The 57671-nt window shown below is 72.2% G+C and carries 46 protein-coding genes (1 of these 46 running past the window's edge); 31 read left to right on the top strand and 15 right to left on the bottom strand.

The window, feature by feature from the left end:
* The 4 genes in view from MOJ79_RS09405 to MOJ79_RS09390 are tightly spaced (at most 58 nt apart) and all read left to right on the top strand, a layout consistent with a single transcriptional unit that may run on beyond the window.
* Positions 1–1201: the 3' portion of an aldehyde dehydrogenase gene (locus tag MOJ79_RS09405; RefSeq protein ID WP_241923920.1), read on the top strand. The gene continues 299 nt to the left of window position 1, outside the view; the window shows 1201 of its 1500 coding nt (coding positions 300–1500); the start codon falls outside the window, past its left edge; the stop codon is at positions 1199–1201.
* Between the two features lie 10 nt (positions 1202–1211).
* Complete coding sequence (gabT, locus tag MOJ79_RS09400; RefSeq protein ID WP_241923919.1) at positions 1212–2483, top strand: 4-aminobutyrate--2-oxoglutarate transaminase; 1272 nt, start codon at positions 1212–1214, stop codon at positions 2481–2483.
* A 7-nt stretch (positions 2484–2490) separates the two neighbouring features.
* A complete protein-coding gene (glnT, locus tag MOJ79_RS09395; RefSeq protein WP_241923918.1) occupies positions 2491–3825 on the top strand; it encodes a type III glutamate--ammonia ligase in 1335 nt (444 codons plus the stop codon).
* A 58-nt stretch (positions 3826–3883) separates the two neighbouring features.
* Positions 3884–4831 carry a DMT family transporter gene (locus MOJ79_RS09390; RefSeq protein WP_241923917.1) on the top strand — a complete coding sequence of 316 codons (948 nt, stop codon included), beginning with the start codon at positions 3884–3886 and terminating at the stop codon, positions 4829–4831.
* Here MOJ79_RS09390 and MOJ79_RS09385 read toward each other — a convergent pair.
* The 3 genes from MOJ79_RS09385 to dusA are packed head-to-tail and all read right to left on the bottom strand — an operon-like array spanning position 4800 to position 7541.
* Positions 4800–5462, bottom strand: a complete 663-nt coding sequence (locus tag MOJ79_RS09385) for a class II aldolase/adducin family protein (RefSeq protein WP_241923916.1) — start codon at positions 5460–5462, stop codon at positions 4800–4802. The two genes, MOJ79_RS09390 and MOJ79_RS09385, sit on opposite strands and share 32 nt — an antisense overlap.
* Positions 5455–6546: an S-methyl-5-thioribose-1-phosphate isomerase gene (gene mtnA / locus MOJ79_RS09380; protein ID WP_241923915.1), complete on the bottom strand. Its 1092-nt coding sequence runs from the start codon at positions 6544–6546 to the stop codon at positions 5455–5457. The genes MOJ79_RS09385 and mtnA overlap by 8 nt, the downstream gene beginning before the upstream one ends.
* Positions 6543–7541, bottom strand: coding sequence for a tRNA dihydrouridine(20/20a) synthase DusA (gene dusA / locus MOJ79_RS09375; protein WP_241923914.1), 999 nt, complete (start codon positions 7539–7541; stop codon positions 6543–6545). The genes mtnA and dusA overlap by 4 nt, the downstream gene beginning before the upstream one ends.
* A 391-nt stretch (positions 7542–7932) precedes the next feature.
* On the opposite strand from dusA, the gene rpoD reads away from it, so the two are divergent.
* From rpoD to MOJ79_RS09330, 9 genes are all read left to right on the top strand, one after another.
* Positions 7933–10323 (top strand): RNA polymerase sigma factor RpoD, encoded by a 2391-nt coding sequence (gene rpoD, locus MOJ79_RS09370; RefSeq protein ID WP_241923913.1) that lies wholly within the window; start codon positions 7933–7935, stop codon positions 10321–10323.
* A 138-nt stretch (positions 10324–10461) separates the two neighbouring features.
* A complete protein-coding gene (locus MOJ79_RS09365) occupies positions 10462–11430 on the top strand; it encodes an adenylate/guanylate cyclase domain-containing protein (protein WP_241923912.1) in 969 nt (322 codons plus the stop codon).
* A 7-nt stretch (positions 11431–11437) separates the two neighbouring features.
* On the top strand, positions 11438–14611 hold the full coding sequence (locus tag MOJ79_RS09360; protein WP_241923911.1) for a hybrid sensor histidine kinase/response regulator: 3174 nt from the start codon (positions 11438–11440) through the stop codon (positions 14609–14611).
* A 64-nt stretch (positions 14612–14675) separates the two neighbouring features.
* Positions 14676–15767, top strand: coding sequence for a ferrochelatase (hemH, locus tag MOJ79_RS09355; RefSeq protein ID WP_241923910.1), 1092 nt, complete (start codon positions 14676–14678; stop codon positions 15765–15767).
* Between the two features lie 8 nt (positions 15768–15775).
* Positions 15776–16243, top strand: coding sequence for an RNA-binding S4 domain-containing protein (locus MOJ79_RS09350; protein WP_241923909.1), 468 nt, complete (start codon positions 15776–15778; stop codon positions 16241–16243).
* 114 nt (positions 16244–16357) lie between these two features.
* Complete coding sequence (grpE, locus tag MOJ79_RS09345) at positions 16358–16873, top strand: nucleotide exchange factor GrpE (protein WP_241923908.1); 516 nt, start codon at positions 16358–16360, stop codon at positions 16871–16873.
* A gap of 84 nt (positions 16874–16957) precedes the next feature.
* Entirely contained in the window at positions 16958–18886 is a 1929-nt protein-coding gene (gene dnaK / locus MOJ79_RS09340; protein ID WP_241923907.1) for a molecular chaperone DnaK, read from the top strand.
* 112 nt (positions 18887–18998) lie between these two features.
* Positions 18999–20141, top strand: coding sequence for a molecular chaperone DnaJ (gene dnaJ, locus MOJ79_RS09335; RefSeq protein ID WP_241923906.1), 1143 nt, complete (start codon positions 18999–19001; stop codon positions 20139–20141).
* Between the two features lie 134 nt (positions 20142–20275).
* The gene (locus tag MOJ79_RS09330) at positions 20276–21952 is read left to right on the top strand and encodes a response regulator (RefSeq protein WP_241923905.1); all 1677 of its coding nucleotides are present in this window, start codon (positions 20276–20278) and stop codon (positions 21950–21952) included.
* A gap of 10 nt (positions 21953–21962) precedes the next feature.
* On the opposite strand, the gene MOJ79_RS09325 is transcribed toward MOJ79_RS09330, so the two are convergent.
* From MOJ79_RS09325 to MOJ79_RS09315, 3 genes are all read right to left on the bottom strand, one after another.
* Complete coding sequence (locus MOJ79_RS09325; protein ID WP_241923904.1) at positions 21963–23090, bottom strand: PA0069 family radical SAM protein; 1128 nt, start codon at positions 23088–23090, stop codon at positions 21963–21965.
* 214 nt (positions 23091–23304) lie between these two features.
* Positions 23305–24417 (bottom strand): hypothetical protein, encoded by a 1113-nt coding sequence (locus MOJ79_RS09320; RefSeq protein WP_241923903.1) that lies wholly within the window; start codon positions 24415–24417, stop codon positions 23305–23307.
* A gap of 499 nt (positions 24418–24916) precedes the next feature.
* Complete coding sequence (locus tag MOJ79_RS09315; RefSeq protein ID WP_241923902.1) at positions 24917–26653, bottom strand: hypothetical protein; 1737 nt, start codon at positions 26651–26653, stop codon at positions 24917–24919.
* A 706-nt stretch (positions 26654–27359) separates the two neighbouring features.
* Between MOJ79_RS09315 and MOJ79_RS09310 the strand changes: the two genes are divergently transcribed.
* Both MOJ79_RS09310 and MOJ79_RS09305 read left to right on the top strand, forming a co-directional pair.
* A complete protein-coding gene (locus tag MOJ79_RS09310; protein WP_241923901.1) occupies positions 27360–29105 on the top strand; it encodes a sensor histidine kinase in 1746 nt (581 codons plus the stop codon).
* Entirely contained in the window at positions 29102–29734 is a 633-nt protein-coding gene (locus MOJ79_RS09305) for a response regulator (RefSeq protein ID WP_241923900.1), read from the top strand. Before MOJ79_RS09310 ends, MOJ79_RS09305 begins: the two co-directional genes overlap by 4 nt.
* Before the next feature lie 110 nt (positions 29735–29844).
* On the opposite strand, the gene dnaB is transcribed toward MOJ79_RS09305, so the two are convergent.
* From dnaB to ppsA, 6 genes are all read right to left on the bottom strand, one after another.
* Entirely contained in the window at positions 29845–31275 is a 1431-nt protein-coding gene (dnaB, locus tag MOJ79_RS09300; RefSeq protein WP_241923899.1) for a replicative DNA helicase, read from the bottom strand.
* 157 nt (positions 31276–31432) lie between these two features.
* Complete coding sequence (gene rplI, locus MOJ79_RS09295; RefSeq protein ID WP_119287367.1) at positions 31433–31885, bottom strand: 50S ribosomal protein L9; 453 nt, start codon at positions 31883–31885, stop codon at positions 31433–31435.
* Between the two features lie 13 nt (positions 31886–31898).
* Positions 31899–32189 (bottom strand): 30S ribosomal protein S18, encoded by a 291-nt coding sequence (rpsR, locus tag MOJ79_RS09290; protein WP_119287370.1) that lies wholly within the window; start codon positions 32187–32189, stop codon positions 31899–31901.
* Positions 32190–32243: 54 nt separating this feature from the next.
* Positions 32244–32534 carry a primosomal replication protein N gene (priB, locus tag MOJ79_RS09285; protein ID WP_241923898.1) on the bottom strand — a complete coding sequence of 97 codons (291 nt, stop codon included), beginning with the start codon at positions 32532–32534 and terminating at the stop codon, positions 32244–32246.
* Between the two features lie 22 nt (positions 32535–32556).
* On the bottom strand, positions 32557–32919 hold the full coding sequence (rpsF, locus tag MOJ79_RS09280; RefSeq protein ID WP_119287374.1) for a 30S ribosomal protein S6: 363 nt from the start codon (positions 32917–32919) through the stop codon (positions 32557–32559).
* Positions 32920–33104: 185 nt separating this feature from the next.
* On the bottom strand, positions 33105–35504 hold the full coding sequence (ppsA, locus tag MOJ79_RS09275; protein ID WP_241923897.1) for a phosphoenolpyruvate synthase: 2400 nt from the start codon (positions 35502–35504) through the stop codon (positions 33105–33107).
* Positions 35505–35699: 195 nt separating this feature from the next.
* Here ppsA and ppsR point away from each other — a divergent pair, with 195 nt between their 5' ends.
* From ppsR to MOJ79_RS09225, 10 genes are all read left to right on the top strand, one after another.
* Positions 35700–36524, top strand: coding sequence for a posphoenolpyruvate synthetase regulatory kinase/phosphorylase PpsR (ppsR, locus tag MOJ79_RS09270; RefSeq protein WP_119287378.1), 825 nt, complete (start codon positions 35700–35702; stop codon positions 36522–36524).
* A gap of 25 nt (positions 36525–36549) precedes the next feature.
* Complete coding sequence (gene aat, locus MOJ79_RS09265) at positions 36550–37335, top strand: leucyl/phenylalanyl-tRNA--protein transferase (RefSeq protein WP_241923896.1); 786 nt, start codon at positions 36550–36552, stop codon at positions 37333–37335.
* The gene (locus tag MOJ79_RS09260) at positions 37332–38069 is read left to right on the top strand and encodes an arginyltransferase (RefSeq protein WP_241923895.1); all 738 of its coding nucleotides are present in this window, start codon (positions 37332–37334) and stop codon (positions 38067–38069) included. Before aat ends, MOJ79_RS09260 begins: the two co-directional genes overlap by 4 nt.
* Positions 38070–38114: 45 nt before the next feature.
* Positions 38115–39359 carry a Bcr/CflA family efflux MFS transporter gene (locus tag MOJ79_RS09255; RefSeq protein WP_241923894.1) on the top strand — a complete coding sequence of 415 codons (1245 nt, stop codon included), beginning with the start codon at positions 38115–38117 and terminating at the stop codon, positions 39357–39359.
* Between the two features lie 43 nt (positions 39360–39402).
* Complete coding sequence (gene miaA / locus MOJ79_RS09250) at positions 39403–40356, top strand: tRNA (adenosine(37)-N6)-dimethylallyltransferase MiaA (RefSeq protein ID WP_241923893.1); 954 nt, start codon at positions 39403–39405, stop codon at positions 40354–40356.
* Positions 40353–41015 (top strand): ABC transporter ATP-binding protein, encoded by a 663-nt coding sequence (locus MOJ79_RS09245; protein WP_241923892.1) that lies wholly within the window; start codon positions 40353–40355, stop codon positions 41013–41015. The genes miaA and MOJ79_RS09245 overlap by 4 nt, the downstream gene beginning before the upstream one ends.
* A complete protein-coding gene (locus MOJ79_RS09240) occupies positions 41012–43576 on the top strand; it encodes an FtsX-like permease family protein (RefSeq protein ID WP_241923891.1) in 2565 nt (854 codons plus the stop codon). Before MOJ79_RS09245 ends, MOJ79_RS09240 begins: the two co-directional genes overlap by 4 nt.
* Entirely contained in the window at positions 43576–44691 is a 1116-nt protein-coding gene (locus MOJ79_RS09235; RefSeq protein WP_241923890.1) for a lipocalin-like domain-containing protein, read from the top strand. Before MOJ79_RS09240 ends, MOJ79_RS09235 begins: the two co-directional genes overlap by 1 nt.
* A gap of 80 nt (positions 44692–44771) precedes the next feature.
* Positions 44772–47207, top strand: a complete 2436-nt coding sequence (locus tag MOJ79_RS09230) for a Lon protease family protein (protein WP_241923889.1) — start codon at positions 44772–44774, stop codon at positions 47205–47207.
* Positions 47204–47866, top strand: coding sequence for a hypothetical protein (locus MOJ79_RS09225; RefSeq protein WP_241923888.1), 663 nt, complete (start codon positions 47204–47206; stop codon positions 47864–47866). The genes MOJ79_RS09230 and MOJ79_RS09225 overlap by 4 nt, the downstream gene beginning before the upstream one ends.
* 16 nt (positions 47867–47882) lie before the next feature.
* Here MOJ79_RS09225 and MOJ79_RS09220 read toward each other — a convergent pair whose 3' ends face one another.
* Positions 47883–48704 carry a GGDEF domain-containing protein gene (locus MOJ79_RS09220; protein ID WP_241923887.1) on the bottom strand — a complete coding sequence of 274 codons (822 nt, stop codon included), beginning with the start codon at positions 48702–48704 and terminating at the stop codon, positions 47883–47885.
* A gap of 185 nt (positions 48705–48889) precedes the next feature.
* On the opposite strand from MOJ79_RS09220, the gene MOJ79_RS09215 reads away from it, so the two are divergent.
* Positions 48890–50716, top strand: coding sequence for an ABC transporter transmembrane domain-containing protein (locus tag MOJ79_RS09215; RefSeq protein WP_241923886.1), 1827 nt, complete (start codon positions 48890–48892; stop codon positions 50714–50716).
* Between the two features lie 18 nt (positions 50717–50734).
* Here MOJ79_RS09215 and MOJ79_RS09210 read toward each other — a convergent pair whose 3' ends face one another.
* On the bottom strand, positions 50735–52024 hold the full coding sequence (locus MOJ79_RS09210) for a hypothetical protein (protein ID WP_241923885.1): 1290 nt from the start codon (positions 52022–52024) through the stop codon (positions 50735–50737).
* Between the two features lie 119 nt (positions 52025–52143).
* On the opposite strand from MOJ79_RS09210, the gene MOJ79_RS19030 reads away from it, so the two are divergent.
* Genes MOJ79_RS19030 through MOJ79_RS09185 form a run of 4 tightly spaced genes read left to right on the top strand, consistent with a single transcriptional unit; the run spans position 52144 to position 55085 of the window.
* Complete coding sequence (locus MOJ79_RS19030; RefSeq protein WP_272885370.1) at positions 52144–52821, top strand: OmpA family protein; 678 nt, start codon at positions 52144–52146, stop codon at positions 52819–52821.
* A 32-nt stretch (positions 52822–52853) separates the two neighbouring features.
* Positions 52854–53675: a thymidylate synthase gene (locus MOJ79_RS09195; RefSeq protein ID WP_259374407.1), complete on the top strand. Its 822-nt coding sequence runs from the start codon at positions 52854–52856 to the stop codon at positions 53673–53675.
* Positions 53676–53688: 13 nt separating this feature from the next.
* A complete protein-coding gene (locus MOJ79_RS09190) occupies positions 53689–54561 on the top strand; it encodes a DMT family transporter (protein ID WP_241923884.1) in 873 nt (290 codons plus the stop codon).
* Positions 54562–54566: 5 nt separating this feature from the next.
* The gene (locus MOJ79_RS09185; RefSeq protein WP_241923883.1) at positions 54567–55085 is read left to right on the top strand and encodes a dihydrofolate reductase; all 519 of its coding nucleotides are present in this window, start codon (positions 54567–54569) and stop codon (positions 55083–55085) included.
* Positions 55086–55122: 37 nt separating this feature from the next.
* Here the strand turns inward: MOJ79_RS09185 and MOJ79_RS09180 are convergent, their stop codons facing one another.
* On the bottom strand, positions 55123–56115 hold the full coding sequence (locus MOJ79_RS09180; protein ID WP_241923882.1) for a cytochrome-c peroxidase: 993 nt from the start codon (positions 56113–56115) through the stop codon (positions 55123–55125).
* A gap of 125 nt (positions 56116–56240) precedes the next feature.
* Between MOJ79_RS09180 and MOJ79_RS09175 the strand changes: the two genes are divergently transcribed.
* A complete protein-coding gene (locus MOJ79_RS09175) occupies positions 56241–57371 on the top strand; it encodes a 3-deoxy-7-phosphoheptulonate synthase (protein WP_241923881.1) in 1131 nt (376 codons plus the stop codon).
* Positions 57372–57671 lie beyond the last annotated feature (300 nt).

Raw genomic sequence — 57671 nt, 5'->3', positions numbered from 1 at the left:
GGCCCTGCTCGAGACGCTCGACATGGGCAAGCCGATCCAGTATTCGCTGTCGGTCGACGTGCCGGCCACGGCGCGCTGCATCGCGTGGTACGCCGAAGCCGTCGACAAGGTCTACGACGAGGTCGCGCCGACCGGCCGCAACGCGCTGGCGCTGATCACGCGCGAGCCGGTGGGCGTCGTCGGCGCGATCGTGCCGTGGAACTATCCGATGATCATGGCGGCGTGGAAGCTCGGCCCCGCGCTCGCCGCCGGCAACTCGGTCGTGCTCAAGCCGAGCGAGAAGAGCCCGTACACCGCGCTGCGGCTGGCGGAGATCGCGCTCGAGGCGGGGCTGCCGCCCGGCGTCTTCAACGTCGTGCCCGGCTACGGCCACGAGGCCGGCGAGGCGCTCGCGCTGCACATGGAGGTCGATGCGATCGGCTTCACCGGCAGCACGCGCACCGGTCGGCGCATGCTCGAGTACGCGAGCCGCAGCAACCTCAAGCGGGTCTACAACGAGCTCGGCGGCAAGAGCGCGTTCGTCGTCTTCGACGACTTCGCCGACGTCGAGCGCGCCGCGAAGACGGTGGCCGGCAGCATGTTCTTCAACCAGGGCGAGAGCTGCAACGCGCCGTCGCGCGTGCTCGTGCACGAGGCGATCGCCGACCGTTTCGTCGAGATCGTCGCCGCCGAGGCGCCGAAGTACCGCCCGGCCGACCCGCTCGACGCGACCACCGTGATGGGTGCATTGGTCGACGCGACGCAACTGAACACCGTGATGGGCTACATCGACGCGGGCCTGAGCGAAGGCGCGCGCTGCGTGACCGGCGGGCGGCAGGCGCGCGCCGAGACCGGAGGCTTCTACGTCGAGCCGACCGTCTTCGACGGCGTGGCCAACTCGATGAAGATCGCGCGCGAGGAGATCTTCGGCCCGGTGATGGGCGTGATCCGCTTCCGCACCGAAGCCGAGGCGATCGCGATCGCCAATGACAGCCCCTACGGCCTGCAGGCGAGCGTCTGGAGCGACAACGTCAACCGTGCGCACCGCGTCGCGCGCGCGCTGCGCGCCGGCACCGTGCACGTCAACCAGTACGACGAGGACGACATCACGGTGCCGTTCGGCGGATACAAGCAAAGCGGCAACGGACGCGACAAGAGCCTGCACGCGTTCGACAAGTACACTGAATTGAAGACCACGTGGCTGCGCATCGACGCCGCCTGAGGAAACGACGATGCACCACTCGCGCAACGAACAGCTGATGGCGCGCAAGGCCGCGGCGACGCCGCGCGGCGTCGGCGTGATGGCGACTTTCTTCGCCGAGCGCGCACAGGGCGCCGAGCTGTGGGACGTCGAGGGCCGGCGCTACATCGACTTCGCCGGCGGCATCGCGGTGATGAACGTCGGCCACGGCCACCCGAAGGTCGTCGCCGCGGTGAAGGCGCAGCTCGAGCGCTTCAGCCACACCTGCTACCAGGTCGTGCCGTACGAGAGCTACGTCGCGCTGGCCGAGAAGCTCAACGCGCTCACGCCTGGCACGCACGCGAAGAAGACGGCGTTCTTCTCGACCGGCGCCGAGGCGGTCGAGAACGCGATCAAGATCGCGCGCGCCTACACGAAGCGCAGCGGCGTGATCGCGTTCGGCGGCGCGTTCCACGGCCGCAGCCTGTTCGCGGTGTCGCTCACCGGCAAGGTGCAGCCGTACAAGGCCGGCTTCGGCCCCTTTCCGCCCGAGATCTACCACGCGCCGTTCCCGTGCCACTGCGCGAGCCTGGCAGAGACGAAGAAGGCGGTGCAGCACCTGTTCAAGGCCGACATCGAGCCGAGCCGCGTCGCGGCGATCGTGTTCGAGCCGGTGCAGGGCGAAGGCGGCTTCAACGTGATCCAGCCCGAGGCCGTGAGCTGGCTGCGCGACCTGTGCGACGAGCACGGCATCGTGCTGATCGCCGACGAGGTGCAGACCGGGTTCGGGCGCACCGGCAAGATGTTCGCGATGGAGCACTTCGGCGTCGTCCCGGACCTGATGACGATCGCCAAGTCGCTCGCCGCCGGCACGCCGCTGTCGGCCGTCACCGGCAAGGCCGAGATCATGGACGCCCCGGCGCCCGGGGGGCTGGGCGGCACCTACGCCGGCAACCCGCTCGCGATCGCCGCCGCGCACGCCGTCATCGACGTGATGGCCGAAGAGAAACTGCCCGAGCGCGGCGCGCGGCTGGGCGAGCGGCTGATGGCCGAGCTGAACGCGATGCGCAGCGCCGTGCCGCAGATCGCCGACGTGCGCGGCCTCGGCGCGATGGTGGCCGTCGAGTTCGCGCGGCCCGACTCGGGCGAGCCCGACGCCGACTTCACGAAGCGCGTGCAGGCCGAAGCCCTGAAGCGCGGGCTGATCCTGCTGACCTGCGGCGTCAATGCCAACGTCGTGCGCTTCCTGTTCCCGCTGACGATTCCCGAGCCCGTGTTCGACGAGGCGCTCGGCATGCTGAGAGACGCGCTGCGCGCGGCTTGATGCGCCCGTGAGCGACGCCGACGCGCTGCGCCAGCGGCTGCACGCCGCCGGCGTCCACACGCTGCTCGTGCAGTTCGCCGACGTGCACGGCACGGCCAAGGGCAAGCTGGTGCCGCTGGCGCACCTCGCCACCGTGCTCGAGGCGGGCGCCGGCTTCGCCGGGCCGTCGATCTGGGGCACCGGGCTCGCACGCACCGGCGCGCGCAGCGAATACATCGCACGCGGCGACGCGTCGACGCTGCAGCCGCTGCCGTGGCAGCCCGGGGTGGCGCGCATCGTCGGCGACGGCGTCGTCGACGGCCGGCCGTTCGACGCCTGCCCGCGCCAGGTGCTGCGGCGCGCGCTGGCGCGCCTGGCCGAGCGCGGCTGGCGGCTCGAAGTCGGCATCGAGCCCGAGTTCTTCCTGCTCAGGCGCCTGCCCGGCGGCGGCTACGCGCCGCTCGACGACCACGACCGGCTGGACAAGCCGTCGTACGACCTGAAGAGTCTCGCGCGCGCGCAGCCGCTGCTGCACGACCTGCGCACATGGCTCGAGGCCTGCGGGCTCGACGTCACGCAGGTCGACCACGAGGATGCGCACGGGCAGTACGAGGTCAACTTCACGCACGCCGACGCGCTCGCGAGCGCCGACCGCGTGATGCTGTTCAAGCTCGCCGCGCAGGCCGCCGCCGAGAAGCACGGTGCCGTGTTCTCGCTGATGCCCAAGCCGTTCGCCGACCAGCCCGGCAGCGGCATGCACTTCCACGTCTCGCTGTGGGCCGGCGACCGTGGCCTGTTTGACGCCGACCGCGCCGGCGTCGACCTGTCGCCGCTCGGGCGCCACTTCGTCGCCGGCGTCCTCGCGCACGCGCCGGCGCTGTGTGCGCTCGCCGCGCCGACCGTCAACAGCTACAAGCGCCTCGCGGTCTACGACTCGATCACCGGCACGACGTGGGCGCCGGTGTGGGTCGCGCACGGCCCGAACAACCGCACCGCACTCGTGCGCACGCTGCGCGGGCGCTTCGAGTGGCGGCTGCCCGACGCGAGCGCGAACCCGTACCTGGCGCTGGCCGGACTGATCGCCGCCGGGCTTGACGGCGTCGACCGCGCGCTCGACCCCGGCCCGGCGTGCCATGACGACCTGTATGCGCTCGACGGCGACGGCCACGCCGCGCTCGCGCTGCCCCGGCTGCCCACCGACCTGGCCCGTGCGGTCGACGCGCTCGAGGCCGACGACGTCGTCGGCGCGGCACTCGGCGAGACGCTCGCGCGCGAGTTCGCACGCCTGAAGCGCGCCGAGTGGCAGGCGTATGCGCAGCAGGTCACGCCGTGGGAGCTCGCGCGCTACGCCGAGCGATTCTGAGCGCCGCAGCGCCGGCGCTGCGCGCTGGCATCATCCGCGGCTTCGCCCTGCCCGTCGCATGCCCGCCCTCGCGCCCACCGCCGCCGTGCCGTGGCTCGCCTACGCGAGCCTGAGCGCCAGCATGGCGCTGGTGGGCAGCTACGTCGGGCTGTCGAAGCTGCTGCTGGCGGCGTTTCCGGTGTTCCTGCTGGCGTGGCTGCGCTTCGGCATCGCCGCCGTCGCGATGCTGCCCTGGCTGCGCCGCGAAGGCTGGGAGGCGCCGACGACACCCGCCGACCGCCGCCTGCTGTTCTGGCAGAGCTTCCTCGGCAACTTCCTGTTCTCGGTGACGATGCTGTTCGGCGTGCTGCACACCTCGGCGCTGGCCGCCGGTGTCGTGATGGCGGCGATCCCGGCGGCCGTCGCGCTGCTGTCGCGCGTGCTGCTCGGCGAGCGGCTGACGCCGCGCGTGGCCGCCGGCATCGGCTGCGCGGTGGCCGGCATCGCGCTGCTGGCCGTCGTCAAGAGCGGCGGCCACGCGGGTGCGACTGCCGCACCGTGGTGGGGCTACGCGCTGCTGCTCGCGGCGGTGTTCTGCGAGGCGGCGTACGTCGTGATCGGCAAGCGGCTGACGGGGCGCGTGTCGCCGCGGCGCATCAGTGCGCTGATCAACCTCTGGGGGCTCGCGCTCGTCACGCCGCTGGGGCTGTGGCAGGCGCTGTCGTTCGACTTCGCGGCCGTCGCGCCGCCGACCTGGGGGCTGCTCGTCTTCTACGCGCTGGCCGCGAGCATGGTCACGGTGTGGCTGTGGATGCGCGGCCTGCGTGAGGTGCCCGCTTCGCGCGCCGGCGTGTTCACGGTGTGGCTGCCGCTCAGCGCGGCGCTGATCGGCATCGCGGTGCTCGGCGAGCCGTTCGGCGCCGGCCATGGGCTGGCCTTCGCGCTGGCGCTGGCCGGCGTCGTGCTCGCGACGTGGCCCGCGGCGGCCGGGCGCGTCAGCGCCGCGCCGCGCGGCCGTACGACTTGAAGCGCTCGATGACGGCCGACATCTCGTCGGCACCGAGGATCGCCGGCTCGCCGACGGCAAGCGCCTTCAGGTAGGCCTCGCACAGCGATTCGACCTCGAGCGTCACCTTCAGCGCGTGCGCGAGCGACGTGCCGCCGGCAACCAGCCCATGGTTGGCGAGCAGGCAGGCGTGGCGGTCGGCGAACGCCTGCGCGACCGCCTGCGACAGCGCCTCGGTGCCGAACAGGTGGTACGGCACGCAGGGCACGTCGCAGCCGCCGGCCACCGCGACCATGTAGTGGAAGGCCGGCAGCGGCCGGCGCAGGCACGCCAGCGCCGTCGCGTGCACCGAGTGCACGTGGACGACGGCGTGCAGGTCGGCGCGCGCCGCATAGACGGCGCGATGGAACGGCGCTTCCGACGACGGCTGCCAGCGCCCGTCGACGCGGCCGTCGTCGCCGAGCCAGACGAGGTCGTCGGCGGTGAGCCCGTCGGCACCCATGCCGGTGGGCGTGATCCAGCAGCCGCACGCACCGTCGCGCTGCGCGCGCACGCTGACGTTGCCAGTGCTGCCGCGGTTGAGCCCGAGCGCGTCGAGCCGGCGCACCGTCTCGACGACGGCCACGCGCGGGTCCGCGGTGGCTTCAGCCATGAGTACCCTCGCCCAGCGACGCGATGCCGGCCGCGGTGGCCGACACGACGCCGCGCTCGGTGATCAGTGCCGTGACCAGCCGCGCCGGCGTGACGTCGAACGCCGGGTTGGCGGCGGCCGAGCCGTCGGGCACGAGCTGCACTTCGACGACGCGGCCGTCGGCGGCGCGCCCGGCCAGGTGCGTCACTTCGCGGACGCTGCGCTCCTCGATCGGGATCTGCGCGACACCGTCGTCGATGCGCGCATCGAGCGTCGACAGCGGCATCGCGACCCAGAACGGCACGCCGTTGTCGTGCGCGGCGAGCGCCTTCAGGTAGGTGCCGATCTTGTTGGCCACGTCGCCGCGCGCGCTGACGCGGTCGCAGCCGACGATGACCGCATCGACGCGGCCGTGCTGCATCAGGTGGCCGCCCGCGTTGTCGGCGATCACGGTGTGCGCGATGCCCTGCTGGCCGAGCTCCCACGCCGTCAGGCTCGCGCCCTGGTTGCGCGGGCGCGTCTCGTCGACCCACACGTGCACGTCCAGCCCCGCGGCCTGCGCCTTGTAGACCGGCGCGAGCGCGGTGCCCCAGTCGACGGTGGCCAGCCAGCCGGCGTTGCAGTGCGTCAGCACGTTCAGCCGCCGGCCGTCGCGCGGCGCCAGGCCGCGCAGTAGCGCCAGCCCGTGGGTGCCGATCGCCTCGTTGACGGCGACGTCGTCGTTAGCGATCGCGTCGGCCTCGTCCCACGCGGCCGCGGCACGCGCCTGCGGCGGCAGCGCGGCCAGCCGGCGCTGCATGCGCTCGAGCGCCCAGCGCAGGTTGACCGCCGTGGGCCGCGTGGCCCCGAGGCGCCGCACCGCGTCGGCCAGCGCCGCGTCGCCGGCATCGGCGTTCATCGCCAGCGCGACGCCGTAGGCGGCGGTGGCGCCGATCAGCGGCGCGCCGCGCACCACCATGTCGCGGATCGCGTGCTCGACGTCGGCCGGCGTCGTCAGGCGCTCGACGGCGAACGCGTGCGGCAGCAGGCGCTGGTCGATCACGTGCAGCGCGTCGCGCGCCTGGGCCGGCCACAGACTGCGCCGGTGGCGCCCGTCGACCCTCATGCCGGCACCTCCGCCGCCGTCTCGAGCGCCTGCCGCGCCCGCCGCCAGACGGCTTCGGGCGTCTCGCGGCGCAGCCGGTGATCGCTCCAGACCTGGCGCCAGCGCCGCGCGCCGGGCACGCCGTTCATCAGCCCGAGCATGTGCCGTGCGACGTGCGGCCACGGCACGCCGGCGGCCGCCTCGCGCGTCATGTACTCGACCATCTGCCGCTCGACCGCGTCGCGGTCGGCCGGCGCCGGTCCCGCTTCGCCGAAGAAGCGGGCGTCCCAGCCAGCCAGCCGCCACGGGTGGTGGTAGGCCTCGCGTCCGACCATCACGCCGTCGACGTGCTGCAGGTGCGCCTCGATCTGCGCGTCGTCGGTGACGCCGCCGTTGAGCACGATCGTCAGCGCCGGGAAGTCGCGCTTGAGGCGGTACACGACCTCGTAGCGCAGCGGTGGCACCTCGCGGTTCTGCTTCGGGCTCAACCCCTGCAGCCAGGCGTTGCGCGCATGGACGATGAAGACGGCGCAGCCGGCGTCGGCGACGGTGCCGACGAAGTCGCGGACGAAGTCGTAGCTCTCGACGCGGTCGATGCCGATGCGGTGCTTGACCGTGACCGGCAGGTCGCATGCGTCGCGCATCGCACGCACGCCCTGCGCGACGAGCGCCGGCTCGGCCATCAGGCAGGCGCCGAACGCACCGTGCTGCACGCGCTCGCTCGGGCAGCCGCAGTTGAGGTTGACCTCGTCGTAGCCCCAGCGCTGCGCGAGCCGCGCGCCGTGCGCGAGCTCGGCCGGATCACTGCCGCCGAGCTGCAGCGCGACGGGGTGTTCGATCGGATCGAAGTCGAGGTGGCGCGCCACGTCGCCGTGGATCAGCGCGCCGGTCGTGACCATCTCGGTGTACAGGCGCGTGCGCCGTGTCAGCAGCCGGTGGAAGTGGCGGCAGTGGCGGTCGGTCCACTCCATCATCGGCGCGACGGCGAGGCGCCAGGGGCTGGGGGTGGCAGGCATCGGGGACGTCGGCGGGCAGCGGCCGACGCGGGGCGGTCGGCGGCGTGGATTGTCCGTCAGCGGCGCCCGGGCGCTCGGGGGGCCGGAGGTGCTTTGACGTCCGCGGCCCGCTTGGGGATAATAATCAGTTTGTTGCAGCGGCAAGAGTGACAGCAGCGCCTCCGGCCCCGGCCACCCGCGACACGGGTATCGCATCGGCCAACCTCCCCGCAAGGGCTGCCCCTCAGGACGTTCACGCGATCTTGCCTGCCCGACGCACGCCCTCATGTATCGGCCATCGGTCCGCCGGGCCGGCCGGCGCGATCGCGCCGCCGCCCCGGCGCGCCCGCTGCCGCCCGATGCCGTTGGCCGCTGTGCGGGCCCGCCCTGACCTTCCCCGACGAGGAATCGCATGACCGCGAAGAAATCCGCATCCGCCGCCAAGACCACCACCCAAGCCGCCCCGAAGGCGGCGACGAAGACTGCGCCGAAGGAGGCCGTGAAGGGCACGGCCAAGACCGCGACCCCCACGGCCAAGGGCGCCGCCAAGACGGCGGCGACCGCGGCACCGGCGGCTGGCAAGTCGCCCACCCCGTCCCCGGCGGCCAAGGCCACGGCCGGTGCGAAGCCCACCGGCAAGGCGGCGGCCCCCGTCACGGCCAAGGCGGCGACCAAGGCGCCTGCCGGCAAGCCGGCCAAGGCTGCCGAAGCGACCAAGACCGGCCGCAAGGGCAAGGCCGACGACACCAAGGCCAAGGCCAAGGACAAGGAACTCGCGCTCGCCGAGGAGGACTTCGCCGACGTCGATGCCGAACTCGACACCGAAGCCGACGTCGACGCCGAGGCGCAGGTGGCCGACGAGGCCGACAAGGCCGAGAAGGCCAAGCCGCTGCGCATGAAGGTCAGCCGCGCCAAGGAGCGCGCGCTGATGCGCGAGTTCGGCCTCGACGAGACGCAGCTCACCGAGGAGGAAGTCGCCAAGCGCCGCCAGGAGCTCAAGACGCTCATCAAGATGGGCAAGACGCGCGGCTTCCTGACGCACCAGGAAATCAGCGACCACCTGCCCGAGAAGCTCGTCGACAACGAGATCCTCGAGGCGATCGTCTCGATGCTCAACGACATGGGCATCGCGGTCTACGAGCAGGCGCCCGACGCGGCCACGCTGCTGATCGCCGGCGCCAGCACCAGCACGGCCACCGACGAGGAAGCCGAGGAGGCGGCCGAGGCCGCGCTGTCGACCGTCGACAGCGAGTTCGGCCGCACGACCGACCCGGTGCGCATGTACATGCGCGAGATGGGCACGGTCGAACTGCTCACCCGCGAGGGCGAGATCGAGATCGCCAAGCGCATCGAGGGCGGCCTGCAGGCGATGATGCTGGCCATCAGCGCGAGCCCGACGACGATCGCCGAGATCCTCGCGATGGCCGACCGCATCGAGGCCGGCGAGATGCAGATCTCCGACGTCGTCGACGGCTTCGTCAGCGACGACGAGGCGGACGACTACGTCGCCGAGGAAGACTTCGACGAGTTCGACGAAGAGGAAGACGACGACGGCGCCGGCGGCAGCAAGGCGCTGACGAAGAAGCTCGAGGAGCTCAAGACCCAGGCACTCGAGAAGTTCGCGGTGCTGCGCTCGCATTTCGACAAGATGCGCAAGGCGTACGAGAAGGACGGCTACAAGTCGCCGGCGTACAACAAGGCGCAGCAGGCCATCAGCGACGAGCTGATGACGATCCGCTTCACGGTCAAGACGATCGAGAAGCTGTGCGACATCCTGCGCTCGCAGGTCGACGACGTGCGCCGCTACGAGCGCGAGATCCGCAAGATCGTCGTCGACAAGTGCGGCATGCCGCAGGAGCACTTCATCAAGACCTTCCCGCCCAACGCGCTGAACCTGAAGTGGGCCGAGAAGGAAGCCGCTGCCGGCAAGCCCTACAGCGCCGTGCTCGCGCGCAACCTGCCTGCGGTGCAGGAGCTGCAGCAGAAGCTGATCGACATCCAGGCCAAGGCCGTCGTGCCGCTCGAGGATCTCAAGGAGATCAACAAGCGCATGAACGAGGGCGAGAAGGCCAGCCGCGACGCGAAGAAGGAGATGATCGAGGCCAACCTGCGCCTGGTGATCTCGATCGCGAAGAAGTACACCAACCGCGGGCTGCAGTTCCTCGACCTGATCCAGGAAGGCAACATCGGCCTGATGAAGGCGGTCGACAAGTTCGAATACCGCCGCGGCTACAAGTTCTCGACCTACGCCACCTGGTGGATCCGCCAGGCGATCACGCGCTCGATCGCCGACCAGGCGCGCACGATCCGCATCCCGGTGCACATGATCGAGACGATCAACAAGATGAACCGCATCAGCCGCCAGCACCTGCAGGAGTTCGGCTACGAGCCCGACGCGCCGACGCTGGCCGAGAAGATGGAGATGCCCGAGGACAAGGTGCGCAAGATCATGAAGATCGCCAAGGAGCCGATCTCGATGGAGACGCCGATCGGCGACGACGACGACTCGCACCTGGGCGACTTCATCGAGGACACGAACAGCGTCGCGCCGGTCGACGCGGCGATGCAGGCCGGCCTGCGCGAGGTCGTCAAGGAGATCCTCGACTCGCTGACGCCGCGCGAGGCCAAGGTGCTGCGCATGCGCTTCGGCATCGAGATGAGCACCGACCACACGCTCGAGGAAGTCGGCAAGCAGTTCGACGTCACGCGCGAGCGCATCCGCCAGATCGAGGCCAAGGCGATCCGCAAGCTCAAGCACCCGAGCCGCAGCGACAAGCTGCGCACCTACCTCGACAACCTCTGACCGGCTCGCGCGGCACACCGGCCGAGGCGCCCATCGCGGGCACGCCGGTCCGCCGCTGCCCCGATCTGTAACCGTCGTGTGACAAGGCCCGGCTATGCCGGGCCTTTTGCCATGAGCGGCCGGTACACTCGGCGCGCCATGACGCGCATCCTCGAACGCACCGTGATGTTCGCCGACCTGCGCGGCAGCACCGGGCTGTACGAGACGCTCGGCAACGCCGAGGCGACGTCGGTCGTCACGCACACGGTGGGCGCGCTGTGCAGCACCGTTGCGGCGCACGGCGGACACGTCGTCAAGACGCTCGGCGACGGGCTGATGGCGGTGTTCGACCGCCCGCAGCAGGCGCTCGACGCGGCCGATGCGATGCACGACACGCTCGCCCGCCTGGTGTCGCGCGGCGGCGAACGCGGCGCATCGTCGGGGCTGCGCGGGCTGCGGCTGCAAGTCGGCATGGCGCGCGGCGAGGTTGTCGAGATGGCCGGCGACTGCTACGGCGACGCCGTCAACGTCGCCGCGCGCCTGCTCGAGCACGCCGGCGACAACGAGACGCTCGTCACCGCCGAGGTTCTGCAGGGATTCGCCGGCGAGCACCGCCGGCGCTTCCGCGACCTCGACCGCATCCGGCTGCGCGGCCGTGCCGAGCCGGTGCAGGTGCACCTGCTGAGCAAGACCGGCCCGCCCGACGAGCAGACGACGCAGTTCGGCGACGTGCCGCCGCCCGAGGAGCCCCAGGGGCTGCGCCTGACCTGGCTCGACCACTGCCGCGAATTCGACCTGCACGAGCTGCCCGTCGTGCTCGGCCGCAGCCCGCAGGCGAGCTTCTGCGTCGACGACTCGCGCGTGTCGCGCTCGCACGCGCGCATCGACTGGCACAGCGGCGCGTTCCAGCTCACCGACCTGAGCTTCAACGGCACCTACGTGCGCTTCGGCACCGAAACCGAGGTGCTGTCGCTGCGCCGCGGCACCTGCGCGCTGCACGGGCACGGCGTCATCGGGCTCGGGGCCTCGCCGCTGGACGTGAGCCCCACGATCGTGCGCTTCGAGGTGCTGCGCCCTCACGCGACGACACCGTCGAGTGCCGCCGGCCGGCCAGCGGCGCGCGCCTGAGCGTTCCGTGTCGTCGCTGCCGACCCTCGAACCGATGCCGGCGCGCACGCCGCTGCTGCACCGCCAGGAAGTCGCCCGCCTGCGTGCGCTCGAGGCGCTGGCCATCCTCGACACCGCCCCCGAGCCCGCCTTCGACGCGCTCGTGCGTGCCGCCGCCCACGCCGCCGGCGCTGGCGGCGCGCGGCTGCACCTCGTCACGGCGCAGCACGTGTGGCCGAAGGCGGCCCACGGTCCGCTCGCCGTCACGGCCGCGCGCGCCGGCAGCGCGTGCGCCGACGTCGTCGCCGCGGATGCCGCACGCCTGCTCGCGGCCACGACGCCCGCGGCCAGCGGGCTGCCCGGCGTGCACGCCTACGCCGGCGTGCCGGTGCACGTCGACGCACTGCCGGTGGGCACGCTGTGCGCCATCGACACGGTGCCGCGCCCCGACTGGGGGGACGACACGCTGGCGCACCTGCGCGACCTGGCCCGCGTCGCCTCGGCACTGCTCGAGGCGCGGCGCCGCGAACAGCAGAGCCAGCTGCGCCAGCAGCGCGTGCGCGACGCCAGCCGCGCCGGCTCCGACTGGCTGTGGGAGACCGACGCCGACGGCCGCATCGTGTGGGTCTCCGACGACGTCACGACGCACCTCGGGCTCGACGCCGACGCGCTGCTCGGCGTGCCGCTGGCCGAGCTGCACCGCCCGCGTGGCGACGAGACCGCCGCGCAGTGGCACGCCTTCGCGACCGCGTGGCGCGAGCGCCGTGCCTTCGACGACGCGATCGGCGACACCGACACGCCACGCGGGCGCGTCAGCGTCGCGTTCGGCGGCGTGCCGGTGTTCGACTTCGGTGGCCACTTCAGCGGCTACCGCGGTGCCGGCCGCGTCGTCACCGACGAGCTCGTGGCGCAGCTCGCCGCGCGCCGCGCCGAGGCGCTGCTGCGCGACACGCTCGACGGCCTGCCGGCCGGCGTGGCCGTCAGCGACGCCGCCGGGCGCGTCGTGCTCGCCAACCGAGCGTGGTACGCGCAGCTCGGTGACTCGAGCACGCCACCCGGTCCGCTGACGTGGCCGTCGCTGGTGCGTCACTTCGCGTACCAGGGGCACTACCCCGACGCGGTGGGCCGCGAGGAGGAGTTCATCGCGTGGCGGCTGGGGCTGGACGCCGAGCAGCCCACGCCGCGCGAGCTGCGCTGGCGCAACGGCTGGGGGCTCGTGATCGACCAGCGGCTGCCCAGCGGCCACGTCGTGCACCTGTCGGTCGACCAGACCGCGCAGAAGAACGCCGAGCGCGCGCTCGCGGCGCTGCAGCGGCGCCAGCTCGAGTCCGACGCGCAGCTCAGCGCGGTCCTCGCCGCGGTGCCCGACCTGTGGTTCGTCATCGACGCGCAGGGCCGCTACGCGCGCGTCAGCTCGCCGCGCCATCCGTCGCTGATGCGCCCGTTCGAGGACCTCGTCGGACGCCCGTTCGAGGACGGCCTGCCGCCGGCGGTGGCGGGGCTCGCTGGCGAAGCGATGCAGCGTGCGCGCACGCTCGGGCGCGTGCAGCGCTTCGAGTACGCGCTGACGATGTCCGACGGACACGAGCGCCACTTCGAGGCGCGCGTGTCGCCGATGCCTGGCGGCGAGCTGCTGTACCTGACACGCGACCTGACCGAGCTGCGCAGCCTCGAACGCGACGTGCTGCTGATGCAGCGCGTGTTCGAGTCGCCGGCGTCGCTGCCGATCATCATCGCCGACGTGCAGCACGGGGCCCCGGCGCTGGTCTACGTCAACACCGCGTTCGAGCAGCTCGGCGGCTGGCGTCGCGACGAGGTCATCGGCCGCCCGTTCGACTTCTTCGCCGCCCCCGACGCCCCGGGCCGTGCGCTGCTGACCGAGGCGCTGCGCCGCCGCGGCGACGCCACCGTCGTCGTCGACGGGTGTCGCCGCGACGGCAGCCGCTTCGTCAACGAGCTGACGATCGTCGCCGCGCGCGACGCCGCCGGCCGCACGACGCACCTGATCGGCCTGCTGCACGACCTCAGCGAGCGCCAGCAGGCCGAGAAGGCGCGCCAGGAGAAGCTCGTCGCCGAGATGGCCAGCCGCAGCAAGACCGAGTTCATGTCGCGCATGAGCCACGAGATGCGCACGCCGCTGAACGCGATCATCGGCTTCGCGCAGCTGCTGCGGCTGCGCTCGGGGGCGCGGCTCGACCACGTCGACCACATCCTCGACGCCGGGCGCCACCTGCTGACGCTGGTCAACGATGTGCTCGACCTGCAGCGCGTCGAGGCCGGCGAGCTCGCGCTGCAGCTGCGCCCGGTGGCGCTGAGCCCGCTGATCGACGAGTGCCTGACGATGCTCGGCCCCTTGGCCGACGCGCGCGCCGTGCACCAGCGCCGCGACCCCGACGCCGCGCCGCTGCACGCGCTGGCCGACGCGCAGCGTCTGCGCCAGGTGCTGCTCAACATCGGCTCGAACGCGGTCAAGTACAACCGCCCGGCCGGCCGCGTCGAATGGTCCGTCGCCGCCGGCGAGGCCGGCCGCGTCGTCGTCACGATCGCCGACACCGGCGCCGGCATGACGCCCGACCAGCTCGCGCGCCTGTTCCAGCCGTTCGAGCGCCTCGGGCGCGAGACCTCGACGATCGAGGGCACCGGGCTCGGGCTCGTCATCGCACGGCGCCTGGTCGAGGCGATGCACGGCCGCCTGACGCTCGCCAGCCAGCCCGGCGCCGGCACGCAGGTGCGCATCGAGCTGCCGGCGGCCGCCGCGCCGGCCGAGGTCGAGCCGGCGCAGGCCACGCCGTCGCGCCCGCTGCCACTGTCGCCGGCGCCACTGCGGCTGCTGTACGTCGAGGACAACCGCATCAACGCGCTGCTGTTCGAGGAGGCGCTGCGCCGCCACACCGAGTTCGAGCTGCGCGTGGCCGAGGACGGCCGCGAGGCGCTCGAGCTCGTCGGCCAGTGGTGCCCCGACGTGCTCGTGCTCGACGCGAACCTGCCCGGCGCCAGCGGCCACGAGGTGCTGCGCCGCCTGCGCGAGCACCCCCCGCTGGCCGATGCGCCGGCGTTCATGTGCTCGGCCGACGCGATGCCCGAAGACGTGCAGCGCGCGCTCGCCGCGGGCTTCCGCGGCTACTGGACCAAGCCACTGGACATCGACGCCGTGCTCGACGAGCTGCACGCGCTGCGCGCACAGCTGCTCGGCCCGCGCTGACGCGGCGGCCCCGCGCAGTCCCCTGCCGCCGGCCGCCGGACGCGCATCGCCGACAATCGTCGCGATGGACTTCCACCCCGAACCCCCGTACCACCACGGACAGCCGCCGCGCACCGCGGTGCTGCTGGTGGCCCTGGGAACGCCCGAGGCGCCCACCGCGCCGGCGCTGCGCAGCTACCTGCGCCAGTTCCTCAGCGACCCGCGCGTGGTCGAGATCCCGAACCCGTGGTGGTGGCTGATCCTTCACGGCGTCATCCTGCGCAAGCGGCCGGCCGAGTCGGCGGTCAAGTACGCCACCGTGTGGACGCCCGAGGGCTCGCCGCTGGCCGTGTGGACCGACAAGCAGGCCAAGCTGCTCGGCGGCTACCTCGGCGAGCGCGGCCACCGCGTGCTGGTGCGCCACGCGATGCGCTACGGCGAGCCGTCGGTGGCGCGCGTGCTCGACGAGCTCAAGGCGCAGGGCGTGCGGCGTGTGCTCGTGCTGCCGCTGTACCCGCAGTACGCGGCAGCCACCACCGCCAGCGTCGTCGACGCGGTCGGCGCGTGGGCACGCCACGTGCGCCAGCTGCCCGAGCTGCGCTTCGTCGCGCGCTTCCACGACGACACCGGCTACATCGACGCGCTCGCGCGCCGCGTGCTCGACCACTGGCAGGCGCACGGCCGCGGCGAGCGGCTGCTGCTGTCGTTCCACGGCGTGCCGCACCGCACGCTGATGCTCGGCGACCCGTACCACTGCGAGTGCCGCAAGACGGCGCGCCTGCTCGGCGAGCGTCTCGGGCTGTCGCCCGACGACGTCGTCGTCGCGTTCCAGAGCCGCTTCGGCAAGGCGCGCTGGCTCGAGCCGTACACCGAGCCGACGCTGCGCCAGCTCGCCGCGCAGGGCATCAGGCGCGTCGACGTGATGTGCCCCGGCTTCGTCGCCGACTGCCTCGAGACGCTGGAAGAAATCGCCGGCGAGGCCAGGCAGGCCTTCCTGCACGCCGGCGGCCGCGAGTTCCACTACATCCCATGCCTGAACGACCGCCCCGAGTGGATCGCCGCGCTGGCCGACATCGCCACGCGCCACATGCAGGGCTGGGACACGACCAGCCCGCCCGACGAGGCGGCGCTGCGGCGGCAGCGCGAGCTGGCGCTGGCGTTGGGTGCGAAGGACTGAGCGTGCCGATGGTCCGGCCCGCCGACGCACGGCGCGACACCGCCGCCGACCACGGCCACCCCGCGGGCCGCGTGCGCCTGGACAAGTGGCTGTGGGCCGCGCGCTGGTTCAAGACGCGCAGCCTGGCCGCCGACGAAGTCGAGCGCGGACGCGTGCTCGTCAACGGCGCGCCGGCCAAACCGGCGCGCGACGTCAAGCCCGGCGACGTGCTGACGATCCGCCAGGGCGACGTGCGCCACGAGGTGCGCGTCGTCGCGCTGGCGACGGTGCGGGGCCCGGCGCCGGTGGCGCAGGCGCTGTACGAGGAGACGCCGGCCAGCGTGCAGGCGCGCCGCGAGGCCGCCGAGCGGCGCCGCCAGGGCGTCGAGCCGGCGCTGGCGATCACCCACGGCCGCCCGACCAAGCACGACCGGCGTGAGCTGACGCGCGTCAAGGCGTCGTGGCAGCGCTGGAGCGCGTCGCTCGACGGCGACTGAAGCGCCGCGCCGCCGCGGCGCCGCCCCTTGAAATCCCTGCCGCCGTCCCCACTTCGCCGCTGTCCGTTCGTTTCCGGCAACGACTCGCCCACCGACCGCCCCACAGCCCACACGATGAATTCCAACGAACCGAGCCCGGCCACCGCCGAGGGCCCCGCCGCCGAGTCCGCCGCCTCGCCCGAGGCGCGGCTGGCCGAACTGGAGGCCAAGCACGCCGAGATGGCCGACGCCTACCTGCGCGCGAAAGCCGAAGTCGAGAACACCCGCCGCCGCGCCGAGGAGGAGATCGCCAAGGCGCGCAAGTACGCCGTCGAATCGTTCGCCGAGAGCCTGCTGCCGGTGCGCGACAGCCTCGAGGCGGCGATCGCCAACGCCAACGCCACCCCTGAGCAGGTGCTCGAGGGCGTGCACGCGACGCTGCGCCAGCTCGTGGCCGCGCTCGAGCGCAACAAGGTCGTCGAGGTCAACCCGCCGGTGGGCACCAAGTTCGACCCGCACCAGCACCAGGCGATCAGCGTCGTGCCCGCCGACCAGGAGCCCAACACCGTCGTCGCGGTGCTGCAAAAGGGCTACCTGATCGCCGACCGCGTGCTGCGCCCGGCGCTCGTCACCGTCGCCGCCGCGAAATGACGCCGGCGGCACGCGGGGCTTGAAAGCCCGTGCCGCAGCCGCAACTCACCGACATCCAAATTCCGCATCCAGGAGTCCAACGACATGGGAAAGATCATCGGCATCGACCTCGGCACCACGAACTCGTGCGTGGCCATCATGGAAGGCAACACGCCGAAGGTGATCGAGAACAGCGAGGGCGCGCGCACGACGCCGTCGATCGTCGCCTACCAGGAGGATGGTGAGATCCTCGTCGGCGCCAGCGCCAAGCGCCAGGCGGTCACGAACCCGAAGAACACGCTGTTCGCCGTCAAGCGCCTGATCGGTCGCAAGTTCACCGAGAAGGAAGTGCAGAAGGACATCGACCTGATGCCCTACAAGATCGTGCCCGCCGACAACGGCGACGCGTGGGTCGAGGTGCGCGGCAAGAAGCTCGCGCCGCCGCAGGTCAGCGCCGAAGTGCTGCGCAAGATGAAGAAGACCGCCGAGGACTACCTCGGCGAGCCGGTGACCGAAGCCGTGATCACGGTGCCGGCGTACTTCAACGACAGCCAGCGCCAGGCGACGAAGGACGCCGGCCGCATCGCCGGTCTGGAAGTCAAGCGCATCATCAACGAGCCCACCGCGGCCGCGCTCGCGTTCGGCCTCGACAAGGCCGGCAAGGGTGACCGCAAGATCGCCGTCTACGACCTCGGCGGCGGCACGTTCGACATCTCGATCATCGAGATCGCCGACGTCGACGGCGAGAAGCAGTTCGAGGTGCTGTCGACCAACGGCGACACGTTCCTCGGCGGCGAGGACTTCGACCAGCGCATCATCGACTACATCGTCACCGAGTTCAAGAAGGAACAGGGCGTCGACCTGACGAAGGACGTGCTCGCGCTGCAGCGGCTGAAGGAAGCCGCCGAGAAGGCCAAGATCGAGCTGTCGAACACGACGCAGACCGACATCAACCTGCCGTACATCACGGCCGACGCGAGCGGGCCGAAGCACCTGAACATCAAGCTCACGCGCGCCAAGCTCGAGGCCCTCGTCGAGGACCTGATCGAGCGCACGATCGAGCCGTGCCGCATCGCGATCAAGGACGCCGGCATCAAGACGAGCGACATCGACGACGTGATCCTCGTCGGCGGCATGACGCGCATGCCCAAGGTGCAGGAGAAGGTCAAGGAGTTCTTCGGCAAGGAGCCGCGCAAGGACGTCAACCCCGACGAGGCGGTGGCGATCGGCGCCGCGATCCAGGGCCAGGTGCTCGGCGGCGAGCGCAAGGACGTGCTGCTGCTCGACGTCACGCCGCTGTCGCTGGGCATCGAGACGCTGGGCGGCGTGATGACCAAGATGATCAAGAAGAACACCACGATCCCGACCAAGTTCAGCCAGGTGTTCTCGACCGCCGACGACAACCAGCCGGCAGTGACGATCAAGGTCTACCAGGGCGAGCGCGAGATGGCCGCGGGCAACAAGTGCCTGGGCGAGTTCAACCTCGAGGGCATCCCGCCGGCGCCGCGCGGCGTGCCGCAGATCGAGGTCACGTTCGACATCGACGCCAACGGCATCCTGCACGTCAGCGCCAAGGACAAGGGCACCGGCAAGGAGAACAAGATCACGATCAAGGCCAACTCGGGCCTGACCGAGGCCGAGATCGAGAAGATGGTCAAGGACGCCGAGCTCAACGCCGCCGAGGACCACCGCAAGTTCGAGCTCGCGCAGGCGCGCAACCAGGCCGACGCGATGGTGCACAGCGTGCGCAAGAGCCTGGCCGAGCACGGTGACAAGCTCGACGCCACCGAGAAGGAGAAGATCGAGGCGGCGCTGAAGGACGCCGAGGCGGCGATCAAGGGCGACGACAAGGCCGAGATCGAGAAGAAGACCGAGGCGCTGATGGCGGCCAGCCAGAAGCTCGGCGAGAAGATGTACGCCGACGCGCAGGCGGCAGCCGGCGCGGCGGGCGCCGCCGGCGCGCAGGAGCAGCCGCAGTCCAAGCCGGCCGACGACAACGTCGTCGACGCCGAGTTCAAGGAAGTCAAGAAGTGACCTCCGGCACGGCCCTCACGGGCCGGCCGGACGTCGTCGCCGCGCTGGGGTGACGCGCCGCGTCGTCACCCCCGCGCGGCGGTTCCGTTTCTGAACCTCGCATCGCTTTCCCATGGCAGCCAAGCGCGACTACTACGAGGTCCTGGGCGTTGCGCGCAACGCCTCCGACGACGACATCAAGAAGGCCTACCGCAAGCTGGCCATGAAGTACCACCCTGACCGCAACCAGGGTGACGAGGCGAAGAAGGCCGAGGAGAAGTTCAAGGAGGCCAAGGAAGCCTACGAGATGCTCTCCGACCCGCAAAAGCGCGCCGCGTACGACCAGTTCGGCCACGCGGGCGTCGACCCGAACATGGGCATGGGCCGCGGCGGGCCGGGCCCCGACGGTTTCGGCGGCTTCGCCGAGGCGTTCGGCGACATCTTCGGCGACCTGTTCGGCGCGGCCGGTGGGCGCCGAGGCGGCAAGCAGGTCTACCGCGGCAGCGACCTGAGCTACGCGATGGAGATCACGCTCGAGGAGGCCGCGCACGGCAAGGAGACGCAGATCCGCATCCCGAGCTGGGACAACTGCGAGACCTGCCACGGCAGCGGCGCCAAGCCCGGCACCAGCCCCAAGACCTGCCCGTCGTGCGGCGGCTCGGGCACGGTGCACCTGCGCCAGGGCTTCTTCAGCATCCAGCAGACCTGCCCGCACTGCCACGGCAGCGGCAAGATCATCCCCGAGCCGTGCCCGTCATGCGGCGGCGCGGGCAAGATCAAGAAGCAAAAGACGCTCGAGGTCAAGATCCCGGCCGGCATCAACGAGGGCATGCGCATCCGCTCGGCCGGCAACGGCGAGCCGGGCACCAACGGCGGCCCGCCGGGCGACCTGTACATCGAGATCCGCATCAAACCGCACGAGGTCTTCGAGCGCGACGGCGACGACCTGCACTGCACCGTGCCGGTCGGGCTGACGACCGCCGCGCTCGGCGGCACGATCGAGGTGCCCACGCTCGGCGGTAAGGCCGAGATCGAGCTGCCCGAAGGCACGCAGCACGGCAAGACCTTCCGCCTGCGCGGCAAGGGCATCAAGGGGCTGCGCTCGAGCTACCCCGGCGACCTGTACTGCCACATCGCGGTCGAGACGCCGGTCAAGCTGACCGAGCACCAGAAGAAGCTGCTGCGCGAACTCGACGAGAGCTTCCGCAGGGGCGGCGACCGCCACTCGCCCAACGCCAAGAGCTGGACCGACCGCGTCAAGGACCTGTTCAAGTAGGAAGTAGGCGAGCCTCCGGCGCGCCACCCGGCGGCGCGCGCGGCTCAAGTCCCGCGCCGCGGGGCCGATACACCGGCGATGGCCCCCGCCCCCTCGACCGTCACCGCGCGCCCGGGCGGCGCGCCCGCGCGCGCATGAAAGGGGTCGACCGCGACATCGTGCAGGCCAAGGCGCTGCTCGTCGACCCGAACCCGACGTCGCGCAGCATCATGGCCGCGCAGCTGCGCGAGATCGGCGTGGGCAGCGTCACACAGTGCGGACGGCTGCTCGACGCACGACGCATGCTCGAGCACCGCACGTTCGACATCGTGCTGTGCGAGAGCCACTTCCCGGATGAGACGACGACGGGACAGCAGCTGCTCGACGACCTGCGCCGCGCGCAGCTGCTGCCGTTCTCGACCGTGTTCGTGATGATCACGGCCGAGGCCACCTACGACAAGGTCGCCGAGGCGGCCGAGGCCGCGCTCGACAGCTACCTGCTCAAGCCGCACACCGCCGCCGCGCTGGCCGAGCGCGTGCAGCAGGCGCGCGCGCGCAAGAAGGCGCTGCACGACATCTTCGGCGCCATCGAGGCCGGCGACCTCGAGCTCGCCGCGCAGCGCTGCATGAAGCGCTTCCACGACCGCGCGCCGTACTGGCTGTACGCCGCGCGCATCGGCGCCGAACTGCTGCTGCGTCTGTCGCGCCCCGACGCGGCGCAGAAGCTGTACGAGGCCGTGATCGCCGCCAAGACGCTGCCGTGGGCGCGGCTGGGCGTCGCGCGCGCGCTGGCCGAAGGCGGCGCGGCCGGCAACGCGCTGCGCACGCTCGAGGCGCTGATCGCCGACGAGCCCGCCTACGCCGATGCCTACGACGTGATGGGTCGCCTGCAGTTCGAACAGGGCCAGGTCGACGCGGCGATGGCCACGTTCCGCCAGGCGGCCGAGCTGACGCCGTCATCGGTCGGACGGCTGCAGAAGCACGGCGTGCTCGCGTTCTACGCGGGCGAGCTCGCCGACGCCGCGCGCGCGCTCGAGCGCGCCGTCGCGCTGGGCATCGGCTCGCGCCAGTTCGACGCGCAGACGCTGGTGCTGCTGGGCTTCCTGCGCCTGGCCGAGCGCGACGGCAAGGGGCTGCAGCGCTGCCTCGAACACGTCGAGCACCTGACCACGCGCGACGGTGCCGACACCGTGCGGCTCGCCCGCTTCACGCAGGTGCTGCGGGTGCTGCAGGCGCTGCTGCGCAAACAGCTCGCCGACGCCGTCGCGCGCATCAAGCGCATCGTCGACGACAGCGCGAGCGACGACTTCGACGTCGAGGCCGCCTGCAACCTGCTGACGACGCTGGCGCACCTGGGCACGGCCGAGATCGAGCTGCCCGACGCCGACGCGTGGGTCGACGCCGTCGCGCTGCGCCACTGTGCGTCCAAGGGCATCACCGAGCTGCTCGCGCGCGCCGCCGCGCACCACCCGCCGCTGGCCGAGCGCGTGCGCGCTGGCCACGCCCGCGTGCTCGCGCTGGCCGAGGCGGCGATGGCGCACAAGGTGGCCGGCGACGTCGGCGCCACGGTGCGCGAGCTGCTCGCGCACACCGAGCGCACGCGCAACCCCAAGCTGCTCGAGACGGCGGCGATGACGCTCAAGCGCTACCGCGACGACATCAACGAGGCCGACGCGCTGCAGCGCCGGCTCGACGCACTGCGCCCGTGCGTGGGCCGCGTGCCTGCCGCGCCGCGGCTGGGCGCCGAGGGCGGCCGCCAGGCCGGCGGCATCGCGCTGCGCACGCCATTGCCGGCCGCCGCTGCGGCCACCGCGCCGGCGGCGCTGGCCTGAACGGCGCACCTCAGAACAGGCTCGCCTGCCTCGCGTCGCGCGGCGGTTCGTCCATCGGCTTGCGGAAGCCCGAGAAGTCCATCTCGATGCGCTGCCGGTTCAGCCCGAGCCGCGCCGCGGCTTTCGCGACGCGCTGACGCAGCAGCTGCGCCCACACGCCCTGCCCCGTCATGCGGGTGCCGAAACGCGCGTCGTTGTCGCGCCCGCCGCGCATCTCGCGGATGCGCGCCATCACGCGCGCCGCGCGATCGGGGAAGTGGTGCTGCAGCCAGTCCTGGAACAGCGGGTTCACTTCCCACGGCAGCCGCAGCACGATGCTGAAAGCGGCCTGCGCGCCGGCGGCCGCCGCCGCTTCGAGGATGCGCTCGACCTCGGGCTCGTTGACGAACGGGATCACAGGCGACACGCTCACCCCCACCGGCACGCCGGCCTGCGCCAGCGTCGCGATCGTGCGCAGCCGGCGCTGCGGCGACGCGGCGCGCGGCTCCATGATGCGCGCGAGCGCCGGGTCGAGCGTGGTCAGCGATACGTAGACCGCCGCGCGCTTCGCGTGCGCCATCGGCGCGATCAGGTCCAGGTCGCGCTCGACGCCGGCCGACTTGGTGACGATCGCGAACGGGTGCGCACAGCCGGCCAGCACCTCGATCACGCCGCGCGTGATGCGCAGCCGCCGCTCGGCGGGCTGGTAGGCGTCGGTGGCCGAGCCGATGTTGATCAGCGACGGCTCGTAGGCGCGGCTCGCCAGCGCCTCGCGCAGCCGCTGCGCGGCGTTGACCTTGGCGACGATGCGCGTCTCGAAGTCCAGCCCCGGCGACAGGTTCAGGTAGCCGTGCGTCGGCCGCGCGTAGCAGTAGATGCAGCCGTGCTCGCAGCCGCGGTACGGGTTGATCGACAGGTCGAAACCGATGTCGGGCGAGTCGTTGCCCGACAGGATCGAGCCCACGTGCTGCTCGATGACGACCGTGCCCGGCGCCAGCCGCTCCTCGGTGGCCATCTGCTGCAGCGTGCCCCAGCCATCGTCGAAGACCTCGCGCTCGTCACGCTCGAAGCGGTGCGCGATCGCCCAGGCGGTGCCGCGGCCTTTGCGGTGCAGGTGGATGGGGACGGCGGGCGACGTGGCGGGGATGGCGGGCTGCATACTGTAAATATATACAGCTTTCGCCCAAGCGCCAATCACCCGCGATCAGCCATCTTCCGTCGGACACGATTGCATTCGACCCCCATCGCGCCGATGCCACGGAGGAGCCGCACGGCGTGAACAGTGGTCGCCGCGCTGCGCCTCAAAGATGTTGGCCTTGGCAAGCGGCGACTGGCCGGCGGTGTTCAGGCGGGCAGGAAACGTGGCGCCTGCCTCACCTGTTCCGCATCACGTCGACCAGCTGCTGGTTGAATGCCTGCAAACCCTGCAGGATCAGCCGCGACGTGGCCGGCCCGTCAAGTTCCATCGCCATCTCCACTGTCTTGGATTTGCTGGCAGCCACACCCATCAGGCTGCTGAGCATCTGCAGCCCTCGAACGGCCGCGTCGCTTTGCGTGTCGTAGCCCCCGACCTCGCGCATCACGGCGAACGAGCCCGGGATCACGGCCGCCTTGGGCATGCGCAGCATCCCGGCATCGGCATGACCTTGCGCGACGACGTAGCCGGCCGGCGCCGTCAGGCTCATCTCGGGTCGTGCCGCGGTGCTGGCCCCGTCCTGATTCAGGATCGAAGAGCCAGAGCCCGAAGACTCCAGCGCCGCGAAGTTCACGACGACGCCGACCGTCAGCGCCTCGAGCTTGTTCTTGACGTAGTCGATGCGTGTCCCGATGTTGCCGGCGCCCAGGCCGGCGAAGCTGCGCGGATGCAACTTCATGCCGCTGGGCGCGAACACCATGTACTTGCGCTTGGTGTAGCCCAGGTCCTGCTCTTCATACACGGGCGCCTCGGCGGTGCTGGCCGGCTCCGTGGTGGGGTAGACCGCCCCATGTTGAGCGACGAACGCGGCGGCCGGCTCCAGGACGATGCCTGCCGCCTGCAATCGCTGCAGAAAGTCGGCATGGGCCTTGTCGGTGATGGCCTGCAACGCCGCCACGTCGACGCGCGGAACCTGATACTTGATCGACGAATGCGTGGCGCCGTAACTCACCCCGGGCAGGCGGCCGGCGCGGGTGCTGGCTGTCACCGCGCCGCTCACCTCGTACAGCACGCGGAACTCCGCCAGATAGAAGCGCTTGCCGGCGAGCTTCAGCTCGCCTTCGAAGTTCAGCGGCTGCGCGAGCGGTTCAAGCGGCTGCGCCAGCGCTTTGTCGACAGCGTCAACCGTGAGCAGCTGGGTCGCGCCACCGGCTGCGCTTGCGAGGGAAGCGAACTCGGCCTGCGACAGCGGCGTGCCGGCAAAGCCGTCGTCATCGGCCCGACAACCCTTGGCCCGCCCCAGCTTGTCCAGGAATTCGATACGGCCGCGCGCCATCCTGACCTTGTCCACCGCTGACTCCTGGGGCGCAGCGCCGCCAGGGGCCGTCGACGCCGTGCCTGCTGGCTTTCCAAAGAGACTTCCGAGGCCGCCCAGAATGCCCATGCCCGACGACCCCGAGGCGGCAGGAGGTGGACTACCCGCGGATGTCCCACCCTTCGGATCATTCTGGACCTCGCTGGGCTCGCGAACCCCAGCGTCGACAGTGCGCTGCAAGCCCTCCTTCTCCGACCGTATGCTCCGACAGTCCAACGCAATGTCGCCATCACGCACGACGCTGGAGGTCTGCGCTGCCACTGTGATCGACACGAGGCACAGGATCGCCAGCGAGCAGCGGCTGAATCGCCAGGACACCATGCATCACTCCTTGAACTGGTGCGACCTCACGGCCATTGGCCTGAACATCATTGCGCCGCCAGACGGCGAGATCGCTGCAAGCGGCGCAACCGACGCGATGCCGCTCGCCTGCCGGACCGCGAGCGGGCCGGCAGGCCGACGCGGCATCGCACTGTCAGTCATACACGTACTCGATCGTGTAGCGGTAGGTGGTGCCGGTCTGGCTCAACAGGTAGTCCATCACGACCGTACCGCGCGTCCCGTCGTAGGTGCAGCTGACGACGTTGCGCGTGCCGGCCGAGAACCACATCGCCAGCGCGATGCCACTGCTCGTGTCGCTGGACTGGACCGCCTGACAGAACTCGGCCTCGGTCAGCGGCCGCAGCGCTTCGTTGTTGGTGGTGCTCGACGACGAACCGAAGCTGATCGTCACCCGACCGACCAGGCGTCCGGTGCCTCCGGTGCCGGCACTGGAGGGAGCCAATTCGGCATCCTTGGTCCACGCCGTGGCTGCGTTCCCCCACAGCGAGCCCGCCGTCGGGTCCATGCGCAGGACCAGCCCCAGCCTCGAGGCCTGTTCGCCGCTGAAAAAGGCCCGTACGTAGACCGTATGCCGTGTCGGCGCCGCCGAGCCGCTTTGGCACTCCCCGATGGCTCCAACACCCGACACGGTGACGTCGCTGATGCGCAACTGCGACAGATGCGGATGGCCATAGCCCCCTGCGGTGACGATCGAGCACTGCTTGCCGTCCATCGTGAACGTCAGGTCCAGACCCAGGCGCCCGCTGGCGAAATCGGCCTTGGCGCTGCCGGTGAAGGGGCCGATCGTCGTCATCTGCGCGCTGAAGTTGCCCCAGGTCATGGGCGTCTGCGCAACCAATGTGTAGCTCGCCTGCCCGGTCGTGGGCATGGCCGTGGCGGGCAGGCCGACGGCGTAGTGGAAGCCGGCATAAGGCGTCAGCACCGGTGCTGCGAGGTTGTAGTAGGTGCCGGACCACGTGCCGTCGTACCAGCGGCCGATGGTCAGGGGTCCACCGTCGTTCCACGCGTCACTGTGCAGGCTGCCACGATCCAGCGATTCGTTCGGGTTCGCGGTGTAGGACTGCAGGCCTGCGCTGCCGCTGAAGGTCGCTGACACATCGGTTCGCAGATCGATGCCGATCTGCGGCGCGCCGTAGGCGATGACGTAGCCACTTCCCGACGCGGGCGGCGTCGAGCCGCCTCCGCCGCTGCTGCTGCCGCCACCCGTGGCGGTGTTCGCGTACGCCGTCACCAGTGCCTGCGACAGGCTCTGGACCGACGACGCGAAGTCATTGCCTGCCGCGGCGACCTGCAGAAGTTCGGCGTAACTCATTCCGGCCGCCGACAGCGCTTGGGCGAAGGCTTCCAGGATGTCGTCGACGATGTTGCCGACCGTGGCAGTGAACGCGTCGCGGATCGGATCGACGGTACTCAGCGCGGGCAGCGCGAGAGCGTGCCGCACTCGCGCCTGCGCCGCTTCGAGTGCGGCGCTGTCGATGCGGCGAAGCGCGGCGGCGTCGAGCGACTGATACCACTGGCGAGGATCGCGGCCCACGAGGTTCGCGACGATGAGATCGGTCAGCGGCGTGATGTTCGTGACGCCGAGTTGCAGCGCCAGCGACGTGTATGCCTCGCCGGCCGGCAGGCTGCCACCGCTGACCTGCACGACGCAGGGCAGCGTATGGCCATCCAGCGTGACACGCCAGCCGCCGTCGCTGCCCGTCACCGCGACCGCCGCGGCGCCGCCTGCGCATTTCACGGCCACGTCACCACCGGCGATCGGCGTGCCGACGGCGGCAGTCCCGTAGAGATCGCCGGACACCACGGCGGGGGGGACGTCATCACCGCCTCCTCCGGTACACGCCGCCACCACCAGGGCGAACGACACCATGACCCATGCTTCGAACCACGCTCTGCGCATCTTCACCTCCTTCTGTCCATCCGCCAGCGAGCCTTCGAGTGAACCGTGTGCGAAACGATCGCGCCACCGGTGCAGCGGTGCCCCTCAGCGACCGAGCGGGCGGATTGTTCGAAGCCGCTGCGACATGACCGAATCCCGAGGTTGGGGGGAGGAAGCGGCGAGGCGCCGAAAACACGAAAAAATCGCCGCGCAGGGGAGGAGTCCCACGGGTCGCGTCCCACTCAGCGGCCCGTTGGTGACGACGCGACGACCACAGACCGCCCGCCATCAGCGATGTTTCGCAGACCAGCACGACTGATCTACGGATTGCTGGCAGCGTGTCTGCTGGGTGGCTTCGCAGTCACGCACACGGCGCTGCAGGCCCCTTCGCTTCAGTGGCGGCTCGACGTCTCGGCGACCGGCGAGAGCATCGTTGCCACACGTCCTCCCCCCGGCAGCTCGATGACCGAGGGTGCCATCGTGCTGCGTCTGGCCGCCCGCGGGATTGGAGCCGTGGATCTCGAGCCGCTCGATCTGCTCGAAGAACCGGACTATCTCGACACCTACGGGGAGATGTCCGTCTTCTTCGCCCGTCAGTCCCGCCTGGACGCGATCCTGCGTGCAGGCGAGGTCGAGGTGCAGTGGCAGAACGTGGACGGCACGGCCGGGCACGGCCGGGCACGGACGGTTCCAGCCGGTGGCGCGACGCCTGGGCGACCTGCCCGCAGCGTTCTGGTTCCAGATCGCGACGGGTTTCGCAGGCTTGCTGATCGCAGGGTGGGTCTACGTCGCGCGACCTCGCGACTGGGGTGCGCGCATGTTCGCGCTGACCGGCCTGGCCTTTCCGTTCGCGACATGCAGTGCCGCCATCTACAGCACGCGCGAGCTCGCGCTGCCCGAAGCGTTGTTTCGCGCGCTGTCGATGACCAACCACCTCGCATCGACCGTATTCGGGATGGCACTCGTTGCGCTGTTCGCCGTGTATCCGAAGCGTCTCGTCGACCCGAAATGGCTGCTGGCGCTGCCGGCAGTCTTCGTTCCCTGGTATCTGACCGATGCGCTGCAGCTGGCACCCGACTTGAACTGGGGCGTGCGGCTGCCCTTGCTGATCGAGCTGACGCTGGCCATCGCGCTGGCTGGCGCGCAGTGGCACGCCAGCCGTGAAGAACCGCTTGCCAGATCTGCGCTGCGCTGGTTCGCACTGTCGACGCTGGTGGGCTGCAGCCTGTTCATCGTCTTCGTGCCTGGGCACAGCCTGCTTGGATGGATACCGCCGCTGTCGCAGGGCTACGCGTTCGGCTTCTTTCTGATCATGTATGCCGGTATCGCGCTGGGGCTGCGACGCTACCGGCTGTTTGACGTCGATGCGTGGGCCTACAGGATCTGGTTATGGGTCGCCGGCGCGGGCATGGTCATCGCGATCGATCTGTTCCTGCTGATGCTCGGGATGCAGCAAGCGTTGTCTCTGGGTGGCGCCCTGCTGGTCGCCGGCTGGCTGTACTTTCCCCTGCGCCAATGGCTCTGGCAACGTCTGGTCGGACGTCCAGAAACTTCGCTCGAGGCGCTTGTACCGTCACTTGCCCAATTCGCGCTCCTGGATGACGCGCGCAGCCGCGCGACGTACTGGGATGCGATGCTCCAGCGCGCGTTCAGCGCGCTGCAAGTGTCCGACGCTGCCGATGGCGGCTCCGAGGTGACCGTACGCGACGACGGATTGGCGCTCTACGTGCCGGCGCTGGTCGACATGCCTGCACGTGCGCTGCGCTACGCGGGCCGTGGGCGACGGCTGTTTTCGACGCGGGACGCGAGCCTGGCGCGGACGTTGCATGGTCTGGTCGAACAGATCGTCACCGGCCGACTGGATCACGAGGAAATCGTGCGCCGTGAACGCCAGCGGCTGGCGCGCGACCTGCATGACAACCTCGGTGCCCGGCTGCTGCGCCTGATCCACCATCTTCGCGGCACACCCGACGGCGAGCTCGCGCGCGAAGCCATGCACGATCTGCGCGCGGCGGTCGCCGCCATCGACGCGCCGCCCTCGCTGCTTTGCGAGGCTCTGGCCGATTGGCGCGCCGAAGTCGAGAAGCGCTGCGCCGCAGCCGGCGTCGAACTCGTCTGGGAACAGCGCGACGCTCTGGGCGTGACTCTGCCACCACGCATCAAGGCCACACTGGGTTCGATGCTGCGCGAGGCGGTCACCAATGCCCTGAAGCATGCCCGGGCCCACCGGATCACGGTCGTCACGTCGGTGGACTGCGGTCATTGGCAGCTGACGGTAGCCAACGACGGCACGGCATCGCTGCCGACACAGTGGCACGAGGGCTTCGGTCTGAGAAGCCTGCGTTCTCGACTTCACGATCTGGGCGGCACGCTGCGACTGGACGGCGACGGCAGCACGGTACGACTGAGCCTGCAGGTGCCACTGAAGAATCTCAAACCATGAACGTGCTCATCGTCGAAGACATCCCGGAGTCGCAGGACATGCTGCGGGAAGTGGCGACCTCTGCGTTCGGCAGCGTCGAGTACGAATGCGTGGCCGACCTGGCGGGATCGCGCGCGCTCGGAAACCGCGAGTTCGCACTGGCATTGATCGACCTTTCTTTGCCGGATGGTTCAGGCACCGAGTTGATCCGGCGCATGACCGTGGAACAGCCTTCGTGCACCGTTGTCGTGACCACGATCTATGACGACGACGAGCACGTGTTCTCGGCACTGCGGGCTGGGGCCCAGGGTTACCTGCACAAGCACGAGCCCGTCGAGGACCTCGTGCGCCAGCTGCGCGGCATCCTCGACGGGCAGCCACCGCTGTCGCCGGCGATCGCCCGACGCATCCTGCAGTACTTCCGCGCCTTCAAGCCGAAAGCACCCGATGAGGCTCTGCTGTCACTGACCGCGCGTGAGCGCGAGGTTCTTGGGCTGCTGGCCCGGGGCATCAGCATCGCCGCGATCGCGCGCGAACTGACCATTTCGCCGTACACCGCCGGCGATCATGTCAAGAACATCTACCGCAAGCTGAACATCTCATCGCGCGCCGAGGCCGCGCTGGAGGCCCGCTCGCTCGGGCTGTTGTGACTCACCAGCCTTGCTTTCTCGGTCGGCACGGACGCGCGCAGCGCACCGGGCGTACCAGACCCTCGCCGACTTGGTGTCCGCTCGGGAGCAGGCGCCCAGCGCAGGCCTGATCAGTAGCCCGCCTCCCCATGCCCCGGCGCCAGGTTCTCGAACCGCGTCAGCGGCTTCAGGAACGTCAGCTTGACCTCGCCGGTGGGGCCGTTGCGCTGCTTGCCGATGATGATCTCGGCCACGCCCGGCTCCTTGCTGTCCTTGTTGTAGTAGTCGTCGCGGTAGATGAACATGATGACGTCGGCGTCCTGCTCGATCGCGCCGGACTCGCGCAGGTCGCTCATCATCGGGCGCTTGTCGTTGCGCTGCTCGACGCTGCGGTTGAGCTGCGACAGCGCGATCACCGGGCACTGCAGCTCCTTGGCGAGTGCCTTCAGGCCGCGGCTGATCTCGCCGAGTTCGGTGGCGCGGTTCTCGTCGCCGCTGGCGCTGCCGCTCATCAGCTGCAGGTAGTCGACGACGATGAGCCCGAGCCGCCCGCACTGCCGCGCCTGCCGGCGCGCGCGTGCGCGCAGCTCGGCCGGGTTCAGCGCCGGTGTCTCGTCGATGAACACCGCGGCCTTGCTGAGCTTGTCGACGGCCTCGGTCAGCCGCGTCCACTCGTCGTCGCGCAGCGCGCCGGTGCGCAGGTGCTGTTGGTCGATGCGCCCGAGCGAGCCCACCAGCCGCAGCGCCAGCTGCGAGGCGCCCATTTCCATCGAGAACACGACCACCGGCAGCCCTTCGTGCACGGCCACGTGCTCGGCGATGTTCAGCGCGAACGCCGTCTTGCCCATCGACGGCCGCGCGGCGAGCACGATCAGGTCGCCCGGCTGCAGACCGGCCGTCTTGCGGTCGAGCTCGTAGAAGCCGGTGCGCACGCCGGTGACTTCCTCGGCGCCGTTCTCGGCCAGTTCGGTGACGCGGTCGATCAGCTGCATCACCAGCTGGTCCATGCTCTGGAAGCCCTGCTTGGTGCGCGAGCCCTCTTCGCCGATCTTGAAGATGCGGCTCTCGGCCTCGTCGAGGATCGTCGAGACGCTGCGCCCCTGCGGATTGAACGCGCTGGTGGCGATCTCTTCGCTGGCTTCGATCAGGCCACGCAGAATCGCGCGCTCGCGCACGATCTCGGCGTAGCGACGCAGGTTCGCGGCGCTGGGCACGCTTTGCGCCAACGCGTTGAGATAGGCCAGCCCGCCGCACTCATCGGCCTTGCCCTGCATCTGCAGCTGCTCGTAGACGGTGATCACGTCGGCCGGCTTGCTGGCGTTGATCAGCGCGCCGATGGCGCCGTAGATCACGCGGTGCTCCCAGCGGTAGAAGTCGGCCTCGCGCAGCAGGTCGGCGGCGCGGTCCCACGCGCCGTTGTCGAGCAGCAGGCCGCCGAGCACGCTCTGCTCGGCCTCGATCGAGTGCGGCGGCACGCGCAGGCGCGCGACCTCGTCGTCGCGGGCGTGGTCGCGCGCCGTCTCGCGGGGGGTCTGGGCGGCGTTCAGGGTGCGTTCGGTCATCGGTTGGTCCTCATCGGCGCATCGTAGGGCATCGCCGCCGCCGCGGCGGTGGACGACGCTGTGCACAACCGGTGCACGGTGGTGGACAAGCGCGGCGCCCCAAACGGCGACGGGCCGGCAAGGCCGGCCCGTCGCGGGGGAGTCGGTGCGATGCGGCTCAGTCGGCCTCGGGGACGACCTGCACCGTGATGTCGACGACGACGTCGTGGTGCACCGCGATCTGCACCGGGAATTCGCCCACCGCCTTCAGCGGGCCGTGCGGCATGCGCACCTGCGCCTTGCGCACCTCCAGCCCCTGGCGGGTCAGCGAGTCGGCGATGTCGGCGTTGGTGACCGAGCCGAACAGGCGGCCGTCGACGCCGGCCTTCTGCGCGATGCGCACGGTCTTGCCGGCGAGCTTCTCGCCCAGCGCCTGCGCCGCGGCGAGCTTGTCGGCGGCGATCTTTTCCAGCTCGGCGCGCTTGGCCTCGAACTCCTTGATCGCCGCTTCGGTGGCGCGGCGCGCCTGCTTGGTCGGGATCAGGTAGTTGCGGGCGTAGCCGTCCTTGACCTTGACGATGTCGCCGAGGTTGCCCAGGTTGGCGACCTTCTCGAGCAGGATGACTTGCATGGGGATCTCCTCGTCAGGCCTTGTGCTGGTCGGTGTACGGCAGCAGCGCAAGGAAGCGCGCGCGCTTGATCGCCGTGCCGAGCTGGCGCTGATAGAACGCGCGCGTGCCCGTCAGGCGCGCGGGCGTGATCTTGCCGTTCTCGCCGATGAAATCGCGCAGCGTGTCGACGTCCTTGTAGTCGATCTCCTCGACGCCCGCGACGGTGAAGCGGCAGAACTTCTTGCGCTTGAACAGCAGCGACTGCTGGCTGCGCTTGGGCTTGCGGTCCTTGCCGAACTTGCCCTTGCCTCGTGATGTGGCCATGACTTTCTCCTGGATGCGTTTGCGAGAGGCCCCGCGCAGCGGGGCCCGTGCGGTTCATTCGATGCCGTCGACCGTGGTGACGTGGAACACGACGCCGCGCCCGTTGCGCGCGCTGGCGAGGAATCCGGCGAATCCGGCCTCGGTGCCCAGCGGCAGCTGCGCGAGCCGCTGCGCCAACTCCCCCAGCGCCACCGCGCGCACCTCGAGCGCGACGCGCCGCGGGTGCCCGGCTTCGGTGACCTGCGACTCGTGCTTCAGGCCCAGGTCGCAGGCCGGCGTGCCGGCGGGGGTGTAGCGCAGCGCCGAGCGCTCGACCAGTTGCGCCTGCAGCAGCAGCCGGTTCATGCGCGCGGCGGCGTGCGCGTCGTCAGGCCGAGGCCTCCTGCTGCGCCTTGCGCGCTTCCTCGCGCTCGACGGCCTTCATCATCACCGACGGCGCCGTCTCGGCCTTGCTCTTGGCCACCGTCAGGTGGCGCAGCACGGCGTCGTTGAAGCGGAAGCCCGTCTCGAGCTCCTCGAGCACGTCCTTGCCGCACTCGATGTTCAGGCACAGGTAGTGCGCCTTCGCGAGCTTCTGGATCTGGTAGGCCAGCTGGCGGCGGCCCCAATCCTCGACGCGGTGCACCTTGCCGCCGCCGTTGGTCACCAGCGACTTGTAGCGTTCCAGCATCGCCGGAACCTGCTCGCTCTGATCCGGATGGATCAGCAGCACGATCTCGTAATGACGCATCAGGTGTTCTCCTCGTGGGTTTCGCCGCCCGGCACCGTGCCGCGCTGGCGCGAAAGCCGCTCCGGTGCGTCACACAGCCGGCGGCGGCAAGGGAAATCTTGTGATTATAGGAGGAAAACAGGGTGGCATCCCACGGGACGCCACCCTGTCCGCGGAGGGGGCTGTCGGGGTGCGCGGCGCTCAGCTCAGCGCACGTGCGCCAGCCGCTTCCAGGTCTCGATGACGCTGTCGGGGTTCAGCGAGATCGAGACGATGCCTTCCTGCGCCAGCCAGTCGGCGAAGTCCGGGTGGTCGCTCGGCCCCTGGCCGCAGATGCCGACGTACTTGCCGGTCGCGCGGCAGGCAGCGATCGCGCGCGAGATCAGCGCCTTGACGGCCGGGTCGCGCTCGTCGAAGTCGTCGGCGAGCTGCTCGAGGCCCGAGTCGCGGTCCAGACCGAGCGTGAGCTGCGTCAGGTCGTTCGAGCCGATCGACATGCCGTCGAAGTACTCGAGGAACTGCTCGGCGAGGATCGCGTTGCTCGGCACCTCGCACATCATGATCAGCCTCAGGCCGTTCTCGCCGCGCCTGAGGCCGCGCTCGGCGAGCATCTCGCCGACACGCTTGGCCTGCTTGAGCGTGCGCACGAACGGCACCATGATCTCGACATTGGTCAGCCCCATGTCGTTGCGCACGCGCTTGAGCGCCTCGCACTCCATCGCGAAGGCATCGCTGAAGTCGGCGTTGATGTAGCGCGACGCGCCGCGGAAGCCCAGCATCGGGTTCTCCTCGTCGGGCTCGTAGCGGCTGCCGCCGATCAGCTTGCGGTACTCGTTGCTCTTGAAGTCGCTCAGCCGCACGATCACCGGCTTGGGCCAGAACGCCGCGGCGATCGTCGCGATGCCCTCGGCGAGCTTGTCGACGTAGAACGCGCGCGGGCTCGCGTGGCCGCGCGCGACCGATTCGACGGCCTTCTTCAGGTCGAGGTCGATGTTCGGGTAGTCGAGGATCGCCTTCGGGTGCACGCCGATGTTGTTGTTGATGATGAACTCGAGCCGCGCCAGGCCCACACCCGAGTTCGGCATCTGCGCGAACTCGAACGCGAGCTGCGGGTTGCCGACATTCATCATGATCTTGACCGGGCAGTACGGCAGCTCCTCGCGCGCGACCTCGGTGACTTCCATCTCGAGCACGCCGTCGTAGACGAACCCGGTGTCGCCCTCGGCGCAGCTCACAGTAACCAGCGCGCCGTCTTGCAGCACGTCGGTCGCGTGGCCGCAGCCGACCACCGCCGGGATGCCGAGCTCGCGCGCAATGATCGCGGCGTGGCAGGTGCGCCCGCCGCGGTTGGTGACGATCGCCGCAGCGCGCTTCATCACCGGCTCCCAGTTCGGGTCGGTCATGTCGGCGACGAGCACGTCACCCGGCTGGACCTTGTCCATCTCGGCCAGGTTGTGCACGACGCGCACCGGCCCGGTGCCGATCTTCTGGCCGATCGCGCGGCCCTCGGCGAGCACGGTGCGGTCCTTGCCGGCCTTGAGCTTGTAGCGGTGCTCGACCTTGGCCTGGCTCTTCACCGTCTCGGGCCGCGCCTGCAGGATGTAGAGCTTGCCGTCGACGCCGTCCTTGCCCCACTCGATGTCCATCGGGCGGCCGTAGTGCTGCTCGATGATCAGCGCGTAGCGGGCGAGCTCGATCACGTCGGCGTCCGACAGGCTGTAGCGGTTGCGCTGCTCGGGCGGCGTGTCGACGGTCTTGACCAGCTTGCCGGTGGCTGCCTTCTCCTCGGGCGTCGAGAACACCATGCGGATCAGCTTGCTGCCGAGGTTGCGGCGGATGATGGGGTACTTGCCAGCCTTCAGCGCGGGCTTGTGGACGTAGAACTCGTCGGGGTTGACGGCGCCCTGCACCACGGTCTCGCCGAGCCCGTAGCTGGCGGTGATGAAGACGACGTCCTGGAAGCCGCTCTCGGTGTCGATCGTGAACATCACGCCGGCGGCGCCCTGGTCGGAGCGCACCATGCGCTGCACGCCGGCCGACAGCGCGACGTCGGAGTGCGCGAAGCCCTTGTGCACGCGGTAGGCGATCGCGCGGTCGTTGTACAGCGACGCGAAGACCTCCTTCATCTTGTGCAGCACGTCGTCGATGCCGACGACGTTGAGGAAGGTCTCCTGCTGGCCGGCGAACGACGCGTCGGGCAGGTCCTCGGCGGTGGCCGACGAGCGCACCGCGAACGACGCCTGCGGGTCGCCGGCCGCGAGGCGCTCGAACTCGGCGCGCACCGCGGCCTCGAGCTCGGGCGGGAACGGCGCGTCGACGACCCACTGGCGGATCTCGGCGCCGGCCTCGGCGAGCGCGCGCACGTCGTCGACGTTCAGGCTCGCCAGCCGCTGGTGGATCTTGGCCGTCAGCCCGCTTTGCTGCAGGAACTGCCGGAACGCGTGCGCGGTCGTCGCGAAGCCGCCGGGCACCCGAACGCCCGAGGCGGCCAGTTGGCTGATCATTTCGCCGAGCGAGGCGTTCTTGCCGCCCACCGACTCGACGTCGGTCATTCTCAGCTGTTCGAACGGGACGACCAGGGCGGTCGCCAGTGAGGTCGATGACATGGGAAGACTCCGTGATGACGAGAAACCGGGGCCATCGACCGGCCAGCGCGCGCCGCCGCCACCGTCGGGTGGAGTTGGAGTGATGCGGGGTGGGGGGCCATGCGCGCTTCGACGGCGTTTGTGACGATTCTAAGAAGGATTGCCTATGATGGGCGCGCTTCCTCCCCGGCCGTCGCCCCCGACCCACCCGTTCAGATGCCCAACCGCAGCGTCTTCTACGTCTCCGACGGCACCGGCATCACCGCCGAGACCTTCGGCAACTCGATCCTGGCGCAGTTCCCGATCAAGCCGCGCCACATCCGCCGCCCGTTCATCGACACCGTCGACAAGGCGTGGCAGGTGCGCCGCGAGATCAACGAGGCGGCCGAGCGCGAGGGCAAGCGCCCGATCGTGTTCATCACGCTGGTCGAGGACGAGATCCGCGCCGTGCTCGACCACCCCGACTGCAAGGGGCTGGTGATGGACATGTTCCGCACCTTCGTCGAGCCGCTGGAGGCCGAACTGCAGGTCAAGTCGAACCACCGCATCGGGCGCTTCTCCGACGTCGCCAAGAGCGAGCAGTACCACGAGCGCATCGAGGCGATCAACTTTGCGCTGCAGCACGACGACGGCCAGTCGGCGCGCAGCCTCGACGAATCCGACGTGATCCTGATCGGCGTCAGCCGCAGCGGCAAGACGCCGACGTCGCTGTACCTGGCGATGCAGCACGGCATCAAGGCGGCCAACTACCCGCTGATCCCCGACGACTTCGAGCGCGGTCAGCTCCCGGCCACGCTGGCCCCGTTCAAGCGCAAGTGCTTCGGTCTGACGATCGACCCCGAGCGCCTGGCGCAGATCCGCCACGAGCGCCGGCCGAACAGCAAGTACGCGTCGATCGAGAACTGCCGCTACGAGGTGCGCGCCGCCGAGGCGATGATGAAGCGCGAGGGCATCGCGTGGCTGAGCTCGACGCACAAGTCGATCGAGGAGATCGCCACGACGATCCTGCGCGACATCCGCCCGGACCGCCTGATCTACTGACGCCGCCTGCGAGGGGTCTGCCACCGTGCGCGCCTCCCCGGTGCCTTGGCTCGACGACGACGCGCAGCCGCTGCCGCCGACGTCGCAGGCGCTCGGCCCCGGCAGCCTCGCGCCGGGGCTGCTGGCCGCCGGCGGGCGGCTGACGCTGGCGCGGCTGCGCGAGGCCTACGCGCACGGCGTGTTCCCGTGGTTCTCGCCCGGCCAGCCGCCGCTGTGGTGGGCGCCCGACCCGCGCATGGTGCTGCCGGTGGACGAGTTCCGCCTCAGCCGCTCGCTGAAGAAGACGCTGCGCCGCTTCATTGCCGACCCGGCGTGCGAAGTGCGCATCGACAGCGCGTTCGACGACGTCATCGACGCCTGCGCGCACGTGCCGCGCGCCGGCCAGGACGGCACCTGGATCGTGCCCGAGATGATCGCGGCCTACACCGACTGGCACGCCGAGGGCGAGGTGCACAGCGTCGAGTGCTGGATCGACGGCCGGCTGGCCGGCGGGCTGTACGGCGTCGCGCTCGGGCGCATGTTCTTCGGCGAGTCGATGTTCGCGCACCGCACCGATGCGTCGAAGATCGCGCTGGCGGCGCTGGTGGCGTTCTGCCGCGCGAACGCGATCCCTTGGATCGACTGCCAGCAGAACACGACGCACCTGGCGTCGTTCGGCGCGCGCGAGGTCTCGCGCGCCGAGTTCGAGCGCCACCTGGCGCTCACCCTCGGGGCCGCGCCGGTCGCCGACTGGACCTATCATCGCTCGACCTGGGCGCAGCTCGGGCTCGACGCCGGCCCGCCCTGCCCGCACCCCGACACCGACGCGTGACGTACCCGAAAGAGCTCCCGCTCGCCTCGCTGCAGTTCTACGCCACGGCGCCCTACCCGTGCAGCTACCTGCCGGGCCGGCTCGCGCGCTCGCAGGTCGCCACGCCGAGCCACCTGATCCACGCCGACGCGTACTCGGGGCTGGTGGCCGCCGGGTTCCGCCGCTCGGGGCTGTTCACCTACCGCCCGTACTGCGACGGCTGCCGCGCCTGCGTGCCGCTGCGCATCCCGGTCGAGCGCTTCGCGCCCAGCCGCAGCCAGCGCCGCGCCGCGAAGGCGCACGCGAACCTGAAGGCGCGCGTGCTGCGGCTGTGCTTCGTGCCCGAGCACTACCAGCTGTACCTGCGCTACCAGAGCGGTCGCCACGCCGGCGGCGGCATGGACCACGACAGCGTCGACCAGTACACCCAGTTCCTGCTGCAAAGCCGCGTCAACTCGCGGCTCGTCGAGTTCCGCGAACCGGCCGCCGACGGCCAGCCCGGCGCGCTGAAGATGGTCGCGATCCTCGACATCCTCAACGACGGGCTGTCGGCGGTCTACACGTTCTACGAACCCGAGCCCGGTGCCAGCTATGGCACCTACGGCGTGCTGTGGCAGATCGCACAGACGCGCCAGCTCAAGCTGCCATACGTCTACCTCGGCTACTGGATCGCCGACAGCGCGAAGATGGCCTACAAGTCGCAGTTCCGCCCGCACGAGGTGCTCGTCGACGGGCGCTGGAGCCTGCGCGACTGACCCTTCGACGCCGGGCGCGCGCCGCGCCCTGCTACCCTGCCGGCCATGTCTGCGCCTCCAGCTGCCGCCGCGGCGCCCGCCGCCCTCGTCGCACCGCACATCGTCGCGCTGTCGCTCGCGCTGCTGCTGGGGCTGCAGCCGGTCACGACCGACCTGTACCTGCCCGCGCTGCCGCTGCTGGCGGCCGACCTCGCCGCGCCGATGAGCGCGACGCAGCTGACGATGTCGGCGCTGATCCTCGCCTTCGGCCTCGCGCAGCTGGTCTGGGGCCCGGTGGCCGACCGCTGGGGCCGCCGGCCGGTGCTGCTGGGCAGCCTCGCGCTGTTCGTGCTGGCCAGCGTCGGCGCCGCGCTCGCGCCGTCGATCGGCGTGCTCGTGGGCTGGCGCGTCGCGCAGGGCGCGACGATGGCCGCCGCGGTGGTGTGTGCGCGCGCGATGGTGCGCGACCTGTACGAGCCGCACCAGGGCACGCACGTGATGTCCAAGGGGCTGTCGGGGCTCGGGCTGATCGCGCTGTCGAGCCCCGTGCTCGGCGGCGTGCTCGCCGCGGCCAGCGGCTGGCGCGCGGCGCTGGCGGCCGTCGCGGCGATCGGGCTGGCCACGCTCGTCTTCGTCTGGCGCGCGCTGCCCGAGACGAACACGCGGCGCAACCCGCAGGCCACGCGCGTCGGGCCGCTGGCGCGCACCGCCGCCGGCGTGCTGCGCCACCCGACCTTCGTCGCGTGGGCCGTGCTCACCTCGTGCACCTACGGCGGGCTGTTCACGATCCTCGCGTCGTCGTCGTTCGTCTACATCCGCGTGCTCGGTCTGAGCCCGGCGGCGTACGGCGTCGCGCTCGGCGCCGGTTCTGTCGCCTACATGGCGGGCACCTTCGCATGCCGGCACTGGCTGCCGCGCCACGGGCTGACCGGCACGGTGCGCCGCGGCGCGCTGTTCTCGCTGGCCGGCGGGCTGGGGCTGAGCGCGGTGGCCTGGGCCGACGCGGCGACGGTGTGGGCCGTCCTCGTGCCGCACTGCCTGTTCACGTTCGCGCACGGCATCCACCAGCCCTGCGGCCAGACCGGCGCCGTCGGCCCGTTCCCGCACGCGGCCGGCGTCGCGTCGGCGCTGGCCGGCTTCGTGCTCGCGGTCACCGCGTTCGCGGTGGGGCTGTGGCTCGGCGTCGCGATCGACGACACCGTGTGCCCGATGGCCTACACGGTGGGCTTCTGGTCTGCCGCGACCGCGCTCGTCGCGTGGACGCTGGTGCAGCGCCACGGCGTGCCGCGCGGCGCGCTGAAAGCGGCATGAGCACGCCGCGCCCGTGGCGCGCCGAAGGCCGCATGACGCCGGCATGACGCGGCCGCGCTGGGTCGGCATCGCCGGGCCGACGGCGTCGGGCAAGAGCGCGCTCGCGCTCGAGATCGCCGCCACGTGGCACCGCCCGGTCGAGATCGTCAGCGTCGACTCGGCGCTCGTCTACCGCGGCATGGACGTCGGCACCGCCAAGCCCTCCGCAGCCGAGCGCGCCGCGGTGCCGCACCACCTGATCGACATCCTCGACCCGGCGCAGCCGTACTCGGCCGCGCAGTTCGCCGCCGACGCGACGCGGCTGATCGGCGAGATCGCCGCGCGCGGCGCGCTGCCGCTGTTGGTCGGCGGCACGATGCTGTACTTCAAGGCGCTCGTCGACGGCCTCGACGAGATCCCCGCCGCCGACGCCGCGATCCGCGCCGCGCTCGACGCCGAGGCGGCCGCGCGCGGCTGGCCGGCGCTGCACGCCGAGCTCGTGCGCGTCGACCCGCCGACCGCGGCGCGGCTGGCACCGAACGACGCGCAGCGCATCCAGCGCGCGCTCGAGGTCTGGCGCGCGACCGGCCGGCCGCTGTCGAGCTACCACCGGCGCACCGCGAACGCGACGCCCGACGTCGCGCTGATCGCGCTCGAGCCGGCCTCGCGCGCGTGGCTGCACGAGCGCATCGCGCGGCGCTTCGCGGCGATGCTCGACGCCGGACTGCTCGACGAGGTGCGGCGCCTGCGCGCGCGCGGCGACCTGCACCTGGGGCTGCCGTCGATGCGCTGCGTCGGCTACCGGCAGGCGTGGCAGGCGCTCGACGAGGGCCTGGCCGGCGACGCGCTGCGCCAGCGCGTGCTCGACACCGGCGTCGCCGCGACGCGCCAGCTGGCCAAGCGCCAGCTCACGTGGCTGCGCGGCATGCCGTGGCGGCGCGTCGTCGCCTGCGACGCGGCCACTGCGGCGGCCGACCTGCGCGCCGCGCTGCAGCGCGCCGAGGACGAACGCCGATGAGCGTGCCGCCGGTGCTCGACGTGCGGGGGCTGGCCAAGACCTACGGCGAGGCCGCCGTGTTCGAGGGCGTCGACCTGCGGCTCGCGCCCGGCGAGTTCGTCGCGCTGCTCGGCGAGTCGGGCGTCGGCAAGTCGACGCTGCTCAACTGCATCGCCGGGCTCGACGCGCCGGCGCGCGGGCGCGTCGTCGTCGACGGCGTCGACGTCACCGCGCTGCCCGAGCCGGCACAGGCCGCGTGGCGCCGCGCCGCGGTGGGCTTCGTGTTCCAGGCCTTCCACGTGCTGCCGCACCTGACGGTGGGCGACAACGTCGCGCTGCCGCTGCTGCTGCTCGGCCGCCGCGACCCGGCGCGCGTCGCGCAGATGCTGGCCACCGTCGGGCTCGCCGGCTTCGAGCCGCGGCTGCCGCGCACGCTGTCGGGCGGGCAGCTGCAGCGCGTCGCGATCGCGCGCGCGCTGGTGCACGCACCGCGGCTGCTGCTGGCCGACGAGCCCACCGGCAACCTCGACCCGGCCACCGCCGAGCGCATCGTCGAGCTGCTCGCGCAGCAGGTGCGCGCCGCGGGCACCGCGGCGCTGATGGTCACGCACTCGGCGCACGCCGCCGCGCATGCGGACCGCGTGCTGCGGCTGACGGCCACCGGGATCGTGCCGGCATGAGCGGAAGCAGCGCTGTGCGCGGCACCCGCACGGCAGCGCCGGCGCCGCTGCCCGCACTGCTCGCGACGCTGAGCGCGCCCGAGTGGCGCCACCACCCGTGGCGGCAGGCCGCCGCGGTGCTCGCGGTGCTGCTCGGCGTCGCGCTCGCGTTCTCGGTGCACCTGATCAACACGTCGGCGCTTTCGGAGTTCTCGGCCGCGGTGCGCGCGGCCAACGGCGAGCCCGACCTGAGCCTGCGTGCCGCGCAGCCCGGCGGCTTCGACGACGCGCTGTACGAGCGCGTGGCCGCCGCGCCCGGCGTGCGCGTCGCGAGCCCCGTCGTCGAGTCGCAGGCGCAGGCCTTCGACCGCGCCGGCGAGCGCGTCGCGCTGAAGGTCGTCGGCGTCGACGCGCTCGTCGTCGCGGGCGTCGCACCGGGGCTGTGGCCGCGCGTGGCCGACGGCGAAGGCCGCACCGCGTTCCTCGCGCCCGACGCCGTGTTCCTCAACGCCGCCGCGCAGCAACGCCTGGGCCTGCACAGCGGCGAGACGCTCGCGCTGCAGTTCGGCCTCGGCCGCGTCGCGCTGCGCGTGGCAGGCACGGTGGCCGCCGGCGGCCCGCCGCTGGCCGTGCTCGACGTCGCCGCCGCACAGCAGCAGCTCGGCTTCGAGGGGCGGCTGTCGCGCCTCGACCTGCGGCTCGAGCCCGGCGCCGACGCTGCGGCGCTCGTGCGCGCGCTCGCGCTGCCGGCCGACGTCGTCGCGGCGTCGAGCGACGACGCGACGCAGCGCGTGTCGAACCTGTCGCGTGCGTACCGCGTGAACCTCACCGTGCTCGCGCTGGTGGCGCTGTTCGTCGGCGCGTTCCTCGTGTTCTCGGTGCTCGCGCTGTCGGTTGCGCAGCGCACGCCGCAGCTCGCGCTGCTCGGCGTGCTCGGGCTGGGGGCGCGCGAGCGGCGCCGCCTCGTGCTCGCCGAGTCGGCGCTGGTTGGCGTGCTCGGCAGCGCACTCGGGCTGGCAGTGGGCACCGCGCTGGCGGCGCTGGCGCTGCGCTGGCTGGCCGGCGACCTCGGCGGCGGCTACTTCCCCGGCATCGCACCGCAGCTGCAGTTCTCGTGGCCGGCGGCGGCCATCTTTGGGGTGCTCGGCGTCGTCGCCGCGCTGGCCGGCGGCTGGCTGCCGGCGTGGCAGGCGCAGGCGCTGGCGCCGGCGCAGGCGCTCAAGGGGCTGGGCGGCACCGCCGGGCCGGCGGCACCGGCGTGGCTCGGGCCGGTGCTGCTCGCGTGCGGCGCCGCGCTGGCGCTGCTGCCGCCGTGGCGGGGGCTGCCGATCGCGGCCTACGTCTCGGTCGCGGTGCTGCTGCTGGGCGGCATCGCGTGCGTGCCGGCGGCGGTGGGGCTCGTGCTCGCGCGCTGGCACCCGCGCACGCAGCCGCTGGCGCTGCTGGCCGTCGAGCGCGCGCGCCACGAGCGGCAGGCCGCGACGATCGCGGTGGCCGGCGTCGTCGCGAGCCTGAGCCTGGCCGTCGCGCTGACGGTGATGGTCGCGAGCTTCCGCGACGGCGTCGCGCGCTGGCTCGACACCGTGCTGCCGGCCGACCTCTATGCGCGCAGCGCCACCACGAGCGCGGCCGCCGACACGGCGTTCCTGCCGCCCGGCTTCGTCGATGCGGTGGCCGCACTGCCCGGCGTCGCGCGCGTCGAGGCCACGCGGCAGCGCGCGCTGCAGCTCGACGCGCAGCGCCCGGCGGTGACGCTGCTCGTGCGCCCGCTGGCCGACCCCGCGCGCGCGCTGCCGCTCGTCGACGCCCCGGTGCCGGCACGCACCGCGCTGCCCGGCGCGTGGGTCAGCGAGGCGATGGTCGCGCTGTACGACGCGCGGCCCGGTACGACGCTCGCGCTGCCGATCGGCCCCGCCGGCGAGGCGGTGGCGTTCGAGGTGCGCGGCGTGTGGCGCGACTATGCGCGCCAGTTCGGCGCCGTCACGGTGGCCGAGGCCGACTACCAGCGCGTGAGCGGCGACACGCGGCGCAACGACCTCGCGCTGTGGCTCGCGCCGGGCACCGACGCGGCCCAGGTGATCGCCGCGATCCGCGCGCTCGCACCCGACGCCGCGGCGCTCGACTTCGCGCAGCCGGGCGAGATCCGCGCGGTGTCGCTGCGCATCTTCGACCGCAGCTTCGCCGTCACGTACTACCTGCAGGCGGTCGCGATCGGCATCGGGCTGTTCGGCGTCGCCGCGAGCTTCTCGGCGCAGGTGCTGGCGCGCCGGCGCGAGTTCGGGCTGCTCGTGCACCTGGGGCTCACGCGGCGGCAGATCGTCGGCGTCGTCGCCGGCGAGGGGCTGGCGTGGACCGCGGCGGGCGCGCTGGTCGGGCTCGCGCTCGGCCTCGCGGTGGCGGTCGTGCTGGTGAAGGTCGTCAACCCGCAGAGCTTCCACTGGACGATGGAGCTGCTGCTGCCGTGGGCGCGGCTGGCCGCACTCGTCGCGGCGGTGGGCGCCGCCGGCGGCGTCACGGCGGCGCTGAGCGCCCGCGCCGCGGCCGGGCGCGACGCGGTGCTCGCCGTCAAGGAGGACTGGTGATGCGACGGCGCGCGCTGCTGCTCGCGCTGCCGGCCGGCGCGCTCGGCCCGGTGGCTGCGCGCGCGGCGCCGGCCGTGCCGCGCGTCGAGCGCCGTGCGCTGGTGTTCCCGCGCGACTTCGGCGCGCACCCCGAATTCCGCACCGAGTGGTGGTACGCCACCGGGCAGCTCGACGCCGAGGGTGGCACGGCGCCGTTCGGCTTCCAGCTCACCTTTTTCCGCTCGCGTGCCGACGACGCCGGCCGCTGGGCCGGCAGCACGAGCCGCTTCGCGCCGCGGCAGCTGCTGTTCGCGCACGCCGCCGTCACCGACCTCGGCGCCGGCCGGCTGCGCCACGCACAGCGCATCGCGCGCTGGTCGGGCGACCCCGCGGCACGGCCGGCCGCGGCGGCGCTGGACGACACGCGCGTGCAACTGGGCGACTGGCGGCTGCAGCGCACGGACGGCGGCCCGGCCGGCCGCTATCGCGCGCGCCTGGGCGACGCCGACGCCGGCTTCGCGTTCGAGCTCGAGCTGGCCAGCACGCAGCCGCTGCTGCTGCAGGGCGACGCCGGCTTCAGCCGCAAGGGGCCGCAGCCCGAGCAGGCCAGCCACTACTACAGCCAGCCGCAGCTGGCCGTCACCGGCACGCTGCGGCTCGACGGGACACGGCGCGCCGTGCGCGGGCGCGCCTGGCTCGACCACGAATGGAGCGAGACGCTGCTGCACCCCGAGGCGGTCGGCTGGGACTGGATCGGCATGAACCTCGACGACGGCGGCGCGCTGACCGCGCTCCAGCTGCGCCGCGCCGACGGCAGCGCCGTCTGGGCTGGGGGCAGCTTCCGCGCGCCGGGCGGCGCGGTGCGCGACTTCGCGCGCGACGCGGTGCACTTCACGCCCGGGCGCACGTGGACGAGCGCCGCGTCGCAGGCGCGCTACCCGGTGCAGTGGCATATCGACACGCCCGCCGGGCGCTTCGAGGTCGTCCCGCGGCTCGACGCGCAGGAGCTCGACAGCCGCGGCTCGACCGGCGCGATCTACTGGGAGGGCCTGAGCGAGCTGCGCGACGCGACGGGCCGCCGCGTGGGTGCCGGCTACCTCGAGATGACCGGCTACGCCGGCCGGCTGCAGCTGTAGCGCGACGCCCCGCTCGGCGAGGGGCGCCGCCTGAGCGACACTCGCGCTGCCCCCCTGACGACCCACGACGCGCCACCCCGATGACTGCCCGCCTGCTGACCGCCGCCGAACTGGCCACCCGCTGCGACCCCGCCCGCCTCGAGCCCGCCCTCGCCGAGGCCGCGCAGGCCGCGCGCACCATCGTCGGCCAGGAGCGCGCGCGCGCGGCGGTCGAGTTCGGCATCGCGGCGGCGCACCCGTCGTTCCACCTGTTCGTGATGGGTCCGCCCGGCTCGGGTCGGCGCAGCCTCGCGCGGCACGTGATCGAGGCGCGCGTGGCCAGCGACGGCGCCGCGCGCAGCGACTGGGTCTACGTCAACAACTTCGCGCACCCGCACCAGCCGGTGGCGCTGCAGCTGCCGGCCGGGCGCGGCACGCAGCTGCGCGACGACATGCGCGCACTCGTGCGCGACCTGCGCACGCTGATCCCGGCGGTGTTCGACTCCGAGGAGTACGCGACGCAGGTCGAGCGCATCAACGACGAGTTCAAGCAGCGCGCCGAGCAGGCGCTCGCCGAGGTCGTCGACGAGGCGCAGCGCCGCGGGCTGGCGATGATCCGCACGCCGGTGGGCTTCACGTTCGCGCCGCAGAAGGACGGTGAAGTGATGTCGACCGAGGCCTTCGAGGCGCTGCCCGAGGCACGCCGCGAGGAGCTCAAGAAGAGCATCGGCGAGGTGCAGGACCAGCTGCTGCGCGTGCTGCGCTCGCACATGCGCATGCGCAAGGAGCACGCCGACCGCGTGCGCGCGCTCGACCGCTCGATGACGCTGCTGGCCGTCGAGCACGCCGTCGACGAACTCAAGGCGCGCTACGCTGACCTGCCCAAGGTCTGCAGCTACCTCGACGCGGTGCGCGCCGACGTGATCGACAACGCCGGCGACTTCCGCGGCCGCGACGACGAGGACGGCGAAAGCCACGCCGAGAAGCCCGGCGAGCTCGCACGCTACGAGGTCAACGTCGTGCTCGACGCCGCCGCGAGCCCGCAGGCGCCGATCGTCGAGGCCGACCTGCCGTCGGTGCCCAACCTCGTCGGCCGCGTCGACCACATCGCGCGCTTCGGCGCGCTGCTGACCGACTTCCGCCTGATCAAGGGCGGCGCGCTGCACCGGGCCAACGGCGGCTACCTGCTCGTCGACGCGGTCAAGCTGCTTCAGCAGCCGTTCGCGTGGCAGGCGCTCAAGCGCGCGCTGCTCAAGCGCGAGATCCGCATCGAGTCGCTCGGCGAGATGTTCAGCGTGATCTCGACGGTGCAGCTCGAGCCCGAGCCGATCCCGCTGGCGGTCAAGGTCGTGCTCGTCGGCGAGCGCTGGGTGTGCCACCTGCTGCAAGCCGCCGACCCCGAGTTCGACGAGCTGTTCCGCGTCGTCGCCGACCTCGACGACGACATGCCGCGCGCCGAGGGCACCGAGCTCGAGCTCGCGCGCCTGCTCGCCGAGCAGCTGCGCGCGCAGCAGGGCCTGCCCGCCAGCGCGGCGGCGCTGGCGCGGCTGATCGACCACGGCGTGCGGCTGGCCGGCGACACGAAGCGCATCACGGCACAGGTGCGCCAGCTGCTCGACGTGATGGTCGAGGCCGAGCACGTCGCGCGCTCGCGCCAGCGCGCGCGCGTCGAGGCCGACGACGTCGCCGCGGCGATCGCCGCGCGCCGCGAGCGCGCCGCGCGCGTCGACGCGCGGCTGCGCGACGCGGTGCAGCGCGACATCCTGCTGATCGCGACCACCGGCGAGCGCGTCGGGCAAGTCAACGGTCTTTCGGTCTACGAGGTCGGGCACGAGGTGTTCGGCATGCCCACGCGCATCAGCGCGACCTCGCGCCTGGGCGACGGCGAAGTGATCGACGTGCAGCGCGAGACGCACCTGGGCGGGCCGGTGCACGCCAAGGGCGTGCTGATCCTGTCGTCGTTCCTCGCGTCGCGCTACACGCGGCTGCAGCCGCACTCGATCGTCGCCAGCCTCGTGTTCGAGCAGACCTACGGGCTCGTCGAGGGCGACAGCGCGTCGCTCGGCGAGCTCGTCGCGCTGCTGTCGTCGATCGCCGACGTGCCGGTGCGCCAGTGCCTGGCGGTCACCGGCTCGGTCAACCAGTTCGGCGACGTGCAGGCCATCGGCGGCGTCAACGAGAAGATCGAGGGCTTCTTCGACGTGTGCGCCGCGCGCGGGCTCGACGGCACGCACGGCGTCGTGATCCCGCAGGCCAACGTGTCGCACCTGATGCTGCGCGACGACGTGATCGCCGCGGTGGCCGCAGGGCGCTTCGCGATCCACGCCGTCGCGCACGTCGACGATGCGCTCGCGCTGATGACGGGGATGCCCGCCGGCGACCCCGCGCAGCCCAGTGCCGACACCGTCAACGGCCGCATCGCGAGGCGCCTGCGCGACTACGCGCGCATCCGCACCGGCCAGGCGCGCGTGCGCAAGCGCGGCGCGCCGATGGAAATCCGCCAGATCGTCGGCGACGGCAACGGGGACGACGAATGAACGCGCCGGCCCCGCGCCACGTGCTCGCGCTGCTCGACGACGCCGCGGCGGCACCCGACGTGATCGAGCTGTCGACGGCGCTCGCGCAGCAGCTGCAGCGCCCGCTGGACGTGGTCTACGTCGAGAGCGTGCCGGCGCTCGTGGCCGCGGCGCTGCCGTTCACGCAGGTGCTGGCCGAGACCCGCGCGCAGTGGACCGCCTTCGCGCCGCAGGACGTCGAGAGCGGCTACCGCGCGCAGCTGGCACGGCTGCGCGAGATCGCCGCGCGCGCGACGATGCGGCGCGCGGTGCGCTGGTCGCTGCGCACGGTGCGCGGCGCGCTGGCACAGGCCGTCGTCGAACTGCACGCCGAGTCGGACCTGATGGTCGTCGGCACCGCCGGCGTGCGGCCGCCCGCGCTGGCGCGCGTCGCGCCGGTGCGCCGGCCGCTGCGCATCGCCGTCGTCACCGACGACTCGCCCGTCGCCGCGCAGGCGCGCGAGGTTGCGCAACAGGTCGCCGCGGCACTGGGTGGCGTGCTGACGGTGCACCGCGCGAGCGGCGACGCGGCCGCGGCGGCGGCCCGCGACCGCCACTGCGACCTGCTCGTGCTGCCGCGCGGACTCGTCGCGCCGGCGGTGCTGGCCACGCTGGCGCGGCCGGCGCTCGTCGTCGGCTGAGGCCGGGCTGCACGGGTCAGACCGGGCCGGCGCGCTTGCGCGTGCCGATCGAGGCGGCGCCGCCCGCGCGCCCGCGCGCGGCGCCGACCGAGCGCACGCAGTTGCGCCCGGCCTGCTTGGCCGCCAGCAGCGCGGCGTCGGCGTCGAGCAGCAGCGCGTCGAGCGTGCCGTGGCCCGGGCCGACCGGCGCGACACCGATCGACACCGTCGTGCCGACGGCGAGCCCCTCGCATTCGACGCGCAGGTCACCGGCTTGCACGCGGATGCGCTCGGCGACGTCGAGCGCGCCCAGCGGGTCGGTATGCGGCAGGAACACCGCGAAGGCGTCGCCGTCGTAGCGCGCGAGCACGTCGGGCTGGCGCAGCGCCTGCCCGACGACGCGCGCGAGCTCGCGCAGGTAGCGCTCGCCGCACTCGCGTCCGTGCGTGTCGACGAGGCTGCCGAAGTGGTCGGCGTCGACGACGAGCAGCGCCGCGTCGAGGTCGTAGCGGCGGCAGCGTGCGCGCTCGGCCTCGGCCACCGCGACGAAGTGGCGGCGGTTGAGCAGTCCGGTCAGTTCGTCGCGCGTCGACGCGAGCGCCAGCCGGCGGCTCGCCTCGTCGAACCGATCGGCGACGAGCACGCAGGCCCACGACGCCGGTACGGCCGCGAGCAGCGCGGCCAGTGCAACGACGGCCGCGGCACCCGCGCCGCCCGTCAGCGCCGCAGCGCCCACCAGCGGCAGCGCCAGCGTGACGCCGGCAGCCGCCAGCAGCGCCGCCACCGGCACGCGCCCGTAGCGGCGCACGCCGCCGCGCAGCCAGGTCAGCCAGCGGAACTCGGCAGGCGAAACGGTCACGGCGTCGTCGGACGTGGGGTCGATCGGAAAGGCGGCCGCGCGGGCGACCAGGGCCGCCCGCGCGCAGCCTATTCGACCACAAACCCCCCGCCCGCATGCGCCCAACCCGAGCGCTCCGCCCCCCTGTTCGCGCGGGAGGCGGCGACCGCCGGGCGGCGCGCGACGGTGGCGCCTACACTGCCCCCATGTCGTCGTCGACCCTGGCCGTCGCGCGCGCCGCGACCCCCGGCGCCGGCGACGCCGTGCCGCCGGCGCGGCGCGTGAAGTCGCTGTCGGGGCTGCTGCCGTTCCTGCGCCCGTACCGCGGGCGCATCGCGCTGGCGCTGCTGTTCCTGCTGCTGGCCGCGGCGGCGACGCTGGTGCTGCCGGTCGCGCTGAAGTCGCTGATCGACGACGGCCTCGTCGGCAGCGGGCCCGGCGCGCCGCTGATGGCGCTGCGCGGCCACTTCCTCGCCCTCTTCGCCGTCGGCGCGGCGCTCGGCGTGTTCTCGGCGGCGCGCTTCTACATGGTCAGCTGGATCGGCGAGCGCGTCACCGCCGACCTGCGCAACGCCGTCTACGCGCACGTCGTGCGCCAGAGCCCCGAGTTCTTCGAGACGACGCAGACCGGCGAGGTGCTGTCGCGGCTGACCACCGACACGACGCTGGTGCAGACCGTCGTCGGCTCGAGCCTGAGCCTGGGGCTGCGCAACACCGTGATGGGGCTCGGCGCGCTGGGCATGCTGGTGGTGACCAACCCGTGGGTGATGTCGCAGGTGCTGGGCATCCTCGTGCTCGTCGTGCTGCCGAGCCTGTACGTCGGCCGGCGCGTGCGGCGCCTGAGCCGCGCGAGCCAGGACCGCGTCGCCGACACCAGCGCGATCGCCGCCGAAGTGCTGGGCGCGATCCCGGTGGTGCAGAGCTACACGCAGGAGGCGCGCGAGGCGCAGCGCTTCGCCCGCGCGACCGAGGCGGCGTTCGAGGTCGCGCGGCGGCGCACGCGCGTGCGCTCGCTGCTCGTCGCGTTCATGATCACGGCGACCTTCGGCGCGCTGCTGTGGGGGCTGTACCAGGGCACGCAGGCCGTGCTCGCCGGGCGCATCAGCGCCGGCCACCTCGGGCAGACGGTGGTCTACGTGATCATCCTCGTCGGCTCGATCGCGGTGCTGTCGGAGGTCTACGGCGACCTGCTGCGCGCCGCCGGCGCCACCGAGCGGCTGATGGAACTGCTGGCCGCACGCTCGCCGGTCGCCGAGCCGGCGCAGCCGGTGCCGCTGCCACCCTCGCGCGGCGGCGCCGCGGTGACGCTGTCGCACGTGACGTTCCACTACCCGTCGCGCCCGCAGGTCGCAGCCCTCGCCGACTTCACGCTCGACGTGCGCCCCGGCGAGACGGTCGCGCTCGTCGGCCCGAGCGGCGCGGGTAAGAGCACCGTGTTCCAGCTGCTGCTGCGCTTCTACGACGCGCAGCAGGGCACGGTGGCGATCGACGGCGTGCCGGTGGGCGCGGTGGCGCTGCACGAGCTGCGCCGGCGCATCGGCATCGTGCCGCAGGACAGCGTGGTCTTCAGCGCCGACGCGATGGACAACATCCGCTACGGCCGCCCCGACGCGAGCGACGACGAGGTCGTCGCCGCCGCGAAGGCCGCGTTCGCGCACGACTTCATCACCGCGCTGCCCGACGGCTACCGCACCTTCCTCGGCGAGCGCGGCGTGCGCCTGTCGGGCGGTCAGCGCCAGCGCATCGCGATCGCGCGCGCGATGCTGAAGAACCCGCCGCTGCTGCTGCTCGACGAGGCCACCAGCGCGCTCGACGCCGAGAGCGAGCGAGTCGTGCAGGCCGCGCTCGAGGCCGCGATGGCCGACCGCACGACGATCGTCATCGCACACCGGCTGGCCACGGTGCAGCGCGCCGACCGCATCGTCGTGATGGACGGCGGGCGCATCGTCGACAGCGGCACGCACGCCGAGCTCGTCGCGCGCGGCGGGCTGTACGCGCGGCTCGCGGCGATGCAGTTCGGCCGCGACGGCTGAACCGCGCGCCGCAGCGGCTCAGCGGTACAGCGGCAGCGCGGCCAGGCGTGCCTCGATCGCCTCGCGCAGCCGCTCGTAGGCCGGTGCACCGACGCCGCCGTAGCGGCGCCGGAACTCGGCGTCGGTCAGGAACTCGGGCAGGTCGCGCGCGTCGGGCATCAGGTCGGCGTCGGTCGCACCGCGCGCCAGCGCACCGTGCACGCGCTGCGGCGCGCGCACCGCGAGCTCGCCGAAGCGCGTGCCGGCACGGTCGGCCGCGAGGTCGGCGAAGCTGAAGCCGCTGCTGCCGCGCGCGTCGTCGATCTCTTTCCACAGCCCCACCGCGTCGGCCAGCGGCGTGCCGGCCTCGGCGGCGACGACGGCCGAGACGAGGAAGTGCAGCGCCCAGTCGTGCCGCCCGTGCAGCGTCACCGCGAGCGCTCGCGGCGCCGGCCACGCCTCGGCGCCGGGCACCCACAGCGATGGCGGGCGTTGCGTCGCGTACAGCGCGAGCACCAGCAGCGCGGCACGGTGCTCGGCCGCCGCGTCGTCGCCCGCACCGCCGCCGGCGCTGCGCTCGACGGCCAGCGCGAACAGCGGCGGCAGCAGCACGGCCAGCGACACCTCGTCGCCGCGCACGCCCGACGTGACGGCCGCGAGCCGCTCGGCGTGCGCGCGCAGCCGTGCCTGCTGCGCCGGGGCGACGAGTGCCGCGCGCAGCCTCGCCAGCGTGTCGGCGCCGAGCCGGTAGCTGACGACGACGCGCTGCGGCGTGATCACGACGCGCTCGACGTCGTCGAGCGCACGCAGCACCTCGTCGGCCGGCAGGCCGCGCGATGCGGCGAGCCACCGCGCCGCCGCCAGCGCCAGCGCAGGGGGCACCGGCACGCGCCCGACGCGCACGCGCTCGAGCACCGGCCATGCGCCCGCCTGCCGCCACTGCAGCTCGACGTTGAGCCAGCGCGCGCCCGCCAGCGGCACGCTGACGCGCACCGTGGCGCGCGCGGGCTGAGCGTCGCCGTGCAGCTGCACGCGCGCGTGCGCGCCCAGCGCGCGCTGCGCCGCGTGGCCGGCGAGCAGGTCGAGGTCGCGCTCGCCGAGCGCGAGCCCGCGCAGCGCCCGCGGCGGCGCCTGGCGCGGGTCGTGCCGGCGCAGCAGTGCGACGGCGCGCTCGACGTCGGCCGGCGAGACGTCGTCGCGCGTCGCCACCGCCGGCGCCGCGTCGACGGCCAGCGCCGCCGTCACCACCACCGCCAGCACGAGGGCCAGCAGCAGCGCGACGAGCGCGAGCACCAGCGCCCCGAGCCAGCCCATCGACGGCATCCGCATCGCCGGCGAGTCTGCCACCGCAGCGTCGCCCCCCGAGACGGCCGGTCAAACCGCGTCCGGTACAGTGTCGGGCCGTGCCGCCGCGCCCTGCGGCGACGTCCAGACCCGAGGAGCCGACCATGACGACGACCCGCCTTCCGCTGATCCGCACGACCGCCCTCGCCGCCGCCATCGCACTGCTCGCCGGCTGCGAGACGACGCCCACCGGCCGCCCGCTCGGCGAGCGCGAGAAGGGCACCGCCACCGGTGCCGCGATCGGCGCCGTCGCCGGTGCGGTGATCGGCTCCGCGAGCGGCGACGCCGGCAAGGGCGCGCTGATCGGCGCGGCCGCCGGTGCCGTGGCCGGCAACCTGTGGTCCAAGAGCATGGAAGACAAGCGCCGCGAGATGGAGCGCGCCACCGCCGGCACCGGCGCGCAGGTCACGCGCACGCCCGACAACCAGCTCAAGCTCGAGGTGCCCGCCGACATCTCGTTCGCCACCGGCAGCGCGACGATCGAGCCGCGGCTGCGCTCGGTGCTCGACGCGTTCGCCAACGGGCTGAGCAACCAGCCGACGATGTACGTGCGCATCGTCGGCCACACCGACAGCACCGGCAGCGACGCCGTCAACGACCCGCTGTCGCTGCGCCGCGCCAACAGCGTGCGCGACTACCTGACCGACCGCGGCGTCGCGGCCAGCCGCATCGAGACCTTCGGCCGCGGCTCGCGCGAGCCGATCGCGAGCAACGACACGCCCGAAGGCCGCGCGAAGAACCGGCGCGTCGAGATCTTCCTGCGCGACACCGCGAAGGGCTGAGTCCGCCCGCCGCCGTCATCCGGGGAACGCCCTTGACGACATCCGCCCGCCCCGTCCGCTCGCAGTACGAGGACTTCATGCGCCACGTCTACACGACGGGCGTGGCCAAGGCCGACCGCACCGGCACCGGCACGCGCAGCGTGTTCGGCTACCAGATGCGCTTCGACCTCGCCGAGGGCTTCCCGCTGGTGACGACGAAGAAGGTGCACCTCAAGAGCATCGTCTACGAGCTGCTGTGGTTCCTGCGTGGCGACTCGAACGTGCGCTGGCTGCAGCAACACGGCGTGACGATCTGGGACGAGTGGGCCGACCCCGCCACCGGCGAGCTCGGCCCGGTCTACGGCGTGCAGTGGCGCAGCTGGCCGACGCCCGACGGCGGCCACGTCGACCAGATCGCGCAGGTCGTCGAGCAGCTCAAGACCAACCCCGACAGCCGGCGCATCGTCGTCAGCGCGTGGAACGTCGCCGACCTGCCGAAGATGGCGCTGCAGCCGTGCCACGCGTTCTTCCAGTTCTACGTGGCCAACGGCCGCTTGAGCTGCCAGCTGTACCAGCGCAGCGCCGACATCTTCCTCGGCGTGCCGTTCAACATCGCGAGCTACGCGCTGCTGACGCACATGCTCGCGCAGCAGTGCGACCTCGACGTCGGCGACTTCGTCTGGACCGGCGGCGACTGCCACATCTACAGCAACCACTTCGAGCAGGTCGAGACGCAGCTCGCGCGCACGCCCTACCCGTACCCGGTGCTGCGCATCAAGCGGCGGCCGCCGTCGATCTTCGACTACGCGTACGAGGACTTCGAAGTGGTGGACTACCAGCACCACCCGGCGATCAAGGCCCCCGTCGCGGTCTGATCCCCGCCGCACCGTGCTGACCTCGCGCCAGCTCGGCGCCCTCGTGCTGCTGACGCTGATGTGGGGCGTCAACTGGCCGATGATGAAGTTCAGCCTGCGCGAGCTCTCGCCGCTGTACTTCCGTGCCGTGACGATGAGCGGCGGCGCGCTGTGCCTGCTGGCGTTCTTTGTCTGGCGGCGCGTCGACATGCGGCTGCCGTGGCGCGAGGCGGGCCGCGTCGCGTGGCTCGCGCTGCCGAACATCGTCGGCTGGCACTTCTTCTCGATCCTCGGGCTCAAGGAGCTCGCGTCGGGGCGCGCGTCGATCCTCGGCTTCACGATGCCGGTGTGGACGGTGCTGATCGGCGCGCTGCTCGCGCACGAGAAGCTGCACGCGCGCGTCTACGTCAGCGTCGTCGCCGCGGTCGCCGCGGTGGGGCTGCTGTCGGCGCACGAACTGGCGTCGCTCGCCGGCCGCCCGGTGGGCGTGCTGTGGATGCAGCTCGCCGCCGCGAGCTGGGCGCTCGGCACGCTGCTGATGCGCCGCACGCAGACGGCCCTGCCCACCGAGGCCGTCACGGTGTGGATGATGCTGATGGGCGCCGCGTTCTTCTGGGTCGTGGCACCCATCGCCGAGCCGGCGCCGACGTGGCAGTTCAGCGCCGCGATGTGGGCCTCGCTCGCGTACGGCGTGTTCCTGAACTACGGTTACGCGCAGATCATCTGGTTCGGCCTCGCACGGCAGCTGCCGCCGTCGGCGAGCGCGTTCTCGGTGATGGCGGTGCCGGTGGTCGGCACGCTGGCCGCGACGCTGATCGTCGGCGAGCGGCCGGGCTGGACCGACCTCGTGGCCATCGTCTGCGTCAGCGTCGCGATCGCGAGCGCCCTGTTACCACGCAAGACCTGACACCGATGAGCACGCCCCGCCCCGCCACCGTCGCGCTGATCGCCGCCGTCGCGCGCAACGGCGCGATCGGCCGCGACAACGAACTGCTGTGGCGCGACCCGCAGGACATGGCGCACTTCCGTCAGGTCACGATGGGCTGCCCGGTCGTGATGGGCCGCCGCACGTGGGACTCGCTGCCCGCACGCTTCCGCCCGCTGCCCGGCAGGCGCAACGTCGTCGTCACGCGCAACCCCCAGTGGCACGCCGACGGCGCCGAGGCCGCCGCGTCGCTGACCGACGCGCTGGCGCGGCTGGCCGAGGCGCCGAAGGTGTTCGTGATCGGCGGCGCGCAGCTCTATGCGCTGGCGCTGCCGCTGGCCGACGAGCTGGTGCTCACCGAGATCGACGCCGACTTCGACGGCGACGCGCACTTCCCGCGCTGGCACCGCGCCGAGTTCGACGAAGTCGCGCGCGAGCCGCGCACCGCCGCCGACGGCACGCGCTTCGCGTTCGTCACGTACCGCCGCCGGACCGCGCCGGCCTGAGGGCCGCGAGCGCCAGCGTGCGCGCCGGCAAGCGCGCTCACGGCAGCCGCGGTGCGGTGTACGGCTCGTCGCTGGTCAGCGACCGCAGGAACGCGACGAGCTGGCGGATCTCGGTGTCGTTGAGCTTGGTGTCGACCAGCAGCGGGCTCTTGTTCGGGTCGGCGCCGCCGCCGCTGGCCATGTAGCGCACGGCCTCTTCGAGCGTCGCGCGGCTGCCGTCGTGGAAATACGGGCCCGAGATCGCGACCGAGCGCAGCGTCGGCGTCTTGAACGCCGAGGCGTCTTCGGGCTTCTTCGTCACCGCCTGGCGGCCGGGGTCGGGCTTGGGCTTGCCGGCCTCGAGCCCGATGTTGTGGAAGTTGAAGTCGCTGTACACCGGCGGCGTGTGGCACACCGCGCAGCGCGCCTTGCCCATGAAGAGCTCGAAGCCCGCGCGCGCGTCGGCCGACACCGCACCGGGCTGCCCCATCTCGTGGCGGTCCCACGGCGACAGGCCGCTGACCTTGGTGCGCAGGTAGGCCGCGAGCGCCTTGACGACGGCGTCGGGCGTCGGCGGCGTGCCGAACACCTTCTGGAACTCGGCGACGTACGCCGGCACCGCCGCGATGCGCTCGGTGGCCTTGGCCGGGTCGGCGCTGATCTGCACGCGCCACGCGGCGAGCACCTGCGCTTCCAGCGTCGGGGCCCGGCCGTCCCAGTAGAACGACTGCGCGTAGCCGACGTTGTACATCGTCGGCGTGTGGCGCGTGTTCATGTCGCCGTTGTCGCGCCGCGAGAGCACCTGCCCGTCGGTCCAGCCCTTCTCGCGCACGTGGCACGTGGTGCAGGCCATCTTGCCGCTGCCCGACAGCCGCGGATCGATCCACAGCTTGGCCCCGAGGGCGACCTTGTCGGGCGTCGTCGGGTTGTCGGCCGGGCTCGGGACGGGCGGCAGCTTCGACAGGCGCTCGGTCTTGTCGCCCGGGCCGGGCGAGGTGCAGCCCACGACGGCCAGGGCCGCAGCAGCGGCCCACCACGTGACGTGACGCATGGCGACTCCTCCTGCACGACGCGCTTCGATGCGGCGCGGTCGCGGCCACTGTACGCCGGTGCCGCGCCCGCGCACAAGGGCCGGCGAACCCGCATGCCCCGCCGCCGCCGCGTACCATCGTGCCCATGACGGCCCTCGACGACCCCCGCCACGACCGCGAGGTGGGCAGCCGGCGCATCGCGCCCGGCAGCACGCGCGACACGACGCGCATCGACGACACGCGCATCGACGCCGTGCGCCCGCTGATCACGCCCGCGCTGCTGCAGGAGAAGCTGCCGGTGCCCGAGGCCGCGCTGACGCTGGTGGAGGCCACGCGCGAGCAGGTGGCCGCCGTGCTCGACGGCCGCGACGACCGGCTGCTGGTGGTGGTGGGGCCGTGCTCGATCCACGACCACGACCAGGCACTGGAATACGCCGCGCGGCTGAAGGCGCTGGCCGACGAGCTGGCCGACGACCTCGCCGTCGTGATGCGCGTGTACTTTGAGAAGCCGCGCACCACCGTGGGCTGGAAGGGCTACATCAACGACCCGCACCTGGACGGCACGTTCGCGATCAACGAGGGGCTCGAGCGCGCGCGCAAGCTGCTGCTCGACGTGCTCGCGCTCGGGCTGCCGGCGGGCACCGAGTTCCTCGACCTGCTCAGCCCGCAGTTCATCAGCGACCTCGTGAGCTGGGGCGCGATCGGCGCGCGCACGACCGAGAGCCAGAGCCACCGCCAGCTCGCCTCGGGGCTGAGCTGCCCGGTGGGCTTCAAGAACGGCACCGAGGGCAGCGTGAAGGTGGCGGTGGACGCGATCGTCGCCGCGCGCTCGCCGCACGCCTTCATCGGCATGACGAAGATGGGCCAGGCCGCCGTGTTCGAGACCCGCGGCAACCCCGACTGCCACGTGATCCTGCGCGGCGGGCGCGAGCCCAACTACGGCCCCGAGCACGTCGATGCCGCATGCGCGCTGCTGCGCGACGCCGGCCTGCCCGAGCGGCTGATGGTCGACTGCAGCCACGGCAACAGCCGCAAGGACCACCGCCGCCAAGCCGACGTGGCGCGCGAGCTGGCCGCGCGCATCGCCGCCGGCGAGCGGCGCGTGGCCGGCGTGATGATCGAGAGCCACCTGCACGAAGGCCGCCAGGACCTGACCCCCGGCCAGCCGCTGCGCTGGGGCGTGTCGATCACCGACGCGTGCCTGGGGTGGGAGCAGACGCAGCCGGTGCTGCGCGAGCTGGCGCAGGCGGTGGCGGCGAGGCGCGGGCGCGGGTAGCGGGTGGCGCGGAGCAGTGAAGAGGCTTTCATCGCGGCCCGCGCAGCGCCCCGCCGGGAAGCGTGCTTCAACGAATGGCGAAGGCTCGATACGATGGCGACGATTGCCTCAGACCGATGCCGTCCCGGAAGCAGAACGGTTGTCTATCCGAGAAGGTCTCGACGGGTGGCCGACGGGTTCTTGGAATGTGGCCCCCTACGGGCGAAAGGGGTCCTTCGTCATTTCGTGTGGAACACAACACTCACAATGCTCCCCTGGTTGTTGAGCCCGGTGGGCATGTGTGCAGGCCGCTTGTCGGCC

Source organism: Calidifontimicrobium sp. SYSU G02091, assembly GCF_022631395.1.
GTDB lineage: Bacteria > Pseudomonadota > Gammaproteobacteria > Burkholderiales > Burkholderiaceae_C > Calidifontimicrobium > Calidifontimicrobium sediminis.
This window is presented reverse-complemented; position numbering and strand designations above follow the sequence as displayed.

Coding starts and splice junctions, on each gene's coding strand:
- gabT (WP_241923919.1), top strand. CDS start 1,212: ATGCACCACTCGCGCAACGAACAGCTGATGGCGCGCAAGGCCGCGGCG.
- MOJ79_RS09390 (WP_241923917.1), top strand. CDS start 3,884: ATGCCCGCCCTCGCGCCCACCGCCGCCGTGCCGTGGCTCGCCTACGCG.
- MOJ79_RS09385 (WP_241923916.1), bottom strand. CDS start 5,462: ATGGCTGAAGCCACCGCGGACCCGCGCGTGGCCGTCGTCGAGACGGTG.
- mtnA (WP_241923915.1), bottom strand. CDS start 6,546: ATGAGGGTCGACGGGCGCCACCGGCGCAGTCTGTGGCCGGCCCAGGCG.
- dusA (WP_241923914.1), bottom strand. CDS start 7,541: ATGCCTGCCACCCCCAGCCCCTGGCGCCTCGCCGTCGCGCCGATGATG.
- rpoD (WP_241923913.1), top strand. CDS start 7,933: ATGACCGCGAAGAAATCCGCATCCGCCGCCAAGACCACCACCCAAGCC.
- MOJ79_RS09365 (WP_241923912.1), top strand. CDS start 10,462: ATGACGCGCATCCTCGAACGCACCGTGATGTTCGCCGACCTGCGCGGC.
- hemH (WP_241923910.1), top strand. CDS start 14,676: ATGGACTTCCACCCCGAACCCCCGTACCACCACGGACAGCCGCCGCGC.
- MOJ79_RS09350 (WP_241923909.1), top strand. CDS start 15,776: ATGGTCCGGCCCGCCGACGCACGGCGCGACACCGCCGCCGACCACGGC.
- grpE (WP_241923908.1), top strand. CDS start 16,358: ATGAATTCCAACGAACCGAGCCCGGCCACCGCCGAGGGCCCCGCCGCC.
- dnaK (WP_241923907.1), top strand. CDS start 16,958: ATGGGAAAGATCATCGGCATCGACCTCGGCACCACGAACTCGTGCGTG.
- dnaJ (WP_241923906.1), top strand. CDS start 18,999: ATGGCAGCCAAGCGCGACTACTACGAGGTCCTGGGCGTTGCGCGCAAC.
- MOJ79_RS09330 (WP_241923905.1), top strand. CDS start 20,276: ATGAAAGGGGTCGACCGCGACATCGTGCAGGCCAAGGCGCTGCTCGTC.
- MOJ79_RS09325 (WP_241923904.1), bottom strand. CDS start 23,090: ATGCAGCCCGCCATCCCCGCCACGTCGCCCGCCGTCCCCATCCACCTG.
- MOJ79_RS09315 (WP_241923902.1), bottom strand. CDS start 26,653: ATGGTGTCGTTCGCCCTGGTGGTGGCGGCGTGTACCGGAGGAGGCGGT.
- MOJ79_RS09305 (WP_241923900.1), top strand. CDS start 29,102: ATGAACGTGCTCATCGTCGAAGACATCCCGGAGTCGCAGGACATGCTG.
- dnaB (WP_241923899.1), bottom strand. CDS start 31,275: ATGACCGAACGCACCCTGAACGCCGCCCAGACCCCCCGCGAGACGGCG.
- rplI (WP_119287367.1), bottom strand. CDS start 31,885: ATGCAAGTCATCCTGCTCGAGAAGGTCGCCAACCTGGGCAACCTCGGC.
- rpsR (WP_119287370.1), bottom strand. CDS start 32,189: ATGGCCACATCACGAGGCAAGGGCAAGTTCGGCAAGGACCGCAAGCCC.
- priB (WP_241923898.1), bottom strand. CDS start 32,534: ATGAACCGGCTGCTGCTGCAGGCGCAACTGGTCGAGCGCTCGGCGCTG.
- rpsF (WP_119287374.1), bottom strand. CDS start 32,919: ATGCGTCATTACGAGATCGTGCTGCTGATCCATCCGGATCAGAGCGAG.
- ppsA (WP_241923897.1), bottom strand. CDS start 35,504: ATGTCATCGACCTCACTGGCGACCGCCCTGGTCGTCCCGTTCGAACAG.
- ppsR (WP_119287378.1), top strand. CDS start 35,700: ATGCCCAACCGCAGCGTCTTCTACGTCTCCGACGGCACCGGCATCACC.
- MOJ79_RS09255 (WP_241923894.1), top strand. CDS start 38,115: ATGTCTGCGCCTCCAGCTGCCGCCGCGGCGCCCGCCGCCCTCGTCGCA.
- miaA (WP_241923893.1), top strand. CDS start 39,403: ATGACGCGGCCGCGCTGGGTCGGCATCGCCGGGCCGACGGCGTCGGGC.
- MOJ79_RS09245 (WP_241923892.1), top strand. CDS start 40,353: ATGAGCGTGCCGCCGGTGCTCGACGTGCGGGGGCTGGCCAAGACCTAC.
- MOJ79_RS09240 (WP_241923891.1), top strand. CDS start 41,012: ATGAGCGGAAGCAGCGCTGTGCGCGGCACCCGCACGGCAGCGCCGGCG.
- MOJ79_RS09235 (WP_241923890.1), top strand. CDS start 43,576: ATGCGACGGCGCGCGCTGCTGCTCGCGCTGCCGGCCGGCGCGCTCGGC.
- MOJ79_RS09230 (WP_241923889.1), top strand. CDS start 44,772: ATGACTGCCCGCCTGCTGACCGCCGCCGAACTGGCCACCCGCTGCGAC.
- MOJ79_RS09225 (WP_241923888.1), top strand. CDS start 47,204: ATGAACGCGCCGGCCCCGCGCCACGTGCTCGCGCTGCTCGACGACGCC.
- MOJ79_RS09215 (WP_241923886.1), top strand. CDS start 48,890: ATGTCGTCGTCGACCCTGGCCGTCGCGCGCGCCGCGACCCCCGGCGCC.
- MOJ79_RS09210 (WP_241923885.1), bottom strand. CDS start 52,024: ATGCGGATGCCGTCGATGGGCTGGCTCGGGGCGCTGGTGCTCGCGCTC.
- MOJ79_RS19030 (WP_272885370.1), top strand. CDS start 52,144: ATGACGACGACCCGCCTTCCGCTGATCCGCACGACCGCCCTCGCCGCC.
- MOJ79_RS09185 (WP_241923883.1), top strand. CDS start 54,567: ATGAGCACGCCCCGCCCCGCCACCGTCGCGCTGATCGCCGCCGTCGCG.
- MOJ79_RS09180 (WP_241923882.1), bottom strand. CDS start 56,115: ATGCGTCACGTCACGTGGTGGGCCGCTGCTGCGGCCCTGGCCGTCGTG.
- MOJ79_RS09175 (WP_241923881.1), top strand. CDS start 56,241: ATGACGGCCCTCGACGACCCCCGCCACGACCGCGAGGTGGGCAGCCGG.